The sequence below is a fragment of the Psychromonas sp. 14N.309.X.WAT.B.A12 genome, assembly GCF_030397575.1.
Classification (GTDB): domain Bacteria; phylum Pseudomonadota; class Gammaproteobacteria; order Enterobacterales; family Psychromonadaceae; genus Psychromonas.
The window spans coordinates 1-57,671 of sequence record NZ_JAPNXS010000005.1 but is presented as its reverse complement, the minus strand read 5'-3'; the positions used below and the strand labels follow the sequence as shown (position 1 = coordinate 57,671).

The 57,671-nt window shown below is 38.2% G+C and carries 57 protein-coding genes (1 of these 57 running past the window's edge); 28 read left to right on the top strand and 29 right to left on the bottom strand.

The annotated features are described in order from the left end of the window. Positions 1-987: the 5' portion of an acetate--CoA ligase gene (gene acs / locus OW492_RS08135; RefSeq protein ID WP_290039433.1), read on the bottom strand. It extends 963 nt beyond the left edge of the window; only the first 987 of its 1,950 coding nucleotides appear in the window; its start codon is at positions 985-987; the stop codon falls past the left edge of the window. 333 nt (positions 988-1,320) lie between these two features. Here acs and OW492_RS08130 point away from each other — a divergent pair, with 333 nt between their 5' ends. The 4 genes from OW492_RS08130 to OW492_RS08115 all read left to right on the top strand — a co-directional run bounded on the left by OW492_RS08130 (position 1,321) and on the right by OW492_RS08115 (position 4,739). Then, positions 1,321-2,691: a hypothetical protein gene (locus tag OW492_RS08130; protein WP_290039432.1), complete on the top strand. Its 1,371-nt coding sequence runs from the start codon at positions 1,321-1,323 to the stop codon at positions 2,689-2,691. Then, complete coding sequence (locus OW492_RS08125) at positions 2,691-3,350, top strand: hypothetical protein (protein ID WP_290039431.1); 660 nt, start codon at positions 2,691-2,693, stop codon at positions 3,348-3,350. Before OW492_RS08130 ends, OW492_RS08125 begins: the two co-directional genes overlap by 1 nt. A 147-nt stretch (positions 3,351-3,497) precedes the next feature. Continuing rightward, the gene (locus tag OW492_RS08120) at positions 3,498-3,998 is read left to right on the top strand and encodes a DinB family protein (protein WP_290039430.1); all 501 of its coding nucleotides are present in this window, start codon (positions 3,498-3,500) and stop codon (positions 3,996-3,998) included. A 3-nt stretch (positions 3,999-4,001) separates the two neighbouring features. Beyond that, positions 4,002-4,739 carry an NRDE family protein gene (locus OW492_RS08115; protein ID WP_290039429.1) on the top strand — a complete coding sequence of 246 codons (738 nt, stop codon included), beginning with the start codon at positions 4,002-4,004 and terminating at the stop codon, positions 4,737-4,739. Positions 4,740-4,782: 43 nt separating this feature from the next. Here the strand turns inward: OW492_RS08115 and OW492_RS08110 are convergent, their stop codons facing one another. Together OW492_RS08110 and OW492_RS08105 are read right to left on the bottom strand one after the other, a co-directional pair. After that, entirely contained in the window at positions 4,783-5,007 is a 225-nt protein-coding gene (locus tag OW492_RS08110) for a SlyX family protein (RefSeq protein WP_290039428.1), read from the bottom strand. Between the two features lie 8 nt (positions 5,008-5,015). Continuing rightward, complete coding sequence (locus tag OW492_RS08105; RefSeq protein WP_290039427.1) at positions 5,016-6,002, bottom strand: hypothetical protein; 987 nt, start codon at positions 6,000-6,002, stop codon at positions 5,016-5,018. A 125-nt stretch (positions 6,003-6,127) separates the two neighbouring features. Here OW492_RS08105 and fkpA point away from each other — a divergent pair, with 125 nt between their 5' ends. Further along, entirely contained in the window at positions 6,128-6,904 is a 777-nt protein-coding gene (gene fkpA, locus OW492_RS08100; protein WP_290039426.1) for an FKBP-type peptidyl-prolyl cis-trans isomerase, read from the top strand. 71 nt (positions 6,905-6,975) lie between these two features. Here the strand turns inward: fkpA and OW492_RS08095 are convergent, their stop codons facing one another. Continuing rightward, entirely contained in the window at positions 6,976-7,572 is a 597-nt protein-coding gene (locus tag OW492_RS08095) for a histidine phosphatase family protein (protein ID WP_290039425.1), read from the bottom strand. 109 nt (positions 7,573-7,681) lie between these two features. Between OW492_RS08095 and OW492_RS08090 the strand changes: the two genes are divergently transcribed. Then, positions 7,682-8,893: an NAD(P)/FAD-dependent oxidoreductase gene (locus OW492_RS08090; protein WP_290039424.1), complete on the top strand. Its 1,212-nt coding sequence runs from the start codon at positions 7,682-7,684 to the stop codon at positions 8,891-8,893. A gap of 607 nt (positions 8,894-9,500) precedes the next feature. Here the strand turns inward: OW492_RS08090 and OW492_RS08085 are convergent. Together OW492_RS08085 and OW492_RS08080 are read right to left on the bottom strand one after the other, a co-directional pair. Beyond that, on the bottom strand, positions 9,501-10,172 hold the full coding sequence (locus OW492_RS08085; protein WP_290039423.1) for a Fe2+-dependent dioxygenase: 672 nt from the start codon (positions 10,170-10,172) through the stop codon (positions 9,501-9,503). 65 nt (positions 10,173-10,237) lie between these two features. After that, entirely contained in the window at positions 10,238-12,466 is a 2,229-nt protein-coding gene (locus OW492_RS08080; protein WP_290039422.1) for a TonB-dependent receptor, read from the bottom strand. Positions 12,467-12,831: 365 nt separating this feature from the next. Between OW492_RS08080 and arsH the strand changes: the two genes are divergently transcribed. After that, entirely contained in the window at positions 12,832-13,563 is a 732-nt protein-coding gene (arsH, locus tag OW492_RS08075) for an arsenical resistance protein ArsH (protein WP_290039421.1), read from the top strand. Positions 13,564-13,630: 67 nt separating this feature from the next. On the opposite strand, the gene OW492_RS08070 is transcribed toward arsH, so the two are convergent. The 4 genes from OW492_RS08070 to OW492_RS08055 all read right to left on the bottom strand — a co-directional run bounded on the left by OW492_RS08070 (position 13,631) and on the right by OW492_RS08055 (position 19,152). Further along, positions 13,631-14,614 carry a hypothetical protein gene (locus tag OW492_RS08070; protein WP_290039420.1) on the bottom strand — a complete coding sequence of 328 codons (984 nt, stop codon included), beginning with the start codon at positions 14,612-14,614 and terminating at the stop codon, positions 13,631-13,633. Between the two features lie 522 nt (positions 14,615-15,136). Further along, positions 15,137-16,816 carry a HAMP domain-containing methyl-accepting chemotaxis protein gene (locus tag OW492_RS08065; protein WP_290039419.1) on the bottom strand — a complete coding sequence of 560 codons (1,680 nt, stop codon included), beginning with the start codon at positions 16,814-16,816 and terminating at the stop codon, positions 15,137-15,139. A 276-nt stretch (positions 16,817-17,092) separates the two neighbouring features. Then, positions 17,093-17,947 (bottom strand): S-formylglutathione hydrolase, encoded by an 855-nt coding sequence (gene fghA, locus OW492_RS08060; protein ID WP_290039627.1) that lies wholly within the window; start codon positions 17,945-17,947, stop codon positions 17,093-17,095. Between the two features lie 71 nt (positions 17,948-18,018). Next, a complete protein-coding gene (locus tag OW492_RS08055) occupies positions 18,019-19,152 on the bottom strand; it encodes an S-(hydroxymethyl)glutathione dehydrogenase/class III alcohol dehydrogenase (RefSeq protein ID WP_290039418.1) in 1,134 nt (377 codons plus the stop codon). A 107-nt stretch (positions 19,153-19,259) separates the two neighbouring features. On the opposite strand from OW492_RS08055, the gene OW492_RS08050 reads away from it, so the two are divergent. Continuing rightward, positions 19,260-20,126 (top strand): LysR substrate-binding domain-containing protein, encoded by an 867-nt coding sequence (locus OW492_RS08050; RefSeq protein WP_290039417.1) that lies wholly within the window; start codon positions 19,260-19,262, stop codon positions 20,124-20,126. 93 nt (positions 20,127-20,219) lie between these two features. On the opposite strand, the gene OW492_RS08045 is transcribed toward OW492_RS08050, so the two are convergent. Next, positions 20,220-20,894: an alpha/beta hydrolase-fold protein gene (locus OW492_RS08045; RefSeq protein ID WP_290039416.1), complete on the bottom strand. Its 675-nt coding sequence runs from the start codon at positions 20,892-20,894 to the stop codon at positions 20,220-20,222. A 53-nt stretch (positions 20,895-20,947) separates the two neighbouring features. Continuing rightward, positions 20,948-21,424, bottom strand: coding sequence for an Lrp/AsnC family transcriptional regulator (locus tag OW492_RS08040; RefSeq protein WP_290039415.1), 477 nt, complete (start codon positions 21,422-21,424; stop codon positions 20,948-20,950). Positions 21,425-21,703: 279 nt separating this feature from the next. Between OW492_RS08040 and leuA the strand changes: the two genes are divergently transcribed. From leuA to OW492_RS07985, 11 genes are all read left to right on the top strand, one after another. Continuing rightward, complete coding sequence (gene leuA / locus OW492_RS08035) at positions 21,704-23,440, top strand: 2-isopropylmalate synthase (protein ID WP_290039414.1); 1,737 nt, start codon at positions 21,704-21,706, stop codon at positions 23,438-23,440. Between the two features lie 158 nt (positions 23,441-23,598). Then, positions 23,599-24,291: a response regulator transcription factor gene (locus tag OW492_RS08030; RefSeq protein ID WP_290039413.1), complete on the top strand. Its 693-nt coding sequence runs from the start codon at positions 23,599-23,601 to the stop codon at positions 24,289-24,291. A gap of 340 nt (positions 24,292-24,631) precedes the next feature. Beyond that, positions 24,632-25,267: a PepSY-associated TM helix domain-containing protein gene (locus OW492_RS08025; RefSeq protein ID WP_290039412.1), complete on the top strand. Its 636-nt coding sequence runs from the start codon at positions 24,632-24,634 to the stop codon at positions 25,265-25,267. Between the two features lie 13 nt (positions 25,268-25,280). Next, positions 25,281-25,799: a DUF2271 domain-containing protein gene (locus OW492_RS08020; protein ID WP_290039411.1), complete on the top strand. Its 519-nt coding sequence runs from the start codon at positions 25,281-25,283 to the stop codon at positions 25,797-25,799. Between the two features lie 32 nt (positions 25,800-25,831). Next, positions 25,832-26,665, top strand: a complete 834-nt coding sequence (locus OW492_RS08015; protein WP_290039410.1) for a DUF4198 domain-containing protein — start codon at positions 25,832-25,834, stop codon at positions 26,663-26,665. Between the two features lie 29 nt (positions 26,666-26,694). After that, entirely contained in the window at positions 26,695-26,991 is a 297-nt protein-coding gene (locus OW492_RS08010; RefSeq protein WP_290039409.1) for a hypothetical protein, read from the top strand. Further along, a complete protein-coding gene (locus tag OW492_RS08005) occupies positions 26,988-27,563 on the top strand; it encodes a hypothetical protein (protein ID WP_290039408.1) in 576 nt (191 codons plus the stop codon). The genes OW492_RS08010 and OW492_RS08005 overlap by 4 nt, the downstream gene beginning before the upstream one ends. Positions 27,564-27,620: 57 nt before the next feature. Continuing rightward, positions 27,621-28,523, top strand: a complete 903-nt coding sequence (locus OW492_RS08000; protein ID WP_290039407.1) for a zinc ABC transporter substrate-binding protein — start codon at positions 27,621-27,623, stop codon at positions 28,521-28,523. After that, complete coding sequence (locus tag OW492_RS07995; protein WP_290039406.1) at positions 28,523-29,254, top strand: metal ABC transporter ATP-binding protein; 732 nt, start codon at positions 28,523-28,525, stop codon at positions 29,252-29,254. The genes OW492_RS08000 and OW492_RS07995 overlap by 1 nt, the downstream gene beginning before the upstream one ends. Continuing rightward, on the top strand, positions 29,254-30,129 hold the full coding sequence (locus tag OW492_RS07990) for a metal ABC transporter permease (RefSeq protein ID WP_290039405.1): 876 nt from the start codon (positions 29,254-29,256) through the stop codon (positions 30,127-30,129). The genes OW492_RS07995 and OW492_RS07990 overlap by 1 nt, the downstream gene beginning before the upstream one ends. A 2-nt stretch (positions 30,130-30,131) precedes the next feature. Then, complete coding sequence (locus OW492_RS07985; RefSeq protein ID WP_290039404.1) at positions 30,132-31,013, top strand: zinc ABC transporter substrate-binding protein; 882 nt, start codon at positions 30,132-30,134, stop codon at positions 31,011-31,013. Between the two features lie 46 nt (positions 31,014-31,059). Here OW492_RS07985 and OW492_RS07980 read toward each other — a convergent pair whose 3' ends face one another. Continuing rightward, positions 31,060-32,520: a hypothetical protein gene (locus OW492_RS07980; RefSeq protein WP_290039403.1), complete on the bottom strand. Its 1,461-nt coding sequence runs from the start codon at positions 32,518-32,520 to the stop codon at positions 31,060-31,062. A 300-nt stretch (positions 32,521-32,820) separates the two neighbouring features. Here OW492_RS07980 and guaD point away from each other — a divergent pair, with 300 nt between their 5' ends. Both guaD and OW492_RS07970 read left to right on the top strand, forming a co-directional pair. Next, complete coding sequence (guaD, locus tag OW492_RS07975; protein ID WP_290039402.1) at positions 32,821-34,128, top strand: guanine deaminase; 1,308 nt, start codon at positions 32,821-32,823, stop codon at positions 34,126-34,128. A gap of 84 nt (positions 34,129-34,212) precedes the next feature. Next, the gene (locus tag OW492_RS07970) at positions 34,213-34,788 is read left to right on the top strand and encodes a nucleoside triphosphate pyrophosphohydrolase family protein (RefSeq protein ID WP_290039401.1); all 576 of its coding nucleotides are present in this window, start codon (positions 34,213-34,215) and stop codon (positions 34,786-34,788) included. A gap of 250 nt (positions 34,789-35,038) precedes the next feature. Here OW492_RS07970 and OW492_RS07965 read toward each other — a convergent pair whose 3' ends face one another. The 4 genes from OW492_RS07965 to mutS form a co-directional block, all read right to left on the bottom strand. Then, the gene (locus OW492_RS07965; RefSeq protein ID WP_290039400.1) at positions 35,039-36,292 is read right to left on the bottom strand and encodes a HAMP domain-containing sensor histidine kinase; all 1,254 of its coding nucleotides are present in this window, start codon (positions 36,290-36,292) and stop codon (positions 35,039-35,041) included. After that, positions 36,289-36,990, bottom strand: coding sequence for a response regulator transcription factor (locus tag OW492_RS07960; RefSeq protein ID WP_290039399.1), 702 nt, complete (start codon positions 36,988-36,990; stop codon positions 36,289-36,291). Before OW492_RS07960 ends, OW492_RS07965 begins: the two co-directional genes overlap by 4 nt. A gap of 212 nt (positions 36,991-37,202) precedes the next feature. Beyond that, a complete protein-coding gene (locus tag OW492_RS07955) occupies positions 37,203-38,357 on the bottom strand; it encodes a Na/Pi symporter (protein ID WP_290039626.1) in 1,155 nt (384 codons plus the stop codon). A gap of 276 nt (positions 38,358-38,633) precedes the next feature. Then, on the bottom strand, positions 38,634-41,234 hold the full coding sequence (mutS, locus tag OW492_RS07950; protein ID WP_290039398.1) for a DNA mismatch repair protein MutS: 2,601 nt from the start codon (positions 41,232-41,234) through the stop codon (positions 38,634-38,636). Positions 41,235-41,279: 45 nt separating this feature from the next. Between mutS and OW492_RS07945 the strand changes: the two genes are divergently transcribed. Together OW492_RS07945 and recA are read left to right on the top strand one after the other, a co-directional pair. Further along, positions 41,280-41,786, top strand: a complete 507-nt coding sequence (locus OW492_RS07945; RefSeq protein WP_290039397.1) for a nicotinamide-nucleotide amidohydrolase family protein — start codon at positions 41,280-41,282, stop codon at positions 41,784-41,786. A gap of 94 nt (positions 41,787-41,880) precedes the next feature. Next, positions 41,881-42,930, top strand: a complete 1,050-nt coding sequence (gene recA, locus OW492_RS07940) for a recombinase RecA (protein ID WP_290039396.1) — start codon at positions 41,881-41,883, stop codon at positions 42,928-42,930. A 91-nt stretch (positions 42,931-43,021) separates the two neighbouring features. On the opposite strand, the gene OW492_RS07935 is transcribed toward recA, so the two are convergent. From OW492_RS07935 to OW492_RS07905, 7 genes are all read right to left on the bottom strand, one after another. Beyond that, the gene (locus tag OW492_RS07935; RefSeq protein ID WP_290039395.1) at positions 43,022-43,339 is read right to left on the bottom strand and encodes an AzlD domain-containing protein; all 318 of its coding nucleotides are present in this window, start codon (positions 43,337-43,339) and stop codon (positions 43,022-43,024) included. After that, the gene (locus OW492_RS07930; RefSeq protein ID WP_290039394.1) at positions 43,336-44,088 is read right to left on the bottom strand and encodes an AzlC family ABC transporter permease; all 753 of its coding nucleotides are present in this window, start codon (positions 44,086-44,088) and stop codon (positions 43,336-43,338) included. Before OW492_RS07930 ends, OW492_RS07935 begins: the two co-directional genes overlap by 4 nt. A gap of 17 nt (positions 44,089-44,105) precedes the next feature. Then, positions 44,106-45,248 carry a radical SAM family heme chaperone HemW gene (gene hemW, locus OW492_RS07925; protein WP_290039393.1) on the bottom strand — a complete coding sequence of 381 codons (1,143 nt, stop codon included), beginning with the start codon at positions 45,246-45,248 and terminating at the stop codon, positions 44,106-44,108. Between the two features lie 175 nt (positions 45,249-45,423). After that, entirely contained in the window at positions 45,424-46,038 is a 615-nt protein-coding gene (locus OW492_RS07920; RefSeq protein WP_290039392.1) for an XTP/dITP diphosphatase, read from the bottom strand. A gap of 166 nt (positions 46,039-46,204) precedes the next feature. Then, positions 46,205-46,750, bottom strand: a complete 546-nt coding sequence (locus OW492_RS07915; protein WP_290039391.1) for a YggT family protein — start codon at positions 46,748-46,750, stop codon at positions 46,205-46,207. A 37-nt stretch (positions 46,751-46,787) separates the two neighbouring features. Continuing rightward, the gene (proC, locus tag OW492_RS07910) at positions 46,788-47,612 is read right to left on the bottom strand and encodes a pyrroline-5-carboxylate reductase (RefSeq protein WP_290039390.1); all 825 of its coding nucleotides are present in this window, start codon (positions 47,610-47,612) and stop codon (positions 46,788-46,790) included. A 24-nt stretch (positions 47,613-47,636) separates the two neighbouring features. Further along, complete coding sequence (locus tag OW492_RS07905; protein ID WP_290039389.1) at positions 47,637-48,329, bottom strand: YggS family pyridoxal phosphate-dependent enzyme; 693 nt, start codon at positions 48,327-48,329, stop codon at positions 47,637-47,639. 20 nt (positions 48,330-48,349) lie between these two features. Here OW492_RS07905 and OW492_RS07900 point away from each other — a divergent pair, with 20 nt between their 5' ends. The 3 genes from OW492_RS07900 (at position 48,350) to yaaA (ending at position 51,348) form a co-directional block, all read left to right on the top strand. Continuing rightward, positions 48,350-49,384: a type IV pilus twitching motility protein PilT gene (locus OW492_RS07900; protein ID WP_290039388.1), complete on the top strand. Its 1,035-nt coding sequence runs from the start codon at positions 48,350-48,352 to the stop codon at positions 49,382-49,384. Between the two features lie 9 nt (positions 49,385-49,393). Then, on the top strand, positions 49,394-50,503 hold the full coding sequence (locus tag OW492_RS07895; protein ID WP_290039387.1) for a PilT/PilU family type 4a pilus ATPase: 1,110 nt from the start codon (positions 49,394-49,396) through the stop codon (positions 50,501-50,503). A 68-nt stretch (positions 50,504-50,571) separates the two neighbouring features. Continuing rightward, positions 50,572-51,348, top strand: coding sequence for a peroxide stress protein YaaA (gene yaaA / locus OW492_RS07890; protein ID WP_290039386.1), 777 nt, complete (start codon positions 50,572-50,574; stop codon positions 51,346-51,348). A gap of 85 nt (positions 51,349-51,433) precedes the next feature. Here yaaA and OW492_RS07885 read toward each other — a convergent pair whose 3' ends face one another. The 3 genes from OW492_RS07885 to OW492_RS07875 all read right to left on the bottom strand — a co-directional run bounded on the left by OW492_RS07885 (position 51,434) and on the right by OW492_RS07875 (position 55,077). Continuing rightward, positions 51,434-52,240 carry a Cof-type HAD-IIB family hydrolase gene (locus OW492_RS07885; protein ID WP_290039385.1) on the bottom strand — a complete coding sequence of 269 codons (807 nt, stop codon included), beginning with the start codon at positions 52,238-52,240 and terminating at the stop codon, positions 51,434-51,436. Beyond that, positions 52,228-53,241 (bottom strand): alpha/beta fold hydrolase, encoded by a 1,014-nt coding sequence (locus tag OW492_RS07880; protein WP_290039384.1) that lies wholly within the window; start codon positions 53,239-53,241, stop codon positions 52,228-52,230. Before OW492_RS07880 ends, OW492_RS07885 begins: the two co-directional genes overlap by 13 nt. Before the next feature lie 120 nt (positions 53,242-53,361). Then, positions 53,362-55,077: a proline--tRNA ligase gene (locus tag OW492_RS07875; protein WP_290039383.1), complete on the bottom strand. Its 1,716-nt coding sequence runs from the start codon at positions 55,075-55,077 to the stop codon at positions 53,362-53,364. 164 nt (positions 55,078-55,241) lie between these two features. Here OW492_RS07875 and OW492_RS07870 point away from each other — a divergent pair, with 164 nt between their 5' ends. Beyond that, the gene (locus OW492_RS07870; protein WP_290039382.1) at positions 55,242-55,790 is read left to right on the top strand and encodes a rhomboid family intramembrane serine protease; all 549 of its coding nucleotides are present in this window, start codon (positions 55,242-55,244) and stop codon (positions 55,788-55,790) included. A gap of 12 nt (positions 55,791-55,802) precedes the next feature. Here the strand turns inward: OW492_RS07870 and tsaA are convergent, their stop codons facing one another. Both tsaA and rcsF read right to left on the bottom strand, forming a co-directional pair. After that, positions 55,803-56,546 (bottom strand): tRNA (N6-threonylcarbamoyladenosine(37)-N6)-methyltransferase TrmO, encoded by a 744-nt coding sequence (gene tsaA, locus OW492_RS07865; protein WP_290039381.1) that lies wholly within the window; start codon positions 56,544-56,546, stop codon positions 55,803-55,805. Further along, positions 56,521-56,901 (bottom strand): Rcs stress response system protein RcsF, encoded by a 381-nt coding sequence (gene rcsF / locus OW492_RS07860; RefSeq protein WP_290039380.1) that lies wholly within the window; start codon positions 56,899-56,901, stop codon positions 56,521-56,523. The genes tsaA and rcsF overlap by 26 nt, the downstream gene beginning before the upstream one ends. Positions 56,902-56,985: 84 nt before the next feature. On the opposite strand from rcsF, the gene gmhB reads away from it, so the two are divergent. Next, entirely contained in the window at positions 56,986-57,537 is a 552-nt protein-coding gene (gmhB, locus tag OW492_RS07855; RefSeq protein ID WP_290039379.1) for a D-glycero-beta-D-manno-heptose 1,7-bisphosphate 7-phosphatase, read from the top strand. The last annotated feature ends 134 nt before the right edge of the window (positions 57,538-57,671 follow it).

Here is a 57,671-nt window from a genome sequence, read left to right as displayed (position 1 = left end):
TAATAATGTTGTCGCGCCATTCGCTAATGGTCCATAGACTAAATAACTGTGGCCCGTTATCCACCCTACATCTGCAGTACACCAATAAATATCACCTTCTTGATAATCAAAGACATACTTAAAGGTCATTGCGGCATAAACAAGGTATCCGCCAGTGGTGTGTAGTACACCTTTAGGTGTGCCGGTAGAGCCTGAGGTATAGAGAATAAATAATGGATCTTCCGCATTCATTACTTCTGGTGTGCAATCTGTAGGTTGAGCGTCGGTTATCTCTGTCCAGTCAATATCTCGACCTGCTTGCCAATTAATATCTGCACCAGTGTTTTTTAAGACAATGACGTGTTCAACACAGTTTGTTCCATCGCGCATTAATGCTTCATCAACATTGCCCTTCAATGGAACCGTTCTGCCTCCACGGCGGCCTTCATCTGCAGTGATCACTAATTTTGCGTTGCTATCGATAATTCGACCTGCAATCGCATCCGGTGAAAAGCCACCAAAAACAATAGAGTGGACTGCACCAATACGAGTACAAGCTAACATCGCAACGGCTGCTTCTGGTGTCATAGGCATATATAGACAAACTACATCACCTTTTTTAATACCTAATGATTTTAATGCATTCGCGAATTGACATACTTGTGTGTACAGCATTTGAAAAGTGATATTAGCGTCTTGATCTGGTGTGTCGCCTTCCCAAATAAGTGCGACTTGATCTGCACGTGTTGCTAAATGACGGTCAATACAGTTAACAGAAACGTTTAATTCGCCATCTTCAAACCATTTGATATTAACTTGGCCTGGTGCGTATGAGGTGTTTTTTACTTTTGTGTAAGGGGTAATCCAATCTAAAATTTTCCCTTTTTCATTCCAAAACTTTTCAGGATCTTCGATTGATTCAGCATAACCAGATAGGTACTGATCGTTCGTTAATAAGCTTTTCTTGGCTGCTTCAGATGAAACTGGGTAAATATTATTTTCGCTCATTGCTCGCTCCGTTATTACGTAAAATTCATTACTTAAAAGGTTAATGCTTTTTAATCATTTATCACTTGATTCTAAATGACAGATAAAATCGTTATTGTGAGATAGGCCTATGTTGTTAAATAAATGTTAATACTCATTGAGTTAGCTGTAGATTTGAGATCAATATCAAGAAAAAAGTAAACCAAACATCAAATATTTTTTACTTTATCACTCGTATATTATGCTTTTGTGGCTACGCTTAATGAACACCACAGAAGAGCATAAAACGTCATTGGGTATTGGAGAAAGCGTTAGTCTCTTTAGTGTGGGATGCAAAAGCACTGGAGAGAAGTTATGGACAACAAACACCGTGGCTTTGCGGTATTAACTATTGTGATGGTATTAAGCATTGCAAGTATCGCCTACAACACCAATATGGCTTATTTACAACTCATGGATAATAAAGTACTGAGTAATTACTATACTAATAGTGAGGCCTTTATTAACGCAGAGTCAGGTATTAATTTGGTATTGAACAAATTAACTTCCCCCATCAATGCGCATGAAATGTTAAGCCAATTACCCTTCACTTATTCTACTCCTGATCACCTTTCGTTAACTTATGAAGTGAGCGTAACCAGCCTAACCAATAATAAATTAGCAATTTCATCAACGGGTTATTCTAGTGATAAATCTGCGCTCAGAATTATATCTTTAGAAGTCTATTATGATGTCGATTTTGACCTCCCCAATGCTCCCTTGCTCAGTAATGGCCGTTTGAGTCTCAATTCAACAGATACGATTAATGATGGATGTGAAGGTGTATCCCCTGATGAGTGTTTATCTCCGGGTAATATTGCCGATAATATTGTTACTAGTCAGCCGGATGTGAGTTTAAATGAGCAAAACCTTGCTTTATGCCCTGATAATAAAGGTGTGGAAGAGCAGGCGGTTTATGGTGAATTAGTTGATGTAGAGGGGGCATCGCGCATACAAGAGGTTAAACAACAACAATGGGGAAATGCGGCATCGTTTAGTAATGCTATCTTCGATCAAATTTCTCCAATTGACGACATCAAAAACAGTCGCTCATTATTCGAGAGTACTTTTGCTGTTACTTGGGCAGATGCAAAACAACATTTTATTGAATCTGAGCAGGTCGCTTACATTGATATGCGTTATGGCAATGCCATGGATTGTTCGCATCAGTTATCACAGTTAGAAGAGACCATTTCTATTATTTATATCGAAGGGGACTGTCAAATCAGCCCGTTAGATGTTGCCTCTAGTCCATTGTCAGGAGAGCAGCATTTTACAGTCGGAAGTACCGAGTCTCCTAAAATGGTGTTTATGGAAGGAGGTACATTTATAGCCCCTCAAGATACACAAAGCACTGTGATTGGTATGTTGTACCTGTTACCTGATAGTGAAACGCTTATAGATAGCAGTGATCACCTTTTATCCCAAGATGGTTTACAACAAAGTAGCCAACAACTTAATCAACAACAGGCAGTGAACCTTTCAGGTATAACAGTAAATGGAGCGTTATTAAGTGAATACAGTTGCTCTTATACTCAATCATTAGAAGGAGGCAATAGGCTGACATCTGATGATTTGTCCGTGCGTTATGATAAACAAGTATTGAAAACCTTGTATCAAAAAATCGCGGTGCTCCCTTCGGCAAGTCATTATCAATTAGTCGCAGGTACATGGAGGGATTTTTAATGGTCAAAGACATACAGGGCTTCACTTTTGTGGAGATATTAGTGTCACTAATTATTGTCAGTTTAACCGCATTGAATATGAGTGGTTTACAAATAAAAATTTCGCAGCAACAAAATAACAATATTGCACATGCGTCAGCTATTTCATTAGCAACCAGTAAATTAGAAGCTCTATTAAGTGCAAATACCCCTAATGACATACTGGCTCTACACAATAAAATAGAAACTGATATACAATTGTCCAATACAATATTCTCTATTGAATGGGAAATTACTAATGTATCCAGCGATTTTAATGCGAATAATCAATTTAAAGAAATTAATTTGCATATATCTTGGTCTAATTATTTAGGGGAAGTTCAGCGGGTTGTTTATACACAACAAATTAATCTGATGACGGTGATATCAGAACAATTCGAACAACAAGTTGAAGCGCTATTTCCAACCATTGTAACGCCTAGCGTTGCAATCAGTGAAATGCTTTATTTTGACCCTAATAAAGAATATCAAGCAGGTGACTTTGTTATTTATAACAGTCATGTATATAAAGCGAATGGACTTTATTCTAATAACAGTAAACCACCTATTAACAGCACTGATGCAAAAATAGGATGGGATAGTTATGGGCAAATAGATCAATTAAATTTATTCAATCATTAAATTTTTTGATAAAAGAAAGAATAGTGTAAATCCCTTCGATGTTATGACTTTGTGATAAATAAACAAGTGTGGCCATGTTACAATTGAACTATAAAGTACTCATTGTACTCTAACTTATATTATTTAATTTGAAGGAATGTTTGGCCAATGATAGAAAGCCAACTTGTCATACTACAACAAGCTAATACTTATTTAGCAGCAGTGACAGAAGCTCAGTATACAGAAATCATTTCTCCGATGTTTATGAGCTCTGCAGGCGCACATATGCGTCATATATTAGACCATTACCAGTCTGTCATTAATGGCTTTTCAGACGGCTTAATCGATTACGACAAACGCAGTCGTGGTGGTGTTGTTGAAAGTTGCCCAAAAGCTGCACAAGCTGCAATCCAAGATATTGGTTTGTTTTTACAAAGCTTAACCCCGGAGCAACTTGCAACGAATGTTAAATTGTCTACTGAGATTTCGGTTGTCGATAAGCAAGTTGCTACTGTCGATACAACTCTTGCTCGAGAAGTTATTTTTGTGGGTAGCCATACAGTTCATCATTTAGCGACTATTAAACATATTGCACAAGTTCAAGAAGTCGATATTGAACGTGATTTAGGCATTGCTCCTGCAACGGCGACCTTTTTACGTGCAGGTTAGATAATGTGTACATTAACTTATCGATTATCTGAACAAGGTTATCAGTTATTTTTTAATAGAGATGAACAACGAGCTAGACCTCAAGCGATCGCTCCCATTGCTAATGATGCATTAAATGCTGTTTATCCAATTGACCCAACAGGTGGAGGTACTTGGATAGCAGTACATCAAAGTGGTGTTAGTTTAGCTCTGCTTAATTATTATCAAGCGCAAATTGATCCAAGCTTAAAAAACTTCACTAGCCGTGGCATTATTATCCCTCGTTTATTAGAGAACGTTCAGCAGATTCACCAACAGTTAATAACTATGGACTTGAGTTGTTTTCAAGCTTTCCAATTGTGTGTTTTTGATGGTGATTTATCATCAAGCAAACAACATGGGGGAGCTCAACAGTATATATGGGATGGGAAGGAGCTAAGTCATTCACCATTAACACTAGATTCCTCGCTTCCAGTAACCTCTTCAGGTGTGGATTTCGAGACAGTATCAGCTTACCGTAAACAGCACTTCCTTAATGTTATTAATGTGCAAACGGCCAGTATCGAAGATTATATTCAATACCACCAGCATCAAGGTGAATCTGGGAAGTGTTCGGTGAAAATGTTTCGTGATGATGCTAAAACAGTTAGCTTTACGCATATTGAAGTGAATCAAGGACGTGTACTAGGAGAGAAAGTAAAGTTAGATTACATTGATTACTTTACTGAGCAAGTTAATGAGCCTTTATCACTGACTTTTTAAAGGGGTTGTCAGTCAGTGATAATTGAGCGAGTTTTGGCAGTGTTTAGTAGTGAGGTGGTCGCATCTCTTCTTTTTCTGACGCCAGCTGATTAGGCTGACTTTCTTTTAGTTTTACTGCTAATAAGGCCACTTGTTCAATTAATTGCTGGGTACGGCGTTGCTGTTCAAATATCTCTTGGTTAAGTGTGTCGATATTGTCTTCTTGAAAAGCAACCTTCATTTCTAATTGTTCTATGCGTTCTTCTAATTCACTTTGTTTATTCGTCATGATGTCTCTTATAAAGGGCCTAATGGCCAAATTTCTAATAAGCCTGCGGAGCTTTCAGTCGCAATTTCTGAATCGCTCCATAATGAAGCAGAGTATACTACAGCTGTTTTAGGACGTGTCTCTTTTCTTGCGGTAACAGCCCATTCTTGTCGTTTAAGGCCTGTGTTTGTATCCCACAGGCTAACCGATTGGATAGCATTACCGGTTAACAAGTATTGCCCATCTTGGATAAAGCGTACCGTAGAGAAAATTGATTGGCGGGCTTTATAAATAAGTGTACTTTGTAACTTACCTGTTTGTAAATTCCAGATTTGAGACGCTTTTTGAGTATCTGCAATAAAAGCAAATCGCCCATCCTTCTCTAATCTTACCAAGCTAACTCGTTGATCAAACTCAAAGCGTTGTATCACTTGTGCCGTATCTGTATCCCATAAAAAGGCTTGGTGATCGTTACCACCGGATAAAACATAACGACCATTACTAGACATATCGAGACTATTCACTTTTTCTCGGTGTAATGGCGCTTCTAAGCGGCGTCCTGACCGTAAATTAATGTGAACTAACTTACCGTTAACCTGTCCATAAGCTACAACATTGCCGTTTTCTGATAGCTGAATATCGCGTATCGGGGAATCTGATACTTGGTAAAACCCTAGAGATTTTCCTGTTTTGGTATCCCATAACGCAAACTCATTCCGGCTAGCGGTTAAGGCAACACTATTATTCGCAGATAAACGCACAATAAAAACGTCATTCTCTTGATTTTGATGGTGATACCAGTTGAACAATAGTTTATTGTTTCGGTTGTCCCATAAACTGATACCATGGTGAATGGAAGATATAAGCGAATAATCTCCATTATCGGAGATTTCCGCACTGAAAGCTCCCTCTGCAGCATGCTCAAATTGCTGTAAAGGTTGTGGATATTGCTCACAAGCAGTTAAAAATAGGGTGCTTACGAGTAAAAGGGATTTAAAAGTATTAGCTAATTGCATGATTAAATTGTCTTTGTTGGTAAACAGCTATAAGGTTAGTATAAGTTAACTGTTTTAGATACTGCTTTACAATTTTTGAAGTGAAATCAAAAGCTATCTGTTTTAATTTAATATTTGGAGTAACAATGAAAAACATTTTTAAAGTTTCTTTACTAGCAGCTACAGTTGCATTGACCGTAGGTTGTAACCAAGAACAAGAATCAGCTGCCCCGGCTCAAGAAGCAACTGCTGTGAATTTTAAAGATGCTAACGAAAAAGCAGCCTACGCAATCGGTGCTTCATTTTCTCGTTACGTTTCGACTACATTAGAAAAACAAGCTGAATTCGGCATGACATTAGATAAAGAAGTTATCCTACAAGGTATCACTGATACATTACGTGGAAACTCTAAATTAACTGATGAAGAGATGATCGAAACACTAAAAGTATACGATACAGAAGTTAAAGCAGCTGCAGAGAAAAAACAGCTAGAGTTATCAGAAAAAGCAACGGCGGAATCAAAAGCATTTTTAGAAGAGAATGCAAAAGCTGAAGGCGTAACAGTGACTGACTCTGGTTTACAATACTCTGTTATTACTGAAGCGGAAGGTCCTAAACCTGCTGCTGAAGATACAGTAACTGTTCACTATGTTGGTACATTAATTGACGGTACAGAATTCGATAGTTCTGTTGCACGTGGAGAACCAGCTAAATTCCCACTAAACCGCGTTATTCCTGGTTGGACTGAAGGTGTTCAATTAATGAGTGTTGGTGAGAAATACAAGTTTGTTATTCCTGCAGACTTAGCATATGGCGAACAAGGCGCTGGCTCTATCCCTGCCAATGCAACGCTTATCTTTGAAGTTGAATTATTAGATATTGAAAAGAAAGCGGCAGATACAGAAAAGAAAACAGCTGAATAATGCTTTTAAAGCGTAACTGATTTACCAAAGCCACTTTTTAGTGGCTTTTTTTGTGCTTGGTTTTTCAAAAGTTAATCGTTACGTTGAATACTTTGTAGTGTCCATTGATCTGCCTCATAAGTTAGATGACAGACGCTAGCATTGTGAATATTAAATTGCCGAGGTGCATCCACTGGGATGTGCAAAATTTGTTTTAGCAACATCACAATCGATAATCCATGTGTCATAACTGCTATAGATTGACCTGGGTGTGATAATGCAATTTCATTTAGCTTATTAACAACTCGCTTTTGCACTTCTTGTAAGGTCTCTCCTTTACCAATACGATAACCTAGTTCCCCAGAAAATAAGCGCTGTAGCTTTTGTTTATCTTGTAATGTTAACTGCAGTTTAGGTTGTCCGTCTAAATAGTCATAACTAATCTCACGTAACCGCTTACTAGTATGTAAAGTAAGCTGATGTGTTATAGCTAATGGAGTTGCAGAATTCTGAGCTCTGCCTAGGTCACTGCAATAGAGTTGTTGTAAAGGAATTGCTTTAAAGTATTCGACTAGCTGTAAAGCTTGTTGTTGGCCTTTTTCTGTTAATGGGCTATCTGAGTGCCCTTGAAAGCATCCCTGTTGATTAAATAAGGTTTCGCCATGGCGAATTAAGTACACATTAGTCATCGTATTCCTTAGTATAAAAGAGAACTAATATTAGCACCATAAAATGGCAAATAGTGTATCCTTGTGCGATAAATTTTAGACGATAATGAACAAGTGTTAGGTGATTGATGTGATTGGTTTTGACGTAGTGGTAATTGGTGCTGGTGCATCTGGTTTAATGTGTGCCATTGAGGCAGGTAAACGAGGACGAAAAGTACTGGTTATCGAGCATGCTAAGCGTATTGGTCAAAAGATTATTATGAGTGGCGGTGGACGTTGTAATTTCACTAACTTATATGTGGAGCCAAGTAATTTTCTTTGTAGTAATCCTCATTTTGTTAAATCAGCTTTAAGTCGTTACACGCAATGGGATTTCATTGCCATGGTGGATAAGCATAATATTGCATGGCATGAGCGCGATCATGGGCAACTTTTTTGTGACGATAGTGCTAAACAGATAGTAAAAATGTTATTAGATGAAGCCCAAGCAGCAGGCGTGACTATCAAAACGCAATGTGAAGTAATAACACATCAACAACTAGGCGATGACCATTTCAGTCTGCAAACCTCACAAGGTGATTTTGAATGCCAATCATTAGTCGTTGCAACAGGGGGGTTGTCATTACCTAAGCTAGGTGCGACGCCTTTTGCTTACCAATTGGCTGAACAGTATAATTTGCCAGTGAAACCAACACGCGCTGGTTTAGTGCCTTTTACTTTACAGCCGACTCAAAAAGAGAAACTAACTGAATTATCAGGTATTAGTTTACCCGCATCGGCCACTGCAATTAAAAAGAATGCGACTAAAAAAGATCGTCCAATGAGTTTCAGTGAAGCGTTATTATTCACGCACAGAGGGCTAAGTGGCCCAGTTATTTTACAAATATCGAACTATTGGCAAGCTGGTGATACGATCTCAATCGATCTATTACCAAGTGAAGATTTAAATTTATTACTGACTCAAACCCAGCAAGACCGCCCCGAATTAGCGTTAAAAACACAGCTATCACAACATTTACCAAAACGAGTGGTGGAATGTTTATTAAGTATTGCCGAAATTGAAAGCCGCCCTTTAAAACAGTTCACTGAAAAAGAGTTATTACAAGTTGTAGAGCTGTTCCATCAATGGCAACCTTTAATCAACGGTACAGAGGGCTACCGCACTGCGGAGGTAACTTTAGGCGGCGTTGATACTGATGTTATCTCTTCTAAAACCATGGAGTGTAAATCAGTTAAAGGATTATACTTTGTAGGTGAAGCAATGGATGTAACAGGGTGGTTAGGTGGCTTTAACTTTGCTTGGTGCTGGAGCTGTGGTTGGGCTGCAGGGCAAGCTGTTTAGTGAGAAGGTGAGTTTTACTAACATTGAGTTATCCTCTGTTACTCATTAGTGTTTTACAGAGGCTAATTTTTATTTTACTTTTCTTCTAGCATATTGATGATGTAATCAAAAGGTGCATCAGCTAGTTCATTTTTTGATTCGTATAAATCATTTACAGTGTCTAAGACATCAACGGTAGTTCGAGTCCCAACTTCAAAACCAGATTGTATTGCTTCTCTATCTGTAAATGTTGTTAAAGATAATAAAAAACTGGTATGTACTTTTGAAGAGTATGAGCAATCAAAGTATAAGGCATATTTAGTCTAGAAAGAGCGTAAATATCAGACTAAAGCGACTCAAATTATGATTGAAATATTACTTGATGAAATAGGAATATTTATGGGTTAGTGGTGGAGTAAATATCGTGGAATATGAACGGCTTAAGCTTTATCACATATATTATTGTACATAACTATATGTTATCTCTTCAATTAACAGTTTAAATATCTACTTAACTTTTCTCTTCGCTTTAAGTGGCAAGTACTGCAGGAGTCCTCAGTTTGAACTGGCTTTATCTTCGATATACAGGTTAAATTCACTATTTTTTATTACTGCCTATCGGCCTAGCTTAGGTTTCAGCCCATAAACGTAATAAGTTAGCGTGTGATTTACTGATTTTGTCAAAGGCGCTGCTTTTACCTTGTTGTTTCATTATATCTCGTCTGGCACTATCAAGATCTTTCAGTACTTCACGTTGTTCTGCATGACGTATGTAACTCTCTAGCCAGGTTACCGCAACATGCCTTACTCCTTGAGTAACAGGCGTGACTTGATGTAGTGATGTCGAAGGGTAAATAATGGCATGTCCTGCGGGTAGTTTATAACTGAGTTGCTGTACTCCGAACGAAAAAACTAATTCTCCTCCTTGGTAATCCTCTGGATCGGAAAGAAATAATGTACAAGAAAGATCAGATCTGAGTATTGCTTCACTACCCATTAACGCATCATCTACATGATCACCATAACCACCAGAATGTTGGCTTTGACTAATCAAAAAAGGGGCTATTTTTTTAGCATAAGTGCTGGTGGAAAATTCTGAGTGTGTAACCAATTGGCTGGTTAGGGTGTTAGTTACTTCAGATTCTAATTCTGGCGTTGCTTGCCATTGCTGATTAGTTTTTACTGATTTAGCAGCCCAACCTGCCGTGTCGGAACCTGCATAAAATTCGCCTAGTGTAAGTGTATTATGGATGTTAACTAAGGTTTCTTTATCTAATACATTTTCTAGAATGGTGATCATGAGGTTTTATATTACCTTTGTTAATGAGGGTGAACAGTAATATTACTGCCCACCCATTTTAACCGTTATAAACGGTATTTAAAGTCCAAGGTGATTGAACGAGGGTCATTGGCTTCTGCTGAAACCCAGTTTGGTGTAGTTACTACACGGCTTTTGTCAAATAGGTTACGTACCACAAGTGATACATCCCATTTTTCCATTTCGTAGTAAGCACCAAAGTCGAACTCTGCATAACCAGGAATAGTATAATCACCATCGTTGCGAGAACCTTCCGCACGCATACCTAAGGCAAAACGCATTGGTTCATTTTGCATCGCATAGCTATTCCATACTGAGAATGCATGATATGGAGTATAGTTAGCCTGTCTACCTGCATCATCACCAGAAGTATCATGTGCATCTGTGTAAGCATAGCTAACGCGGCTAGATATTTGGTCATTAAAGTGGAAGATGGCATCAACTTCTACACCTGTTGATCTAAATGCTTCGCCTAACTCTTGTGTTAAGACGCGCTCTCCATCGATGGTTTCAGTGCTCGTTGGATTTTTAGTGTTAATGTAGAACAATGTAACACTTGCATCTAGTTTCTTATCAAAGAAATCGCCTTTTACACCTATTTCATAGTTGTCACTTTCTTCTGACTCATACTCAACACCATCTTGACCATATTGAATTAGGTTTGAAGTATCAACTGGCTCATAAGCTTGGCTGTATGAAGCAAATAGATTGATTTCAGGGTTAAGTCGGTAGACAACACCTACATCATAAATGAAGTTAGTCAGGTCTTGATCGTAAGCATCATCACTTGAGCTTGTTTCTTCACCGACGTATTTAGTAAAACCAACACCTAATGCAAGGGTAAAGTCGTTAAGCGAAATACGATCTTTTAGGTATAAATTAAGCTCTTTATCAGTAGCGGTAGAGAAGTCACCTTCTTTTAAAGAGTCAGGCATAGCAGAGTATAACTGACTATCAGGATCATAAAGGTCAATTGTATAAAGGCCTACTGCTTCTGCGTTATCTTGGAAGTTACGCATAAACTTAGTTTCTTTATAACGGAAGTTAGCCCCTACAATCATATGATGTTCAAGCTCACCAGTATCAAACTTGCCTTCAGCATTCATATCTAATAATGCGTATTGATCTTCACCCTTAGCGTATACCCATTTTCTTTCGAAGGTGGTATCACCGATACTGTTACCTAAAGCACTACTATTACTAATGTATAAATCTTGAGATTCTGATTCAGTTTGAACAGCGGCTGCTCGAGCATTTAATGTCCAATTTTGTAATTGGTGTTCAATACTGAGTTCTAATGTAGTAGATTCAGTTGTACCTTTATCCAAGGGGCTACCATAGTAACTGCCTCGATTGATAACACTACCGTAACTATTGGTGGTATCATCTAATGTGCCGTTCGCAAAATTAGTGGTGAATACTCCATCTGTCCAAGCACTTCCGCCGACTCTTTCTTGGTTTTTATATTCTACACGTGGTGTGATTTTTGTGTCTTCACCGATTAAGAAAGTTAATGAAGCATCAACTAGTTGGTCATCATAAGAACGACCTTCTTGGTAACCATCAGCATCAGGTGTGAGCTCTGCATTGATTCGATACAATACTTTGTCACTCACTAACTCTCCTGTGGAGTCGATATTTACTGATGTTTGATTTCTTTCAAAGTAACCCGTGTCATCAGAAACAAAAGAACGATTTTTAATGCCTAAGGTTGTTTCAGATTCTTTTTTAGGCTTTTTAGTGGTGACATTTACCATACCGCCACCAACACCAGTTCCATATAAAATTGCATCAGATCCAGTTAGGAAAGTCGCAGACTCAAGGTTATAAGTGCTCGGTAAACGTGACCCTGTACCTGTTTCCCCACCTTGCAATGAACGTAAACCATTCACCATAAAATTATCGATATTAGTTTCAATTCCTCGAACAATCACACGACGAGCAGCAGAGCTTTCAGTGTGGAAACTTGCAACATATTCAGATATATCACGTGTATCTTCAGCAGCCATATCACTGATTTCTTTCTCTGATACTTGTACAACAGAACGACCTGTTTCTTTTAATGTTAGGTTCATTTTTGTTGCTGTTGAGTCAACGGTATTATTAATACCTTGCTGTTCTGACTCTGCTGTTACAGTAATTGTTTCAAGGCTCGATGCTCCATCTTCAGCCTCTACTTCTGTGGCAAATGAGGTTGGAGATAGCGCGGTGATCAGCGCTGATCCTACTGCTAAATGAGAAAGAGATTTTGAGGTGTTGAAAGACTTACTAGACATGCTCCATAGTTTCCTTTTAGATAATTATTTTGTTAATCCATTTATGTATATCCAATATACTGGCGCGGACTTTAAACTAAATGATAATTATTACCATTAGTTGGAGGGCTAATTTACATTTTTTACATTTGTTGTTTGGCCTTCTAAAGCATCAGTCGCTATATTTTCACCAAATAATGATAGGAAGATAAGCCACTGAATTTGAATAAATTATTTTAAGTGGATGGATTATCTTATTTTGGTTTAATGATGTGATTTTATATGTGTTTATTTGTATATATTATTTATGTTATGTTTGTTTTGCTGAGTGAAGTCTACACGTTTAGTTTAGTGTTTTTAGTTTGTAGGTCCTTTAGGAGAATAAAATGTCCAATACCAATTCAAATCTACCCAATATCAACGAACAAGCTTTTGATAGTCCAACTATAGATAAGTTAGCTATTACACCTTTAGTGACTGAAGATATTCATAAGCCAAGGATCTTATTACTTTATGGGTCATTACGAACACGTTCTTATAGCCGTTTAGCAGTGGAAGAAAGTGCTCGCTTATTAGAAGCAATGGGGGCGGAAACTCGAATTTTTGATCCTACGGGTTTACCGCAACCCGATACAGAAGATGAAAGCCACCCTAAAGTAAAAGAGTTACGTGAATTGATGATTTGGTCTGAAGGGCAGGTTTGGTGTTCGCCAGAGCGTCACGGTTCGATGACAAGTATTCTAAAAAGCCAAATTGATTGGATGCCATTAAGTATTGGTGCAGTGAGGCCAACACAGGGTAAAACCTTAGCGATTATGCAAGTATGTGGCGGTTCTCAATCTTTTAATGCGGTAAATCAAATGCGTATTCTAGGTCGCTGGATGCGTATGTTTACTATTCCAAATCAGTCCTCGGTGGCAAAAGCATTCCTGGAATTTGAAGAAGATGGGCGTATGAAACCTTCATCTTATTACAATCGTATTGTGGATGTGATGGAAGAGTTGATGAAATTTACTTTATTACTACGTGATAATAAAGATTACATGGTTGACCGTTATTCTGAGCGAGTCGAAAGTGCAGCTCAGTTGAGTGAACGAGTTAATCAAAAGACAATATAAATAAGTTACTGATTTGAACATCGTTAATCATTGCGATGTTCAAATAGAGTTTTAGATTAAGCTTGTATTAACTAGCAGGTTGTAAATATTGTTCGATAACTTGTTTATGCTTTTTGGCTAGGGCTCCGGCTTGCACTGGAGGAATACGCATCAAATCTACTTTTTGATTCGTTTTAGAAAACTCACTAGCAAAGTGAGCAGCTAATTCATGCTTACGAGTTTGTTGTGATAGGTCGGCAATATCTGCAATGTCTATACTTGGATCAAAACGGTGAAAGCCTCGGTAATTAAAATGTTTATCCACATGTAAATCACTTAATCTAACAAACTCATGCATTAACCCTCTACTCAAAGTATTCAACGAAAGGTCTTCAACCATTAGGTATAATGTCGCATTAGTCATTTCTATCAAGGTACTGCGCTCACTTTGATGGACATTGATATCCACTAACCACAGGCCATTTGGTCGCTGCTGTACATCAAGTAAGCTTAACGTGCTGTGATCGTAACTAATTTTAGCCAGTGTATTTTCCACTTCTTGCTGTGCATTAAAGGTGATGTGCTGCTCATTAACCAGCTCATCTTTATTATAAAACTCAGCCATTAAAGGTAAATCTATATGTGTGTTGAATGGGGTGGTTGTACTGTCATTAAGTGTTAGTTTAAATAGCTCTCTTACTTCATGCTCACGAGATTTTTTAATTGCTAAAAAAACGCTTTGAATGATTTCGGAGGTTGGTAGTTCAGGCTCAACACGCCATTTTCTGCCAAATAATAACTTTTCTTTATTCTGTTTTAGTGACGATTTTTTGTGATAGTTATCGTGTCCAATTACGCCGACTTGAATATATAAACCATTGGCTTCTTGTGCAGCAAAAACCACATACCTTGGATCGTATTCAATATCACATATTAATGCTTCCACACTTGCTAGCGTGTGATGATAGGTCAAATAGTGTTGAGGAACACAATAATCACCATTGCTCAGTAATACTTTTGGCGCTTTAGGCATCATTTTTTCACCTAAACGCAGCACGACTTCTTTCACCATCTGAGAAACCTTCTAAGGAATATTATTACAGTTTAAAACATATACGCCATGCAATTCGTGAAAGTTCACTGAATTGATAAAAAGTCCAGATAAAGACCTGTAAAACGTTAGAATAATTTCATCACACACTGATTTTCGCCCAACTTAAACTTTGCATAATAACAGTCTCTTTATATTCAAAGTGACTGATACCAATCACACTGATTAATGGATCTACTTTAGTTGTTAAAATAACTTATTTTGTCGTTAATTCTTCGATATATTATTAACGAAGTTAATCTTCGAAAGACTCAAATTACGCCTTAAACTAAGTCATTTTTCTATGCAAAAGTTAGATCATTTTTTAATATAATTAGTATGAGACAGTGTTATATGTTGTGGGGAATATAAGCGACAACCATGAAGTATTTATTACTATTGTGGCAATTTTTAAAGTGATGGAAGTGGTAGGCAAAGCTAGAAGAGAAAAGCCATAGATGAATACCTAATTATCTATGGCTAATTAAATTATAAGAGCCAAATTTATTTTAATTTGAAGTAACTAACAGAACTCAGTAGTTCTTCACTCAAGTCCGATAATGAAGAAGCAGAAGCCATTGAGACTTGAGCTCGATTATTGTTCTCTTCGGTAACTTGGTTAACCTCTTTCACATTGGCGCGGATCTCATCCAAGGTATTGGTTTGTATAAGCGATGCTGTAGAGGTTTGTTTGGAAATATCTTTAATTTGCTCCACGGAAATATTAATTTCATCAATCACATGGCCTGTATTGGAAACATGTTCAACACTTTGTAGTGATTTATTGTGACTATTATTAATCACAGAGACTGCACTCAAAGTACTGCGTTTTAGGGTTTCTAATGTGACTTGAATTTCACCAGTAGAATCTTGTGTACGCTGTGCTAAATTTCTAACTTCATCGGCAACTACAGCAAAGCCTCGGCCTTGTTCTCCGGCTCGTGCTGCTTCAATAGCTGCATTTAATGCGAGTAAATTAGTTTGGTCAGCGATACTTTTTATCACCTCTAAAATATTGGTAATATTATCTGCTTCAATATCTAACTGTTGAATAGCTGTCACTGAGTTTTCGATCTCACTAGCTAAATCTTCAATAGAATTAATAGTGTCGTACACTATCTCTTTACCTTTTTGTGCCGACTCAATAGCATTGTCTGATTTAGCGACCGCATTGTCGGCATGTTCAGCAAGCTGTGTCGACACTTGATAAAGGTCATCCACTGAATTTGATAGGGTTGTCATTCTAGTGCGTTGAAATTCAGCATCTTCAATTCTTTGCTGATTATCTTTTAGTAAGCCATTGGTTGAGTCATTTAAATTATTAGCCATCGCAATCACTGACTGGAAAATACCTTTTAAATTACTGGTCATCGAAGAGACTGAGCGTTTAATTTCACTGATCTCGTCTTTATTGTTACCTACATCAATATTTTTACTCAGATCTCCCTGAGCTAAAGAAGAAGTAGCAGAAACAATACTATGCAGGTCTGTTTTGAGTTTCCTAATGATTAAAAAAGAAATCACAATCACGATAAAGAAGATGCTCACGGCTAACACCATTGATTGAATCATGATGTAATTTTCTTTTTCAATAATGTTGGTTGCACGAATATTCACTAATTCATCATGCATATTATTAATGCGCTCGATACTGTCTAGAATTGGAGGAACGGCTAAACGCGCAGCCTTTTCTGCTTTTTTACGTGCTACAAAGGTCGCTTGGGTTAACCAGACGTTTGTTAAGTCTGATAAAGCGCTTTCTAATTGCTTAATCTGCGTTACTAATTGGTCGCGCGCTACGATTAAACCTTGATCTTGGGGTAATGAAAGTTGCTCATCCCATTGTTGTTGAAGTGTGGGACTAATTGCCAATAAATTACCTTGATAGCTTGCTAGCAGTGTTTTTACTTTATTGGTTGATGCCTCTAGCTCTGATTGTTCAATGGCGCGAGCAGAAAACTTCATGCCCATCTCTTCCGAGTCTTGATAAGCTTTAGTGATCTCTTTCCATTGGTTGTTGGTAAGGGAGTAAAACTTTAAAATCTCTGAGTCTAAAGTGATATTTTTAACCACTTCCCTACTGTTGTTGACTAGGTTAATCGAGATAAATAAGAGGGCGCATAATAGAAGCAGCACCAAGCCTGATATCTTAAATGATAACGTTAAGTTTCTAAATAAATTCAAACTAAATCCTTATAGTATAAAAGTTATTGTGAAATACGATAATTAGACTGTATCATTACTACCTAAAAAGTGAGAGTAAAAATTACACTCAAGCTGTTTGAAAAATCACCGTCACCTATCACGATTAAGCATAATATTTAACTTTAAACGATTGAATAGGAGACTAAGCATCAACTTTTTAACTATCTTCGAGTGTTGATATGGAAGAAAGTAAAGGCAAATACTGCCTTTACTGTATCGGCGGAAAATGAAAAAGCTTAATTAATTTTTAGGCATTTATTTGTTAAGCAAACCTAAATTTAAGGCGTGGAAGCGTAGGTGAGACTCTATAAAGCTGCTAATAAAGTAGTAACTGTGGTCATAACCTTCACGCATATTAAGTTTAAAGTAATTAGTATTTTTAGTGACCAGTACAGAAAGATTTTCTGGTTTTAACTGCTCTTGTAAAAATGAATCTTGGGTTCCTTGATCAATTAAAATAGGTTGATGCTCAGTTAATGGTGCTAGTAGTTCGCAGCTATCGTAAGCCTTCCAAGCGTTGCGATCTTCACCTAAGTAAGCCGTAAATGCTTTTTGTCCCCAAGGGCAATTGGTTGGATTACAAATTGGGCTGAATGCACTGATTGATGTGTACAAGTTTGGATTACGTAAACCAATAGTTAATGCACCGTGTCCACCCATTGAATGCCCACTGATTACTCGCTGTTGAGTGACAGGGAAGTTGGCTTCTATCAAGGTTGGTAGTTCATGCACAATGTAGTCGTACATTTGATAATGTTTATTCCAAGGCGCTTGTGTCGCGTTAACGTAAAAACCTGCGCCTAAGCCAAGGTCATAAGCTTGTTTTTCATCATCTGCTACATGCTCTCCACGTGGGCTAGTATCAGGTGCAACAATTGCTATACCTAACTCAGCAGCTAATCTCTGAGCGCCTGCTTTTTGCATGAAGTTCTCATCACTACAAGTTAAACCGGATAACCAATACATGACAGGTACTGGGTTATTAGCACTTGCTTGAGGAGGTAAATAAATAGCAAAACGCATTTCACAATTTAATACAGAAGAAGGGTGAGTATATTGTTTGTGCCATCCTTCAAAGAGTTTATTACTACTGATATTTTCAAGGATCATCATTATAGCCCTTTTAAAACAATGAAGAGGCTAAGCATTGATACATGCTTAGCCATAAGTAAGCGATCTATTTATTTGTGTTCGAAGTGAATTACACTACGGATACTTTCACCACTGTGCATTAAATCAAATGATTTATTAATGTCTTCAAGTGGCATGGTATGGGTAATAAAGTCACTTAATTTGAATTCTCCAGCTAAATACTGTTCAACGATGGCTGGTAATTGAGAACGCCCCTTAACCCCACCAAATGCAGTACCACGCCATACACGACCTGTTACTAATTGGAATGGGCGAGTTGAAATCTCTTGTCCTGCACCAGCCACACCAACAATTACTGATTCACCCCAGCCTTTATGACAACATTCTAACGCACTACGCATTACATCAACATTACCAATACATTCAAAAGAGTATTCAACGCCTCCGTCTGTCATTTCAACAATCACATCTTGAATTGGTTTGTCGAAGTTTTTAGGATTGATACAATCTGTCGCACCTAATTGCTTCGCTAGTTCAAACTTACTCTCATTGATATCAATACCAATAATTTTATTTGCTCCGGCCATTTTTGCACCGATGATTGCAGATAGGCCAATGCCACCTAAACCAAAGATCGCAACGTTATCGCCTTTTTCTACTTTAGCTGTATTTAATACTGCACCCATACCTGTTGTTACACCACAACCTAATAAACAGACTTCTTCAAGTGGCGCTTCTTTGTTTACTTTTGCTAGTGAAATCTCAGGTAATACTGTGTATTCAGAGAAAGTTGAACAACCCATGTAATGGAAGATAGGTTGACCATCTTTATAAAAACGGCTTGTGCCATCTGGCATTACCCCACGGCCTTGTGTTTCACGAACGGCACTACATAAGTTAGTTTTACCTGATGTGCAGAACTTACAAACACCACATTCAGCGGTATACAATGGGATGACATGATCACCAACACTTACACTGGTTACTCCTTCACCAACTTGTTCAACGATACCACCACCTTCATGACCTAAAATAACTGGAAACAAGCCTTCAGGATCTTCACCTGATAATGTGAATGCATCTGTATGACAAACACCCGAAGCGATAACTTTAACGAGCACTTCGCCTTTTCTTGGTAACATTACATCAACTTCTTCAACAACTAACGGTTGATTTGGGCCCCATGCAATAGCTGCTTTTGATTTAATAAATTGATCTGTCATATCTACTCCAATTATGTGTGTATGTCATTTTTGTGTAACTATTATATTTGTTTCTACAATAATGATAATCTATCTAAAATGAAAATTACTTTTACTAGGTGGTAACAATGTCATGGCAAGGGATTAATGAATTTGTTGCCGTCGCGGAGAGCAATAGCTTTTCGCTCGCGGCTAAACAACTGAATATATCAACGGCACAGGTTAGCCGGCAAATTAGTACCTTAGAAAAACGCTTACAGGTCAAACTTTTTTATCGAACCACACGTAGAGTATCACTCACCGAAGAGGCACAATTATTCTACCAACATTGTCGTAATTTACTGGATGGTTTGAATAATGCAGAGCAAGCAATCACTAATCTGCAAAGTAAACCACAGGGGAATATCAAACTTACCGTTCCCGTGACTTATGGCGAACAAAAAATACTACCACTGGTTAATGACTTTGTCGCTTTACATGATGGTATTGAAGTGACAACTGAGTTAACCAATAATCGTGTAGATCTTATTGATGGTGGTTTTGATGTGGCGATCAGGTTAGGTCAATTACAAGATTCCAGCTTGATTGCTAAAAAACTAAGCCAGCGTTCTAATTTCGTGTGTGCATCTAAAGCTTATTTACAAAAACACGGCGAAGCACATTCATTGTCTGAATTAAAACAGCATAACTGTTTACTAGGCACTCGTGACTATTGGCGTTTTATTGAGCTGGGTAAAGAAAAAAATATCAGAGTAAAAGGTAATTTGCGTTGTAATAGTGGTTTAAGTCTAGTGGATGCCGCTTTAAAGAATATTGGCATTGTACAGTTACCTGATTATTACGTGCAATCCTACATTGAATCAGGGCAGTTAGTGACTATTTTAGATCAATTCAGAGAACCATCGGAGGGGATTTGGGCCGTCTACCCACAGAATCGTTATTTATCACCTAAGATAAGGTTATTGATAGATCATTTATCTGCCAACTTAAAGTAGTGATGCTAACCTTTATTTAAAATAGCCATTTAACTTTTACCCCGATCTCTATTTGATTTTGATAGGAAATGTAGTGATTTCGGGGCGATAGTTTTACTTCAACTTCAATACTTTTTGGATCCACTCAGCGATATCAACTAACTGCTCTGCAACGACTGAATGTGGCATCATGTAAGATTGCCATTGAGCCGGATAACCTGCATCAACCAATAGTGTATTTGCCATTTTACCGGCACTGATTGGAACAACTTCATCTTGCTCTCCATGGTGCTGCATAATCGGGGTTTGCTGATTGGCTATAGATAACTCTGAAGGTAAATGATCTGGGCTTGGTAGGTAACAAGACATAGCAAGTACACCGGCTAACTTTTGCGGGTAGCGTAATCCTGAAAATAGACTAATTACACCACCTTGACTGAAACCAGCTAGTACAATCTTATCTGCAGTAATACCACTATCAATCTGTTCTTGAATTAAAGCATGCAAACGTTGTTCTGATTCCATGACTCCTGTGATATCTGCTCGGTTATGCAAGTCCATACTTTTGATATCGTACCAAGATCGCATCACTGCACCTTGATTAATAGTTACTGCTTGCTCCGGTGCATGCGGAAAAATAAAACGAATAGCGTGGTCTTTTGGTAACTTTAATGCTGGTACAATAGGTGAAAAACCTGCACCAGAATCCCCTAAACCGTGCAACCAAATGACGCAAGAAGTAGCTTCCACTGTGGGGTTTATGATGATTTTATCTAAAGTTGAAGACATATTGTATTCCTTATAAATAACTTAATAATGTAATTTTGTATAAAGAGGTTACGCTAATCTAATGGCAATGCAGTCTTTTTTAAGACTTCGCGTAACACAAAACTAGAATGGACACCTGTCACACCCTCTAATTTAGTGATTTGACCTAATAGAAACTGTTCATAATGCTGCATATCACGTACCACGACTTTTAATAAAAAGTCAGCTGATTGCCCTGTAACAATTAAACACTCTAATACTTCTGGTAGCGCGGTTACTGATGCTTCAAAGTTTTCAAAACGTTCCGGCGTATGTCGATCCATACTGATACCGATCATGGCCGTTAGATTTAAGCCTAAGGCTGCGGTCTTTAATAGTGTGACATGTTTATCAATGATACCAGACTCTTCTAAGCGCTTTACGCGTCGTGAGCAAGGAGTCGGTGATAACCCAATACTATCTGCTAATTCTAAATTACTAATACGGGCATTATCTTGCATGAGCTGTAATATTTGTTTATCTATCCGATCTAATTTTACGACTGATTGCATGCTAACTCCTTAAAATGTTATTGATCACTACTATTATTGTTATTAGTAGTGATTTATTGCAATATTTTTACTTTTTAATGGTCACTTTGCAATCACTCACTCAAAAAAGTTCGCTATAGTTTACACCATGGATAGCGAGCAAAGTTTCTAACCGGAAATGGGGGCAATATTCTTACCATGATGAGCCAACTCGCTAATTCTTTTATCTTTATCTGTAATTTCTTAGTATGATACCCAGCAAATAGTAACCATTAAAGAATCGTTTTTAGGGAATGTCTTATGTCAGCCAATAATAATCAAGCATCTAGTTTCAATCATAAAAAATATCGTGCTTTTGCACCTATTCAAAAGACTGATCGCCGTTGGCCTAACCTGGTAATCGACCATGCGCCTGATTGGTGTAGTGTTGACTTAAGAGATGGTAATCAAGCATTGATTGAGCCAATGAGCCCAACTCAAAAACTAGAAATGTTTAAGTTATTAGTGGATGTTGGCTTCAAAGAGATTGAAGTTGGTTTTCCTGCTGCATCAGCTCCTGACTTTGATTTTGTACGTCAATTAATTGAAGAAAACCATATTCCAGACGATGTGACTATCCAAGTATTGACGCAAGCAAGAGAACCACTTATTGCACGTAGCTTTGAAGCATTAAAAGGGGCTAAAAAAGCAATTGTACACTTATACAATTCAACATCTACTGTACAACGCGAGCAAGTTTTCAAAAAATCTCGCGATGAGATTAAAGGTATTGCTATTCAAGGTGCTGAATGGGTTAAAGAGATGGCTGAACAACAGCCTGAGACACAATGGTCATTCCAATATTCTCCAGAAAGTTTTACTGGAACAGAGATGGATTATGCATTAGAAGTGTGTGACGCAGTGATCAATGTATGGCAACCAACGCCAGATAATAAAGTTATCATTAACTTACCTGCGACAGTTGAAGTATCAACACCAAATGTTTACGCAGACCAAATTGAATGGATCAACGATAATATTAGTCATCGTGATTCAGTAAGAATTAGCTTACATACACACAACGACCGTGGTTGTGGTGTTGCTGCTGCCGAGTTAGGTGTATTGGCAGGCGCTGACCGTATTGAAGGCACGTTATTAGGTAATGGCGAACGTACAGGTAATATGGATATCGTGACTATGGCTATGAATATCTATAGCCAAGGTATTGATCCAGAATTAGTTTTATCAGATATGGACCGTATTATTTCTACGGTTGAACGTTGTACTCAGTTAGCCGTTCATCCACGTCATGCTTATGCGGGGGAGTTAGTCTTTGCAGCATTTTCTGGTAGTCACCAAGATGCGATTAACAAATGTATGAGTATCGATGCAGAAAAACGTAAAGATGACCCAAATGCACATTGGGAGGTGGCTTATTTACCGATTGATCCTCGTGATTTAGGACGCAGCTATCAACAAGTTATCCGCATTAATAGTCAATCAGGAAAAGGTGGCGTGGCGTACGTACTTGAACAAGATTACGGTATTCAAATGCCACGTTGGATGCAGGTTGATTTTAGTCCTCACATCCAAGCTTTTGCCGAGCAAAGTGAAGCTGAAGTAGGGCCAACAGCAATTCATGAGATATTCTCGAACACTTATTTAAACCCTGTGCATGCGGTAACGATTGATAGTTATCAGTTAAGCCGAGAAGGCAGTGTTGATACCTTAGAGGCTAAAGTACAGGCACAGGACCAACATATTGAGCTATCTGGTAAAGGTAAAGGTGTATTAGACGCCTTTGTGAAGGGATTAAGTGCCGCTATTGGACACGACATCGTGTTACTTGATTACAATGAGCATGCTTTACCAAGTAAGTTAGGGGCAGAGAACGAACAAGCTGAAGCAATGGCTTATGTGCAAATTAGTATTCAAGGCCAACGTTACTGTGCAGCCTCTCATTGTGATGATATCGTTACAGCTTCAATGCAAGCGTTGTTAAACGCATTAAGTCGTAGTGATGTATCAGTAGCAAAAACAGCGGCTATCTCAGCTTAATAAATGTATAAGAAAACTTCGTAGATACTTCTTTCTACGAAGTTTTTCGTCGATTAATCATAAGACACGCCTTTCCCGCCAAGATATCCACAATCATATATTGATAAAACATTAATCAGAAAGTAGAATACGACTCATTATCATTTATAAGGGTTGTTATGTCTAATATAGTAGTGGTCGACACCGATCTAGAAAGTCGATCATTAATCACTAAAATACTGATCAAAGCTTCACATCAAGTGACCTGCTTAAGTAATAGTGACAGTGTACTTAACCTCCTAGAACAACAAGGTGCAGACCTTGTTATTATTAATGACTGCACAAGCTCGGAAATCATTGTAGAGTTGATTGCTAAGATCTATGAAGATTTTGCTGCTCCTATTTTGCTTTTAAGTGAGCCAGATAAGCAAGATACATTACTTGAACAGCTTAGAGCAGGGGCAGATCAATACTTGATGAAGCCTTTCTCTGCCAACGCTTTATTGGTGCATACAGATGTACTACTTCGCCGGGTCGCTTTAGAGAAACAACGCGCTAACTTTAGCCATTGCAGCCAACAATTCTCCTTTAAAATATCACGCTTACCTTTCACTGATACTGAAGAGCAATTAGTGCAATATTTAACAAGCAAAGAGGGAGATATCATTTCTAAAGCGACCTTACAGAAAGAGGTGTTAAAGAAAGAACTTTCGATGTTTGACCGAAATTTAGATGTGCATATTAGTAATATTCGCCGCAAAATGTCTAATGCTGGTTTGTCTAAGTTACATATTAAAACAGTCCACGGTAAAGGTTATAGTTTTAGCGAGAGGTTAAGTAAAGTTGCCCCTCTATTATTCTTTTTCCTTTAATAATATTGGAATCTAGCGGCCTATTTTCTGTCCACCTTTCAATTTTTTCTTTTTTAGTTAACTACTTTTAAGGACTTTCTCCCAACCATAGAAAGCCTTTAAAATATTTTTATCTACAGAGTAAAAACACTCTCTTTTAATCGTTCCCAAAAACTATTTTTTTAAATTAACGTTTTTTATAGGTCGATTTTTATCTTAATTCAGTCGATTCTTTTAATATATTTTTATGTTCTTATCTTTAATTACCAAATGTAAAGAATGTAAATTTATTTATTAATTAAATGATAATGAATTACATTTGCATTCCTTATAAGCAGCTCCTTAATTAAGATCTTTTTTCATGGCTCTCTCTTTAAAAAACAAAAAAGTACAACTATGGGCAAGACGCTTACATATTTATGTTTCGATGGCTTTATTACTTGTTGTTTTGTTTTTTGCTATTAGCGGTATTACTTTAAATCGCCCAAATTTATATACCAGCGATACTCCACAGGTCGAGCAGCAAACATTAATTATTCCAGATCATTTTTTTAGCATGAAAAACTCACGTTTGACGGTGAATAAAGTCGGCTTACTTGATTATCTTAATCATAAAGCAAACCTTTCTGGCACACCTTCTTCTATGCAGGTTTTCAGTGATATTGAGCAAGGGGAAATGCTCGAAGGAGAAGTCTCTTTAGATTACAAAGGCCCTGGCTTCAATAGCACCGTATTTATTAACCTCGTCACTAAAGAAGCAGAAATAGAGTCAACACATTATGGTGTCGTGGCGGTACTAAACGACCTCCATAAAGGCCGTAATAGCGGTCAAGTATGGGCATGGTTTATTGATATTAGTGGTTTCTTAATGGTCTTTTTTGCTTTAACAGGTGTGTGTCTATTGGTTCCGAAAAAGAAAAGTTTTAGTTTAGGACTGAAATGGATGACCTTTGGCTCTGTAGTCACCCTGTTAATTTATCTATTTGCTGTACCTTAATGAGAGTTTAAAAATGAAATTTAAAAGTGTGTTTTATGTATTGAGTTTATTACTTACCTTACCTAGTTGGGTGAATGCAAAGACTCTTCCTGAACAAGCTGTGATGGATGTTGAATTCACTATTCCTGCTGTAGAAGCGAGCATTTATGCACGCCCTTATGTTGCTGTTTGGATTGAAGATGAACAGCGTCAACCAGTACGTACTATCCAACTATGGGTTGGTGAAGATGAGTGGTTAAAAGATTTAAGAAGTTGGTGGCGTAAAGTAGGGCGCAATGATCGCGCTGTGGTAGATGCCGTGACTTCTGCAACTCGACCTGTTGGCCAGTACCGTTTCTCATGGGATGGATTAGACCAACAAGGTAAACCTGTTGAGCAAGGTAATTATACCTTCTATGTTGAAGTGGTACGTGAGCATGGTGGACGTAACTATTTACGTCAAAAAATACAACTTGCCGAACAAGATTTTAAGCTGACGTTACAACCTACCGAAGAAACTGGCTTGATTAATCTGCATTACCATATTCAATAAATTTACTATTAACAATGAAAAGAGAGAATCACATGTTATCTAAAAAAATAAGTATAGTTACTGTTCTTTGCTCTATGGTGGCTGGTCTTGCCTTCTCTACTGTAGCGAATGCTCATCCGCGTTGGATATTGCCGTCTCATTTTAGTATTTCTAAAGAAGGTGGTGATTGGTTAACATTTGATGTAACTGCATCACATGGTACTTTTGTATTAGATAAACCAGCTGGTGCTGAAAATGCACGTATTGTTATGCCTGATGGTCGACAAGAACGTCCTGATACAATTTTACGTGGCAAGCGTCGCTCTGTATTTGATTTTCATTTTACTGAAGAAGGTACGCACCGCGTAGAAATTAACAACTTCCCAAGCTACGTAACTCAATATAAAGCGGGTAAACGTGATACACGTAAAAGATTACGAGCAAGCAAAATAGAGCGAGATGCATTATTACCAGAAGGTGCTCGCGATGTAAGCAGTACACTTAACTACACCCGTGCAGAAGCTTACATTACTGTGGGTAAACCTAGTGATAAGCCTTTCCCATTAGAAGGTAAATACTTAGAGTTGCAACCAGAAACTAACCCGGCTGATATCGTGGCAACAGAGCCTGTGCGTTTTCAGTTGTTCTTTAATGGTAAAGCGCAAGCAGGTGTAAAAGCTGAAATTACACGCGACGGCACATTATACCGTAACCAACAAGAGCAAATAGATGTGGTAAGTGATGAACAAGGTTTTATTGAGTTTACACCTGAAGTCGCTGGTCGTTATTTATTAAAAGCATCACATAGAGCCCCAATTGAAAATAATCCATTAGCAGACAACATGAATGTTGCTGTGCACCTAACCTTTGAAGCGGTACTACCTTAGTGTCATTGGTTAAGCGCATCGGAAATAGTGTGGCCGGGGCTGGCTTGCTATTCATTAGTAGCGCAGCATTAGCCCATTATCCTTTGATGGAGTGCTGGTCAAAAGGCGATATTATCGAATGCCAGGCAGGTTATAGCGATGGCAGTAAAGCAACTGATTATGCCGTTAAAATGTATGATTATGACGATAACTTAATTGCTAAAGTTAAAACTGATAAGCGTTCTATTGCAACGTTCAAGCTTAGTGCTGATGAATTTTACATTGTCTTTGATTCTGGACATGAGTACCCAGTTGAAGTTGACGGTGTAGAGATTGATGAAAAATGATCACGCAATCCGTTGTTAGCGAAAATAGGGGGCATGAAGGGTATTGGATTGCCTTTTTATGTGCCCTTATCCTTGTATTCGGTGCCTTGTTATTACCTTTTAATCGCACCCATGATGACCATCATACATTGGCAAAGCATCAGGTATTTATCGACGACTTAACCCCTACTCCATTAGCTATGATTGCTGATCTTCGATTAGCTCATGAAGAGATTCGTTATTTATATGAGACGAATCAAACATGGCCTGACGTGGTGCAGTTAGAGGAAAGTTGGTTAGCTCCTTTCGTCAAAGATAAAAGTTGGGAACACCGAGGCCAACATCAATGGTTATTGGTTGCGCCGGGAGTGTATCAAAGCGAGCCAATTGAAAGTGGAACACGTTATTTATTAAATAGCCAAGGTCAGACAGTAGATATTTGGTTGGATAAAGATCAACAAGCTAGCTTGCTACATGCGTTAACGTCGATAGAAAGCAACTCAATAGATTTATCTGTAGCGCAATTTATTAGCGCTGGTTGGATACAAGTTATTTTTAACAATGAAGTTGAAGATACAGCACACCACCATTAATTATTTTTATATAGGCCAAATTATATTTGGCCTTATTGTAGCAGCGAGACCATTACCATGTTTAAACGCCTCTCAATCACCTTATTGTTGTTGATCTGTAGCACCTCAATTTATGCCAAGAAATTCACTGTTGGTATTACTCTGCAACCTTACTTTAGTTATGTAAAGGCGGTAGTGGGTGACCATGTTGATGTATTACCATTAGTCGATGAAGGTTTTAATCCACATAACTACCAACCACAAGCTAATGATTTACGTCGTTTAAACCAAATGGATGTGATTATTGTGAATGGCATTGGTCATGATGACTTCGCTTTAAAGGTAATTAAAGCTGCTAATCGTGACGACTTAATCGTGATTAAAGCCAATAAAGATGTGCCTTTATTGCCAGCAATGGGACAGTCAGTGGGGAGCGGTGTCGTAAACCCTCACACCTTCGTTGGAGTGTCTACGACGATTCAAAAGGTTTATACCATTGCCACTGAAATTAGCAAAATTGATCCTGATAATGCTAAGTTGTATCGTGCTAACGCTAGAGCCTATGCGCTGAAGTTTAGGAAGATGAAACATCAGGCAATGATCGAATTGAGCGACATCAATACCGCGGGCATGAAGGTAGCAACCACACATAATGCCTATGGCTATATTCTACAAGAGTTTGGTGTTGAGGTTTCTGCAGTTATAGAGCCTGCTCATGGCGTTGAACCAAGCGCTAGTCAATTACAAGAAACCATAGAAAAGATTCGTTCATCGGGCATTGATGTGCTGTTTTATGAATTGAATATGCCTAATCGTTACGTTGATACTATTGAAAAAGAGACAGGGATTAAATTATATCGGTTCTCGCACATGACCCATGGAGCTTATCGGTTAGATAAAGTAGAGATCGAAATGCAACAAAATATCGACACCTTGGTCGAAGCGATGAAGTATACCGCACAGCAAACAGGTGGCGCGTAATGGGGCCAACAATTATATTAAATGATGTTAGTTTACGCTATGAAAACAACATCATCTTAGAAAAGATTACTGCAACGTTAGAAGCAGGGCAATGCCATGTTGTGATGGGACCTAATGGTGGCGGAAAAACCTCACTGCTGCGTTCAATACTTGGACTAACCCCCTTTAAAGGTGATATTGAATTTCAATGGCAACAATGTAAAGGCAAGATCGGTTATGTACCACAAAAAGCCACCTTTGAACCGAGCTTACCGCTGACCGTATTAGATTTTATATTATTAAATCAAAGTCGTTCTCCTTTGTTTTTCAACTTTAATAAAAAGCATAAATTAAAAGCATTACAGCAACTCGCTCGAGTAGGCATGGAAAAGCGTGCAATGTTTCGTATGGGGCAGTTATCCGGAGGTGAACAACAACGAGTGTTGTTTGCACAAGCGTTATTAGATGATCCTGATTTACTGATTTTAGATGAACCAACCAATGGTATGGATGATCAAGGTGTACGTTACTTTGAATCGTTAATTAATGACTTGGTTAAAGAGAAGAAAACTATTCTGATTGTTCATCATGACATCAGTGCTGTACGTCGTTTGCAAGCCACTGTACACGTAGTGAATGGTATTTTATTAGAGAGTGGGCAAGCGGAAGACGTTTTAAAACCAAGTAAAATAGAACGACTATTTAACCATTATCGTCATCATTCAAGTCAGCAAAAAAGTGGGGACGCATAATGGATACGTTGCGTTTATTAGCAAACCAAGGGGCTGAAGCCGGTTGGTTAAGTGAAAGTTTTTCCTATGCATTTATGGTCAATGCCTTAGTCGCAGCTTTGCTAGTCGGCCCTTTGTTGGGAGGGCTAGGTACCTTAGTCATTGCAAAACGTTTAGCATTTTTCTCTGAAGCGGTTGGCCATGCGGCATTAACTGGTATTGCCATTGGTGTGTTATTAGGAGAGCCACCAGAAAATCCAATTATCGGGTTATTTTGTTTCTGTATGATATTTGCCTTGCTATTGCATTTTGTGCGCAATCGCACAGCAGTGCCTTACGATACCCTAGTTGGTGTATTCCTTGCGGTAGCTTTAGCTGGTGGCGCGGCGTTGTTAATGTATGTAGCACGTAAAATTAATATCCACATGCTAGAGAACGTCTTATTTGGTTCAATCTTAACCATTACAGACTTTGATTTATTAGTCTTAGGCCTCAGTTGTTTACTGATAATTGTAGGTTTAATGTTTACTTTTAATCGCATTCTATTAGCGTCTATTAGTCCAGATATTGCAAAAGTACGTGGTTATAACACGCACTTCTATGATTATCTGTTTGTAATGATGATCACGCTCGTAACCATAGCCGCGGTCAAGATTGTTGGTGCTGTTTTAGTAGGGGCATTGTTATTAATTCCAGGTGCAACGGCACGCTTAATGACTAAAAGCATGGGCAGCTTTGTGTTGTTATCATCTCTGCTCGCGACCTTAAGTTGTATTATCGGTACCTTATTGCCGATGGAGCTTAAACTGCCTATACCATCTGGCGCATCAATCATCTTAGTGGCTGCAAGTTTCTTTTTAATTGCTACGGTTACGCGTATTGTTGGGAGAAAGTAATCATGAAAAAAACGATTTATTTACAATCTTTGTCTAGTTTAATCCTGTTTGCAAGCTTGTTACTACCTAGCCATGCAGAGGCTAAAGATATCCTAACTACAACCCCTGTAACCTATATGCTCGCGACTCAGCTAATGAAGGGGACGCCGATCACAACAACGTATCTTGCACCTAAACGATATGGTATTGAACGATTAGGTCATTGGTTTGCGACAAAAGGTGAAGGCAAAGTGATGGCTGAAGCTCAACAAGCTTCTGTGGTAATTACATTGCGTTCTCTTTGGCCACAAGACCCGCTATTTGCTTATGCGCGACAGGGTAATATTAAGATCATCGAAGTCGATGCTTCTCAGTCAATTTCACCAAGAGCAAAAGGGGTTGCGACAGTGCAATTAGCAAGTGGTAATACGTCGCTTTATGCCTGGCTTAATCCGAATAACTTAAGCACTATGTCGAGTATTGTTAGTGATGACTTAAAACGAATTTGGCCAGAGCAACAACAGATCATTGAAAAAAACCAACAGCAATTGTTGATTGATATTCGTCAATTGATTAATCAGCAACAAACCACGCTATTTGATAAAGAGATTGACTCAGTCGTGTTATTGTCAGAGCAGTTAGAAGACTTTGCCTCTGCGAATCAATTGTTTGTAGTAGACCGTTTGTTTAAAGAGGAATTGAACTGGACGGAGCAAGATAAAGCACAATTAAAAGCGTTAATTGATGAATCTCCGGGAGTGTGGATCTTAACCACTAGAAAAGTATCTGCTCGATTGAAACAATTATTACCAGAGTTCGAGCGTATCTTACATGTAAATAGTATCGACCGTTGGGGCAGTAAAGGGATCAGCTTAGAACAGCCATTACAATCTTGGTTGTTTTAGCTGTGTATCTAGTCGTTATCCGCTATTGGATAACGACTTTTATGAGTTAAGTACGTCGTTTGATATGTAATAACGAAGAGAGTTTCGATTGACGTTTTTTATCTGCTGGGTCTTTAATTTTTGCCTCTCCCGCTTTCACTATTTCTACAATACCAGAACGGTTTAAGGTAATTCGGTAGCGCTCGAATTGCTCTAAGTATTGGCCTTGGTCAACAGCCACAATAATGTTGATTTGATAGCGTCTTTCAATCGTCGTGCTTTGTATTTTATCTTTATTATTGGTTGCATTTAAACGCTCAAATACCTTACCTGTTCCACCTTCTGCATAGCGAGTAAGCGGACGTAAGCTAAATAAAATATTCTCTTCAATTGTATCATAGCCAGCTTGAAAGCCATTTTTGCTGATGCGGCTTTCAATACGGTAATGTAATAGCTGTGCACTTTGTTTATTTTGAGTATTACGCTCAGCTAATAAGGCTTTGGTTTGTTGAGGCAACCTGGCATTACTGGTGTAATCCAGCCAAACTTTTTGTTTTGCCATTTCATGTTGATTGGTTGAATCATACAAAGTACGAGCCCATTTCGGCTTGCCCTTACGTATCCAGCGCCACAAAATATTTTTAAAGTCATCTTTAAATACTTCGCGGACTCCGTAAATAATCGACAGTATAAATACCATGAGTGCAGTTAATTGGCTAAAGGCCCCCTGAGTTTTGATAATTAATACTAATACCACACTCATTAATAATGCTGTGGCAACGCCCGTAACTACTTTACGAGTAATATTACCAAGTACAATAGTTTTACTCTTGAAGATAACACTGTATTCAATTAAGCGGCGTAATAAGCGCATTTTATTGGCGATACGGTTAGCGTCTTTCAGAGTCGAATCTGAGTTGTAACCTTTCTTCTTTCGGTATTCACTTTCTGACTCACAAATTGCCAGTAATGATAAACGGACCTCTGAAAAAGCACTTTGACGTGGTTTTTTAACTAACATACGAAGAATAGTTTGCTCAGTAAACCAAGATAAATAGTTATCCACATTTTCATAGATCGAGTTGAGTTTTGTACTTTTAGGGTGGTGACCACGATGCTTTTTTAAGATATCTAAACAATGCTCTGCTAGCTCAGTTGCTGACTCATAGAAAGCTTCTAATCCTTCATTTTCACCAATAGCGAGCACTTCATTGGCATCTGTTTCTAACGCTGAAATATATTGGTAAGCAAACATGTTTAGGTTGCTTTTGTACTCTGCAGTAGAGCGTTTCATTCGGCTTGCAAAGCGACGGTGTAATAAAGGTAAATGCAAACCATGAGTATGGTAAGCACGGCGACCATCAATACCTGCGTTAAAGTAATCACTTTCAGATAAGGTGTTCTTATTAATACCCATCTCTTTTGGCAAAGAAAAATATAAATCGATACGTCGAAACGTCCCTTGTGTCATGTGGTGGGTGAGTTTAAACGATAATTTTCCGTCTTGCTTTAGAGCGATGTTGGGCAATGGGTCCTCCTTAGTGGGACTCTATTATAGCTATGTCATTACACTTTGTAATGGTAAAGCTGTGAATTAATTTAACTTTTTATATTATTTATTTTATTTATATTTTAAATCACAGTGTTTTTTTAGATGTTAATAATATGTAATTAGTACTTTCGGATTTGAAAAAAATTGGATATATTAACTTAGCTTTTGGTGATTTTCGGTTGTTAATAATAAAAACGCTTGAACAAGGGCTTGTTGAATTCAAGTCAAAAATCATAGTTATTTTTTTTAATCTCAATTTAACTATGGGCGAATTTTATGAACCAAAAATCTATTACAGCTATCCGCGCGAGCTTTTTACACTTCCTTAATGATCCTGCAAAAGTCGACAATATTGAAGACGCATATCAATACATTGCTGACGGAATTCTGGTCACTGAAAATGGTAAAGTCAGTTCATTGACTACTTTTTCACAAGAAAGTGCAGATTTATACCCTCAATTAGAAGATAAACGTGGGCAACTGATTATGCCTGGTTTCATCGATACACATATCCATTACCCGCAAACAGAGATGATTGCCGCTTATGGCGAGCAATTATTAGAATGGCTAGAAACTTATACTTTTCCAACAGAAAAACAATTTTCAGATAAAGCCTACGCGAAAAAAATATCGCAGTTCTTTGTTAATGAGTTATTAAAGAATGGGACAACTAGTGCGTTAGTGTTTGGTACTGTGCATCCTGAGTCAGTTGATGCGTTGTTTGAAGAAGCCGATAAAATAGATATGCGTATGATCGCGGGTAAGGTCATGATGGACCGAAATGCACCAGATTATCTATTAGACACCGCGCAATCAAGTTATGACCAATCCAAGGCATTAATCGATAAATGGCATAACAAAGGCCGTTTGCAATATGCGATCACACCGCGTTTTGCACCCACCTCTACACGAGAACAATTAGCGATGGCTGGTAAATTAAAAGCGGAATATCCAGATGTGTATGTACAAACTCATCTTTCTGAAAATAAAGATGAGATCGAATGGGTTAAATCATTGTTCCCTGAACGTGCTGGCTACCTTGATGTTTACGACCATTACGGATTAGTAGGCGATAAGTGTGTATTTGCACATTGTATTCACCTAACTGAGCAAGAGTGGCAAACCATGGCAGATAGTGACTCGGTGATTGCATTTTGTCCAACATCGAACCTGTTTTTAGGGAGTGGCTTATTTAACCTAGAAAAAGCGGATGATATTAAAGTACGTGTTGGCTTAGCGACTGATGTGGGTGGCGGTACTAGCTTTTCTCAACTGCAATCTTTAAGTGAAGCCTATAAAATTATGCAGTTACAAGGACAAACGCTATCAGTCTTTAAAGGCTTATATATGGCGACCTTAGGCAGTGCTGAGTCATTAAGTATGGCTGACAAAGTAGGTAATTTAACTGCGGGTAAAGAAGCTGACTTTATTGTTGTAGATTGGGCTGCAACCGATTTACAAGCTTTACGCCTTGAGAATTCAACCAATCTACAAGATAAGTTATTTGCATTAATGATGTTGGGTGATGAGCGTAATATCCAATCGACTTACGTTGCAGGTAAATTAGTGTATAGCGCAGCGTAATCCATATATTTAAATACTTTTCCTGTCTATAATAGGGCGCTAAATTTAGACTTTGCTATTACTCTGTTACAGATAGGAAACACCATGAAATTAACGCAATTAACTACTGAACTTTATACTAAGCTTTATACAGATATTACGCAGTTTAGAGAAACTTTTGATCTACTGTGTAATGCTCCTGAAAGCATGGATGAAAAAGCCGATGAATTACATACCTCATTAATCATCGAAGAGTTAACTGAGTTAGCTGAAGCACCTTGTAAAGTAGAACAGGCTGACGCCATTGTCGATAGTGTTTATGTATTGATGGGACGCTTGGTACATTTAGGTGATACGCAGGTTGAAGATAACCTAGCGATTGCTTACTTAATTGATCTATTTTTAAATGTCGCTAAGCAACGTGATATTGATTTCATTACTTGTTGGAATGAAGTTCATTCAAGCAACATGAGTAAGGTATGTCGCAATCAACAAGAGTACGACGATACTGTTGCTTTTTATGCGAAGCAAGGTGTGCAATTAACAGATAGTGTTAAAGGGGATTTTATCATCGCTAAGTGTGCTGAAGATGTGCAGTTAGAAAACAAACTCGTACGCAAAGGCAAGGTATTAAAGTCAGTGTATTACCGTCCTGCTGATTTAGCCCCATTAGTAAACTAATACCAATCACACTAATTAACTGATCTATTTTACTTGTTAAAATAACTTATTTCTTGGTTGTAATTTTCGCAAATAGAACAGCTATTTAACTTAAATTACGCCTTGAACTCAGTCATTTTTCCTGCGTGAAATTTAGATCATTTATTTAATATAATATCGTTTTATGTCGATTAAATAACCATAAAAAAGCCAAAATACAGCAATGTATTTTGGCTTTTTTGTTCATGGGTATTATTCAATATTAGTTTGGTCAGGCAAAGTTAATCTCTACATAATGACCATTATCTGTGGCTATATTCTTATACTGCCATTCATAGTGATTTACTAAGCGTTCTATTAGCTCAAGTCCTAAGCCAAACCCTAAATCGTTCTCCACCATATTTTCAGATACCTCTTGATTATGAATTATCAGTTGATGGGATGATTGCGTGATCACTATTTTACCTTCATTAGTATGCTGTAGTGCATTTCGGATTAGGTTGTTGATAATTATTCTGCATAATACTGCTGGCAATTGATGTTGTGTTTGATCGGTTTTTATTTGTATATCAACCTTTTTATCATTGAGTAAATATTGTAATTCATTGAATAATTGTTCGGTTAATTGACCAAGTGAAACGGTACTTAATGGAATCGATTTATCCGCTTGGCGATTTAGCCATAACAGCGTTTCCGTCAAGTTGGTCATGTTTAAACTAGCACGCTCTATCCTATCTAAGACTTGTAGTTGCTTTTCTGTGCTGATCTCTTTCTCAATCATTTTGCGCAATAATTCAGTATTGGTGCGCGTGATCGCAATAGGGGTTCGTAATTCGTGGCTAGCATACCCTAAAAATTGTTGTTCTCGTTCCAAGCCTGCTTGTACTGATTGTAAGCTCGACTTTACGATTTCCGCTAAGCTGTTAAGCTCGCTATAGTGGAAGTCAGGGGCTGGTTTAGTTAATTGTTGTTTATTAAGTTGTTTTGCCCAAGCCATTAAGTTTTCAATTGGCTTAGTCACTTTACGTAAAATGAAATAAGGAACTAACGCAAATAACGCCATTGCCGTAAAGGCTATCATGACTAAATATTTAAAAGGCGGGAATAATTTATCCGTATAAGGCCTATCTACATCAGAAAAGAATGAAGTCGCAGCAAAACGTATTTCGCCATTGCGTTCTAGTTTCATCGCAAAATATCCGGCTTTAGGAGGAGCAAATAAAAGGTTTCCTTCAACGCTCTTAACTAACTCTCCAACCTCCATCTTTTTTTCATCTATCTTGCTTTTAATAGACTCTGGCAAATCATTAAAGGTACTGGCAATAATAAAATTATTCAGTTTAACTGGCTTGCCTTCAGAAACAGGCAATTGATAAGCCTGTGTGCGCATCTCTTTACGTATTGAGAAATCTAAACCATTGATAAAATAGTTAAAACTCACTACAGACATAATAGAAATAGTCGTAATACCGGTAATGATCATTACGATAAGAAAGTAGACGCGTAAGCTAGGTTTTATCTTCATTGGCTCTGCTCATCTTTTAAGACAAACCCGTAACCTACTAAGGTGTGGATAAGTTTTGTTTGATGCTTATTTTCACCTTGACCATCTACAGCTTTTCTAAGGTTAAACATATGTACTTTTAAGCTATTGCTGTCGGGTTGCTCCTCCCCCCAAACACTTTGTATTAACTTTTCTCGATTAACCGGATTAGGGCTTGCTAACATTAATGTTTCTAAAATTTTGAAGTTAATAGGGGATAGCTTTAAACGTTTACCATCACGCATTACGATTTGTTGTTCGTTGTCTAATGAAAGTCCACTAATGATCAGTTTTTTGGCTTGTGCACTGCGTCGGCGAGATAATACTTTAATGCGTACGATTAATTCTTCCATAGCAAAAGGTTTAATTAAATAGTCGTCGGCACCTTTGGCAAAACCTTGTAGTTTATCATCCAGTGTGTCTTTCGCTGTTAACATTAAAATAGGCACATCGACACCTTCAGCTCTTAATGTGTTGCATACCGTTAGTCCATCCATTTTTGGTAAATTCAAGTCGAGAATAACGGCATCGTAGTGATTCGATTTGATTAAGTTAAACCCTGATAGGCCATTAGCAGCATGGTCGCATTGGATCTTTTCAAGTTCAAAGTAATCGATTACAGCGGTGGCTAAGTCAATATCATCCTCAACTAATAATAACTGTAATTTATCTATATCCATGAACAACCTCGATTTATGCGACAAAGAATTTATTTTGATACATGATACTAGCAATAAATGGGTTAATTAGAGGTTAATTTATAATCAACTATCATAAGCTGAATTTACAATAGTTCACTACTAATAGATTGTTTGCTAACAGGCATATTATAGAAAGGATAAAAGCGACTCGAAAGTCGCTTTTATAATAAAAATGGGAAACCTAGTTATAATTAACGAACACCTACCAAAATTAGACCCGGTAAGATAAAGAAAGTCCCAATCACATAACCAAAGGCGAGGAACTTGTTCTTAGTGCCTACTTCAGCTAATTTTTCAGCACCTTTTAATGGTAGTTCACGTAGGAATGGAATACCGTAAATCACGATTACTGCCAATAAATTAAATAGAAAGTGCACCAAAGCAATGGTTAATGCTGCTTCTGCCATTTCGCCTGAGATAGCGGTAGCCGCTAATAGCGCTGTAATGGTTGTACCGATATTTGCCCCCAATGTGAAAGGGTAGATTTGACGTGTGGTAAACATACCGCTACCGGCTAATGGAATCATCAAGCTTGTTGTTGTTGAAGAGGATTGCACCATTACCGTCATTAATGCGCCAGATGTAATACCTGCTACTGGGCCTTTACCTAATGCGCTATGTAATACAGCTTTTGCTTTGCCTACTAATACTTTACGTAAGACTTTTCCTAGGAAAGTAACAGAGAATAAAATAAGTGTCACACCGATGATGACCATTGCAATACCAGCAAACTTACCTGGTATAACAGATGCGATATCTGACACAACATTTACGCCAGGTTTCGTTAAAGGTTTCATAAAGTTGAAACCTTTCAACGACATATCTGCACTGCCAACTAATAGGTGTGAAGTTGCACCGGCCATTTTTTCTAATAAACCAAACATTAACTCCAATGGTAGGAAGATAAGTACTGCAATTAGGTTGAAGAAGTCATGTACAGTTGCGGCACTGAAGGCACGTTTAAAATCATCACTGTTACGGACGTGACCAATTGACACAATAGAATTAGTAATTGTTGTTCCGATATTTGCCCCCATGATTAATGGGATTGCAATTGAAATAGGTAATCCACCTGCAACAAGGCCAACAGTTACAGCGGTAACAGTGGAAGATGATTGTACTAATGCAGTTGCTAATGTCCCTAAAATAAGTGCAACTAACGGGTTGCTCGCAAATTGAAATATTTCAGCAGCGCCTGCAGCACCACCAGAAAATAGTTTGAAGCCGCTACTTACACTGCTAACAGCAACCAACATACAGTAAACTAAAAACACCACTGCAGCCCAATTGAAGTATTGATTTAGTGTTGTGTTGTGATTTTCGTTTTTCATAATTATTAAGCCTATTACTAACGTGATGTTTTCAATTATTTAATTTGTTTATTTTTTATCGTGGCGATTAGAACAGAGAAATGTGACAGAAATATTTCAATTGTAATAATTTGATAATTTTTTTGAAATATTACTGTCACACTTGGCGAGAATTGAGAGTTAAATGAGATTATTGAGTTTTTCGGGTAAATCTATGGGTTTAGTAAACAGAGTAGGGGAGTAGTTGTCAGTGATGAGGGAGTGAATAAAATGAGTTTATCTGTTTGAACACAGATAAACTCATTGATATTTTTATAGTTGCTCTTTAAGTTGATACAAAGCGGCTAAGGCTTGTTTAGGAGTTAATTCATCAGGGTCTAAACTCGCTAATAGCGTCACGGCTTTATGCTCTTCAATAGTTGTAAAGTCTAAACTACCTTGAGGATTACTCGGTGTAGTTAGCGTTTCAACTGCTTGGTTTGTATTGCTGTCTTGAGCCTGTATTGAAGATGCCTCTAATTGCTGTAACTTCGTTTTTGCATTATCTAATACTGATTTTGGGACACCTGCTAAGGCTGCAACTTGTAAACCATAACTCTTATTCGCAGCACCTTCTTGTAAGGCATGCAAAAAGGCGATGCTATCACCATGCTCTACGGCATCAAGATGTACATTGACTAACTCTGGAATAGTTTCTGGTAATCGAGTTAATTCAAAGTAATGTGTTGCAAATAAGGTATAAGCTTGAATTTTCTCAGCCAGTTGCTCTGCACAAGCCCAGGCAAGTGATAAACCATCAAAAGTACTAGTTCCTCGGCCAATCTCATCCATTAATACTAATGAATTAGGTGTTGCATTATGCAAAATATTAGCCGTTTCAGTCATCTCAACCATAAAGGTTGAACGTCCGCTGGCTAAATCATCGGATGCACCAATACGCGTGAAAATTCGATCAATAGGGCCAATAGTTGCACTTTCTGCTGGAATAAAGCTACCAATATGTGCCATCAATACCATTAAAGCAACTTGGCGCATGTAGGTTGATTTACCGCCCATGTTCGGACCTGTAATGATCAACATACGTCGGTCATTATGCAGATTAACTGGGTTGGCAATAAAAGGTGTTTTACTCACTTGCTCCACTACTGGGTGACGGCCTTCTTGAATATTGATGCCGTTTTCTTTCTGTAAAACAGGGCGAACGTAATTCAAGGTTAATGCTCGTTCAGTTAAGGTATTAAGCACATCTAACTCAGCTAGGGCTTTTGCGGTAAATTGTAAGCTTCTTAAGTGTGGTAGTAATAGGTCGATAAGTTGCTCATAAAGCTTCTTCTCTAATGCTAATGCTTTACCTTGGCTAGATAGCACCTTTTCTTCGTGCTCTTTTAGTTCCGCAATAATGTAACGTTCTGCACCCTTAAGGGTTTGGCGACGCACATAGTGCTCAGGTACTTTATCTGATTGGCTACGACCAATTTCAATGAAGTAACCGTGCACTCGGTTATAGCCCACTTTTAAGGTGCTAATCCCTGTGCTTTCACGTTCACGTTGCTCAAGCGCTTCTAAGTAATCCGTTGCACCTTTGGATAAGTTACGCCAATGATCTAGTTCTTCGTTATAACCTTCTTTAATGACTCCTCCGTCACGAATTAATACGGGAGGATTATCGATGACTGCTGTTTCTAATAAGTTGAGTAATTCAGGATAATTTCCCATCTCTTCACTTAATGTTGTAACCAACTCTTTGGGTAATTCTGCAATAAGGTGTTGTAACTCAGGTAATAAAGAAAAAGCACAACGCAAACGGGTTAAGTCGCGTGGACGCGCAGAGCGTAATGCTAATCGTGCAATGACACGTTCAATATCACCAATTTGTTTTAGTGGAATTGATAAGGCATCAGTTAAATCAAAATCCATTAATGTTTGGATCATGGTTTGACGATAATTAAGGACAGTTAGATTACGTACTGGTTGGTGGATCCAACGTTTTAATAAACGGCTACCCATAGGGGTAACAGTAGTATCAAGTACTTGTGCTAAGGTGTTATCGGTTCCGCCCGAGAGGTTAAAGGTAAGCTCTAAGTTACGACGCGTCGCCGCATCCAAAATAACGGTGTCAGTACTTTGCTCTAGTGTCACCGATTGAATATGCGTTAAGGCGGTACGTTGGGTATCTTTTAAATATTGTAATACGGCACCAGCGGCACAAATTGCAAAGTGTGATTGTTCAATGCCAAAACCTACTAAATCCTGTGTGCCCAATTGTTGCGTTAATAAGTTCTTACAGGTACCAAATTCAAACTCCCACTCTGGACGTCGACGAATCGTAGGTAGATGCTCAATCAGTTCTATTGATTCAAAGTTATCTGGATAAAGCAACTCTGCCGGATTCAAGCGTTGTATCTCTGCTTGTAGTGCCTCTGCTTTAGTAAATTCATTAACAATGAAACGACCACTACCAATATCAAGAGATGCGATGCCGAAGTTATCACCTTGCTGATACACAGAACACAGTAAGTTATCTTGTTTATCATCTAGCAAAGCTTCGTCTGTGATCGTACCTGGCGTAATGATACGTACAATTTTACGTTCAACTGGACCTTTGCTAGTGGCAGGGTCGCCAACTTGCTCACAAATGGCAATGGATTCACCTAGGTTAATTAGCTTTGCTAAATATCCTTCTACACTATGATAAGGAACACCGGCCATTGGGATTGCATTACCACCGGTTTTACCGCGTTGGGTAAGAGAGATGCCTAATAATTGTGATGCTTTACGTGCATCGTCAAAGAATAATTCGTAGAAATCTCCCATACGATAAAATAGTAAGGTGTCTGGTACCTCACTTTTTAAGGTTAAAAATTGTTGCATCATGGGAGTATGTTGTTTTAATTCTTGCGCTGTTGGCTTCATAATGAATACACTTAAAATAACTATTTCTAAAAAAGGCGGAAAACTATGCTGACTGAAAAAACCGTTCAAGAATTAGCGCAAGTATTAGGTGAAAAATTAACTAATGCTGGCTTAGTAGCGACAACCGCTGAATCCTGTACCGGTGGTGGTGTAGCATACGCTATTACTGAAATTTCTGGAAGTTCACTGTGGTTTGATCGTAGTTTTATTACCTATAGTAATGGTGCCAAAACCCAGATGCTAGGTGTTGATCCAGATTTAATTAATGAATTTGGCGCAGTTTCCAAAGAAGTGGTTAATGCAATGGCCATTGGCGCAGTAAAAAATTCAGATGCAGATATCGCTGTCGCAATCAGTGGTATTGCAGGGCCCGATGGAGGTAGCGAAGAAAAACCTGTAGGCACTGTATGTATTGCTTGGTATAACGCACATAGCGGTCATAAAACTGAGAGTTACCTGTTTGTTGGTGATCGAAGTGCAGTAAGAACACAGGCCATTCGTTTAGCACTCTTAGGTTTAATAGAGAACGCGGATGCGCTAGGATCAGTATAAATATAACCCTTTTTTGAATAAAAAACTTGATACTGTATAAATGGTCAGTATACTGCTTGCATATACAGTAAAAACCCAATCACTGGAGAGAATAATGAGTCAAGACGCAAATAAAGATAAAGCATTAGCGGCGGCGTTAGGCCAAATTGAAAAGCAATTTGGTAAAGGTTCAATCATGCGTCTTGGAGACGGTGCAGCAGCCATGATGGAAGTTGAATCAGTGTCAACTGGCTCATTAGGTCTAGATGTTGCTTTAGGCATAGGCGGTTTACCTTACGGCCGTGTTGTTGAAATTTACGGTCCAGAGAGCTCAGGTAAAACGACATTAACATTACAAGTAATTGCTGAAGCGCAAAAGCAAGGCAAAACCTGTGCATTTATCGATGCTGAGCACGCACTTGACCCATCTTATGCAAGAAAATTAGGCGTAAATGTTGATGACCTATTAATCTCTCAACCAGATACCGGTGAGCAAGCGTTAGAAATCTGTGACATGTTAGTACGTTCGGGCGCTGTTGGCGTGGTGATTGTCGATTCGGTTGCGGCGTTAACACCAAAAGCTGAAATTGAAGGAGACATGGGTGATTCTCACATGGGACTTCAAGCTCGTCTAATGTCGCAAGCATTACGTAAATTAACTGGTAACATTAAACAAACTAATACGATGGTTATCTTTATTAACCAAATCCGTATGAAAATTGGCGTTATGTTTGGTAACCCTGAAACCACTACAGGTGGTAATGCACTTAAATTCTATGCGTCAGTTCGTTTAGATATTCGTCGTATTGGTGCTGTTAAAAATGGTGATGAAATTACCGGTAATGAAACACGTGTTAAAGTGGTTAAAAACAAAGTATCACCGCCATTTAAACAAGCTGAATTCCAAATCTTGTACGGTCAAGGTATTAACAACTTGGGTGAATTAATCGACCTAGGTGTTAAGCAAGAGTTAGTTGAAAAATCAGGTTCTTGGTACGCTTACAACGGTAGCAAAATTGGTCAAGGTAAGACTAATGCTTGTAAATTCTTACAGGAAAACCCAGCGGTAGCTGAAGAGCTAAATGGCAAGTTACGTGAGATTTTACTGGCTAAACCAGTATTAACACCAGAAACTCAAGAGCAAGACGGCCCAGCACCAGAGTAAGCTATTAACTCAAGCTACCCGTTAGCCTTAAATGAAAAAGCCGATGTTTAAACCACATCGGCTTTTTTGTTGGTGTTTAATATAGTTGATATTAGCCCATCAAAAATTTCAGTAATAGAAATAGCAACATACCAAAGAAGATAGTTTTAAGTAGGCTTTTAGTGACCACACTAATCACAACACTAAATATTGCGGCGAGTAGATAGACATTGTGCCAACTGAAGTCGATCTCACCCGTAGGCATCACTACTGCTGGAACAATAATGGCTGTTAATACCGCTGGTGGCACAAATTTTAAGGATTGTTGCATCCAGATTGGAAAGGTGATTTTGCCTGCAAATGCGAACATAATAAATCGAATCCCGAAAGTGATCACAAACATACCTACAATTAACCAAACTTCATTCATATTTGCTTCTCCTGCGGAATAGATGCTTTTTGAAAATGTACAACAGTTAAGCCAATAGCAACCCCAATTAATGCACTCACAATTAAGCCTAATTTATTAGGTAAATGAGCAAAGTATAAAGAAGCAATAGCAGCACTTAGCATGGCACTGAACATCGCTTTTGTGTTGAGGTATGGAATAACCATACCAATAAAGGTGACAGACATAGCAAATTCTAACCCCCAACTGGTCATATCTGGGATAACATTGCCTAATATTAATCCTATTGCCGTGGCAGATGACCAGCTGACATAAAAACTAAACATAGAGCCAAGATAGAAGAAGTGGGCAAACTGGTGATCATCACCTAATGGTGAGTTAGGTTGATAGCGTTGGCTCATATTTGCAAAGGTTTCATCGGTTAAACCAAAGGCCAATAAGCTACGCAATGGAAGTGACAAATGGCTAATATGAGGCACTAAGGCTGTCGCATATAATAAGTGGCGTAAGTTCACTACAAAAGTGGTTAATAGGATAACTTCTAAAGGAGCTTGCACTGCAATCAGTGCTAACACAATAAACTGCGCTGACCCGGCAAATACAATTAATGACATCGCCATGGTTGCCCAAACTGATAAGCCACTGCTTGGAGCGAGGGTGCCAAATAAAATACCAAAAGGAATTCCCCCCACGATCAAAGGCACAGCTGCTTTTGCCCCGCCGAGGAATTCTGCTTTTTTAATGCTGTTAGAGTTATTGTTTGTTTGCATATTCAAATATCCGTTAGTTAATCCATAAACATGGTTAATAATTCATTTAAATAACGATGGCCTAATTCTGTTACTTGGCAGGTTTCAGACTGCACTTTTAATAATCCCTTTTTTTCTGCTTGTTGGAGTGCTGGATTTAACGCTGCACGGGGTAATCCTGTGTAATCTTCAAACTCAGAAAAACAGAAGGTTTCCATTAATCGCAGACGATTCATCATATATTCGAATACTAAATCTTCTTTGTTAACGTTAATGCAGTCGTCCATGTAAGCCCGAGAGGGATCCAAATAGCCCTTTGGATGTTTTATTTTAGTGGTTCGCACTATTTTGTTTTCAAGTGGTAATGACAGCTTGCCGTGAGCTCCACAGCCAATACCTAGATAATCACCGAAACGCCAATAATTTAAATTGTGCTGACACTGCCAGCCTGGTCGACTATAACCAGATATCTCATATTGTTGATAGCCATGCTCTGCTAATAATTTCAGACCGGCTTCTTGAATACTCCAAAGTGTTTCATCATCGGGTAATTTAGGTGGATGAGAAAAGTATTGAGTGTTTGGTTCAATGGTTAATTGATACCAAGATAGATGAGTTGGATTAAGCTCGATCGCTGTATTTAAGTCACTCATTGCATCTTCTAAACTTTGGTTTGGCAAACCATGCATTAAGTCGAGATTGAAGGTTTTCATTCCTACATGGTGGGCTTGCTTTGCCGCTGTTTTAGCTTCATCGACCCCATGAATTCGACCAAGCTTGGTGAGTTTTTCTTGTTGAAAGCTTTGTACACCAAATGAAAAGCGATTAATACCTGCGCTTTTGAAGTCTGCAATTTTTTGGTTTTCAATAGCACCTGGATTAGCTTCTAGGGTGATCTCAATATTATCGTTAAATGGAATTAACGTTTGGATATTATCCAATAGCGATTTAATACCCGATGCTGAAATTAAGCTTGGTGTTCCGCCACCAATAAAAATGCTAAATAGACGGCGTCCTTGCACAAAACGTAAATCTTGTTTTAAGTCATCAATTAATGCATTTAAGTATTCTTGCTCAGGTATCTCTCCTTTTAGTTTGTGAGAATTAAAATCACAATAGGGGCATTTTTCAATACACCAAGGGATATGAACATATAAACTGAGTGGGGGAAGTTGTAACATTAATTTTTCCAATCTAAAAAGCGACTATAAAAGTCGCTTTAAAATACTTGTATGGTGAAAGCTGAGTTCATACCAATCACAATAAATAGCTTATCTATTTTATTTACGTCAATTTTCGCCTTGAATTGAACTGTTTTTTCAGCGAAAAATTTAGATAATATATTTAATGTAATCGTTATGACACGTTAGCTGATAATTGTTCTTTTAATAAACTCACTAATTGAGTTAACGCTTTACCACGATGACTTAATTCACTTTTACGCTGTTTAGTCAGCTGAGCTGAGGTTGATTGTTCACTTTCAACCCAAAATATTGGGTCATAACCAAAACCTTGTTCCCCGAATACCTCTTCTGTAATGCTACCTTCCCAAGTACCTTGGCAAATAATTGGTGTCGGGTCTAGTTCATGACGCATATAAACCAGTACACATTGAAAACGTGCTTTACGTTGTTCTGGGTTAATACCGACTAATTTCGATAGTAATTTGTCGATGTTCTCTCTGTCTGTCGCAGCTTCACCTGAGTAACGAGCAGAGTAAATGCCTGGTTGGCCATTTAAAAAATCTACTTCTAAACCAGAGTCATCAGCAATAGCTGGTAGGCCAGTCAATTTAGACGCGTGACGTGCCTTAATGATCGCATTCTCAACAAAAGTCGTACCGGTTTCTGGTACATCTGGCACATTAAATTGGCTTTGAGGCAATACCTCAATTGAAAAGCTATTGAGTAATTCGCTCATCTCTTTTACTTTGCCTTGATTGCCTGTTGCCAGTACCCATTTCTGTTTCATTTTTATTCCTAACATTGATGTTGAAAGTGAAGCGTATTTGATTTTTTTAGTGTTGGTTAGGTAATTATACTGTTTTGTTAGCTGAGGTGAAGGAAAGTTATGAAGAGGAGGTAAGTATGGCGAGGATATTTCGCCATACTGCTTGAATATGGGGATTCAGAGGTGATTAACCAAGTATTTGTGCTAGTAGATCTGTGACTAGTTTTTCTACAAATTGTAAGCCTAGTAATACAACTAACATCGATAAATCAAAACCGCCTAATGGAGGAATGATACGACGAATAGGTCGAAGTAGCGGCTCCGTTAGTTGAATCATTACGGCTTCAACTGGATGTTGACCTTGACTAACCCAACTTAAGATTGCGCGGATAACTAACACCCAGAAAAGCATCTTAAAGATAGCCGTTACTAAGATAAATAATCCAGAAGCTAAGACAATAGGTACGTTAATACCGTAATTAAGCACAGCACTGAGCACTAAGATCTTTGCAACTGCAACAACAAATGCAAATAACACCGTGGCGGTATCTAACCCTCCAATAGGCGGAATAATACGACGTAGAGGAGCAACAACAGGTTGCGTTGCTTTTACGATGAATTGGCTAAACGGATTATAAAAATCAGCTCTAGCCAATTGTAACCATACGCGTAGTAAAACAACCATTAGATACAGATCAAATACGGTATCGATTAAAAAGTTAACTGCATTCATTTATTTCTACCTTTTATAGAATGTTTATTGCAATGGGTTAAAATAGTTTTTCCATTTCTGCACCACGATCTGATGCCGCTTGCATCGCTTTACCTACGATTTCTGGTAAGTCGAGTTCGTTAAAGGTACGAATAGCTTCAGCAGTTGTACCTCCCTTAGATATAACGTTATTACGTAAAGTTTCAAGGTCTAAGTGAGCATTTTGTTTTACCATTTCTGCACTACCAATGGCTGATTGCTGGACTAGTAAACGTGCATCTTCTTTACTGAAACCCATTTCCATTGCTTTCTTTTGCATTGACTCCATGAATAGGAAAAAGTAAGCGGGCGCTGAACCTGCTGCTGCAATCACACCATTAATTTGGGCTTCATCTTCGACCCACACAATTTCACCCACGGCGCTCATTAATTCGCTAGCAAAGTCTTTATCTTGTGCAGAGACTTGTTGAGATGCAAATAGACCTGTCATGCCTTTTTGTAATAAAGAAGGGGTGTTTGGCATAGTACGGATAACAGCGGTGCTCTCTCCTAACACTGATTGGAAACGTGTCACTGACACACCGGCTGCGATTGAAATAACTAATTTATTAGTAAAATCAACGCCACCATCAACTAATGATTGGCATACATCGGCCATCATTTGTGGTTTAACACCTAACACAATCACATCCGCCCAAGATGCTGATTGGTTGTTGTCTTGGCTTGCTGTAATTGCAAGGTCGTCCGCTAGTTTTTGAGTATTGGTTAAACTGGGTGCTGATGCGCAAATCAAGTTGGCAGGGTAGCCACCTTTTACTAAACCATTAATGATACTGCCAGCCATGTTGCCTGCACCAATAAAGGTGATTTTCTTATCTTGCATTATGTTTTTCCTTTCTATTAACGTTTATCGTGCGCCAAAAATGTCGGTACCAATGCGTACCATGGTGCTGCCGCATTTAATTGCACTTTCTAAATCACCACTCATTCCCATCGACAGCGTATCAATATCTTTATATTGCTGTTTCAAGGTTTGGTAAATCTCATGCAATGCTAAAAATTGTTGCTCGACTATTTTTGGGTCGTCACTTTTTTGCGGAATCGCCATGATACCACGAAGTTTTATGCGCGGAAGATCTTGAACTTGTGCAGCTAATTCTAATACTTGCGATAAAGTAGTACCCGATTTGCTCTGTTCTCCGCTAATATTAACTTGTAAGCAAATATTAAGGTCCGGCATATCATCTGGGCGTTGTTGACTTAAGCGTTGTGCTATTTTTAAACGGTCAACACTTTGCACCCAATCAAAATGCTCGGCGACTGGTCGTGTTTTATTGGACTGTAATGGACCAATAAAATACCAGTGAATCGGTTTATCAAAAGAGGGATCTGTTTTTATTTGTTGAATTTTTTCTACGCTTTCCTGTACATAGTTTTCTCCAAAGTGAGATAAACCCTGTAAGAAAGCTTGTTTAATTGAGGAAACCGGCTTGGTTTTACTTACTGCTAATAACCGCACTTTGTCTTGGCGTTGTGCTTTTATACTAGCTTGGGCTATTTTTTGTTCAACAGCTACGATATTGTTAGGTATATTAGTCATATTATTAGGATTTTTAAATTATGGATATAACGGAATTATTAGCCTTTAGTGTAAAGCATAAAGCATCAGATCTACACCTTTCTGCAGGTGTTCCTCCAATGATTCGTGTGGATGGGGAAGTACGTAAAATAAACATGCCTGCTTTAGAGCATAAAGAAGTGCATAATTTAATTTATGACATAATGAGTGATCAGCAACGTAAAGACTTTGAAGAGCTATTAGAAACAGATTTCTCTTTTGAAATTAAAGATCTTGCTCGATTTCGTGTGAATGTCTTTAATCAAAATCGTGGCTCTGCTGCGGTATTTCGTACCATCCCTAGTGAAGTGTTAACTTTAGAAGCACTAGGTGCACCTGCTATTTTTAAAGATATTTCAGATTACCCTCGAGGGTTGGTATTAGTGACAGGCCCAACGGGCTCAGGTAAATCTACTACATTGGCGGCGATGGTCGATTATATTAATGATTCTCGTAATGAGCATATCTTGACTATCGAAGACCCTATTGAGTTTGTACATACAGCTAAAAAATCACTGATCAACCAACGTGAAGTGCATAAAGATACATTAAACTTTGAAATGGCGCTACGTAGTGCATTACGTGAAGATCCCGATGTTATTTTGATTGGTGAAATGCGAGACTTAGAAACAATTCGTTTAGCCTTAACAGCGGCTGAAACAGGTCACTTAGTGTTTGGTACCTTACATACCACTTCAGCTGCAAAAACCATTAACCGTATTGTTGACGTGTTTCCTGCTGCTGAAAAAGCCATGGTGCGTTCTATGTTATCAGAATCATTACGTGCGGTTATTTCACAAACGCTGTTAAAGAAAAATGGCGGTGGTCGTATTGCGGCTCATGAGATTATGATTGGTATTCCAGCTATTCGAAACTTAATTCGTGAAGATAAAGTGGCGCAAATGTACTCGGTTATACAAACGGGTAAAGTCCACGGAATGCAGACGTTAGACCAATGTTTACGAGATTTGGTTGCTCAAGGTTTTGTGGCTTATGAAGATGCAGCTTCAAAAGCGATGGATCCTAAAACATTTTAAGGAGTAGGTATGCTAGATGAGTTATTAAGTTCTTTAGATCGATTAAAAGCCTCAGACCTTTATATTTCAGTGGGCTTACCACCGACAGTTAAACTCAATGGGCGTTTATCTTCCCTATCCGATGATAAGATGACATCTGAAGATATTTATAATTTATTAGCGCGTACTATGGATGATCAAGGCATCGCTCAGTTTAAAAGCCAAAAAGAAGCTAACTTTGCATTACATCTTGAAGGGCTAGGGCGTTTCCGTATTAGTGCTTTTATGCAAAAAAATAATCCTGGTATGGTAGTGCGTCGTATTAACGACAAGATTCCAACCAGCGATGAATTATACCTTCCAGATCAGCTGAAAGAGATTTGCATGGCTAAGTCTGGTTTAGTGTTATTTGTTGGGCCTACTGGATCTGGCAAGTCTACAACACTAGCCGCGATGGTGGGGTTTCGTAATCAACATGCATCTGGGCATATATTAACCATTGAAGATCCCATTGAGTTTGTGCATGAGCATGCTCGCTCAGTGGTCACGCAGCGTGAAGTGGGATTAGATACTGACTCGATTGAAGAAGCATTACGTAATGCCACTCGTCAAGCACCGGATGTGATTGTACAAGGTGAAATTCGTAGTGCGGTGAGCATGTCGCATGCTATTAGCCATGCACAAACTGGCTATTTAAGTATGGCAACGCTTAATGCAAATAGTACCGATAAAGCACTGGAGCAGATGCTACATTACATACCTGAAGAACGCCATAATCAGTTTTTAAACGAGCTTTCGGTCAATTTAAAAGCAATTGTTGCACAACGTCTTATTCCGACTTTAGATGAAAAAGGCAGTGTTGCTGCCTTTGAAGTAATGGTTAATTCACCTGCATTATCTAATGCGATTCGTAAAGGGGAACGACACCTGCTAAAAGATATTATGAAAGCATCTAAACAAGCGGGAATGCAAACCTTAGATCAGGCGTTATTTAAATTATATTCAGAAGCAAAAATTAGTTATAGTGAAGCTCTAGCACATGCAGATTCAGCCAATGATCTACGCTTAATGATTAAATTAAAAGTTGGGTCAAGTTCTAACCTTGCTTCGGATAGCTTAAATGAATTTACTATCGACTGATGTCTGTGAATGAAAGTTAAATAGGGCTGAGGATTATTGCCTTATTTTTTTAAAGATTAGGAAAAAATATGATAGTTGTTATTTCTCCAGCTAAAACCTTAGATTTTGAAACACCGGCAACGACTTCTGAATTTACAGAAGCTAATTTATTGTCCGAAAGTCAGCGATTAATTAATCGTTGCCAAGAATTATCGATGCAAGAAATCGCTTCATTAATGAAAGTCAGTGATAAAATCGCTGGATTAAATGTGGCTCGTTTTGCAGAGTGGAAAACACCTTTCTCATTAGACAATGATGCAAAGCAATGTTTGTTTGCTTTTAAAGGTGATGTTTATACTGGCCTTGAAGCGGAAACTTTAAGTGAAAGTACATTACAATATGCACAAAAAAATCTGCGTATTTTGTCTGGCCTATATGGCTTATTACGCCCGTTAGATTTAATGTTAGCGTATCGTCTTGAAATGGGGACACGTTTAGATAATGAGCGTGGTACTAATCTGTATCAATTCTGGGGTGATTTGATCACTGAGCAATTAAATATGCAGTTAGTTGCACAAGATTCACAATACCTCATTAACCTAGCATCAAATGAATACTTTAAAGCTGTAAAACCTAAAGCCTTAAAAGCAAAAGTCATTACACCTATTTTTAAAGATCAAAAGAATGGCCAGTATAAGGTGATTAGCTTCTATGCTAAAAAAGCGCGTGGTTTAATGGCTCGTTATATCATGGAAAATGAAGTTACTGATATTGAACAGCTGAAAGCATTCACTGAAGCTGGATATTACTTTGTCGAAGCGGCTTCAAGTGACACTGAGTTAGTTTTCCAACGCGAAGAGCAATAATGCGTTTATTGGCTTAGCCGATACTGATTGATAAGTAGAAGCCGATTTATTGGGATTACCCTAGTAAATCGGCTTTTTTATTGTGTTAAATAGTATTAGCTAGCGTTAAGATTTCCGCAAGTTTTACTGCCACACCATGCTCTTTCGAGGATTTAGTAACTTCTGCATTAGGTAGGGAATTCAATAGGTCTTTTTGTGAGTTCGCCATTAATATCGGCGTACCAATACTTTGTAGCATTTCAACATCGTTCATCCCATCGCCAAAAGCAATACCTTGATCTGCAGTGAATCCCATTGATTGTAAAACAGTTTCAACTGCGGCACCTTTATTGGTTTTCGCTCCCATCACTTCTAAACATTTATCAAGAGAAAAGGTAAGGTTAACTCTGTCTGAGAAAGCGTCACTTAATTGATTATAAATTTGGTTGAGTTTATCTCTTTCTCCCCAAAAGAATATTTTAATGGTATTGGATTGATCAAGGGTCTTTAAATCCACCTCTTGGCACATAAAGTGACTATCGATACTCATCCCCATTAATGCTTGTAGAGAAAAATTTGCGTACCATTGTTGATCAGTAAATAAGTTTACTTGTACTGTTGGATCAAAGTCCATCTCACAGATTGCCGTTGCGATATCGTCAGGTAGGTTTTGTTTTAGAACAATCTTGCCATCTTGGTCATGAACACGTGCGCCATTAGAGGTGATGAGAGGAATTGGCTCACCTAAGGTATCTTGGATTTTTTTAGCTTCTATATAATGACGGCCGGTTGCAATGACAAATTTCTTACCACTTTGCTTCCATTGTTTAATAACTGCTTTAGTTTCACTTGATACTTGGTGGTCTGGGCCAAGTAATGTTCCATCTAGATCTGAAATGGCTATTTTATACATGTTGACTTACCTTGTTGAGCGGATTTAAAGAAATCTAATGTTTGATTGAGCGCAGGTATTCTATATTGATCTTGTTCCAATAATATTTCATGCTTTGCACCTTCTACACATAACAGTTGGCTTTCTTCACAATGACTACGATTGGCGAGAAATTGCTGTTGGCCTTTTTTAGTGACAATAGTATCTGCGCCTGCTTGAATTAATAATACGGGGATATTTATCTTTTTGGCATTTTTTACTGCTTTTTCTGTGGCGTATAAACTTCTATTCACCCAGCGCATAGTTGGCCCGCCTAGTTGAGTTTCTACCACTTGTTCAAAAACAGTGAATATGGCATTAAAGCGTTTTTCACTTGATGTTAATTCATTTTGTTCGAATATCCCCTTTTGGTATTCACCTACCTTGGGCGCATAACATGCTAGTTCATTAAATAAACTATATGCAGCATCACATATAAAGCTAATGAGTTTAGCTGCCCAAATTGGTATTTTTCCAGTATTAATGGAAAACATTGGGCTACAAAAAACCACTTTGTGAAAGGGATGTGATTGTTCTTGTAAATACAAGGCGCTAATTGCAGAACCCATAGAGTGAGCCAGTAAAAAGCATGATTGATAGTGTTCTTGTAATGATAATGAGTTAACAAAATAACGCAAATCCGCGACATAATGTTCAAACTCATGAACATGCCCTCTATGCAGGTCTCCGCCTAATCGACTTGATAGCCCTTGCCCACGATGATCAATTAAAAAAATATCGTAGCCTTGTTTGCTTAGATCAAAAGCGAGCTCTTTGTATTTAAACACTGATTCATTTCGACCTTGGCAAATAACAATGGCTTGTGAGTTGCCGGTCTTAATATGTACAGTATGAATGCTACCCTCATGCTCACTATCAAATGTATGTGTTGTGGCATGTTGCTGCCAGAAGTTATGAATCTCTAGTGAAAAATCATCGTTTAATAAATCTTCAGTATTGAGTTGATATTTATTGTCTAACATTCGCTGTGTACTCTACAAATTTTTCAATAAGTTTATCAGGATAAAGAGGAAAAATGAGATATAAAAAAACCACGCTAAAAAGCGTGGTTTTTAATGGTCAGGTTTTAGACTAGATGATGATTAAGCTAATTTTGCTTTAATGAAAGCAATGGCTTCTTCAATCTTAACTTCTTCTTTCTCACCAGAAGCACGGTTTTTATATTCGATAACACCGTTATCAATACTACGATCGCCAATCACTAGTGTATGTGGAATACCAATTAACTCAGCATCAGCAAACATGATACCCGGGCGTTCTTTACGGTCATCTAACAATACTTCAATGCCAGCTGCTTGTAATTCTGCATAGTATTGCTCTGCTAACTCTGCAACGCGATGTGACTTTTTCATGTTCATTGGCACAATCACAACAGTGAAAGGCGCAATCACATCATTCCAGATAATGCCGTTTTTATCATTGTTTTGCTCAATAGCTGCTGCAACAATACGTGAAATACCTACACCGTAACAACCCATGGTCATTACTTGGTTTTTACCCTGCTGGTTTAATACTGCTGCATTCATTGCTTGCGCATAAGTATCACCTAACTGGAAGATATGACCAACTTCAATGCCGCGTGCAATTGATAAGGTACCTTTACCACATGGGCTTAGATCGCCTTCAACAACATTACGTAAATCTGCAACTTGGCCTAAATTTACATCACGGTTCCAGTTAATATTGAAGTAGTGTTTGTTATCAATGTTAGCGCCAGCAGAAAAATCACTCATCACGGCAACACTGCGGTCCACAATAAATGGCATAGGCAGTGATACAGGACCTAAAGAGCCAGGACCAGCTTTAACCAATTCACGGATTTCAGACTCATGGGCAAATGTTAAAGGAGAAGCTACTTCAGCTAGGTGCTCTGCTTTTATCTCATTCAGCTCATGGTCTCCACGAATAATCAGTGCGATTAAATCCGATTCACTCTCTTCAGAAGCTTTAACTATTAATGTTTTAACTGTTTTTTCAATCGCAATGTTATGTTCAGAAACAAGTTCAGCAATGGTTTTTGCATTAGGCGTGTCTACTAATTCCATCTCAGCGGTTGCAGCTGCTAGTTCAACCTGTGGGCCAAGAGCTTCTGCTTTTTCAATGTTTGCTGCATAGTCACTTTGATCAGAGAAAACAATCGCATCTTCACCGCTTTGTGCTAATACGTGAAATTCATGTGACGCACTTCCGCCGATGCTACCCGTATCTGCAATTACAGCACGGTACTCTAAACCTAAACGATCAAAGATACGGCAGTAAGCATCAAACATAGTTTGATAAGTCTTTTCTAAACATTCTTGGTCAAGGTGGAAAGTGTAAGCATCTTTCATAATAAATTCACGAGTACGCATCACACCAAAGCGAGGACGAGTCTCATCACGGAATTTAGTTTGAATTTGGAATAGGTTAAGTGGTAACTGCTTATAGCTATTCACTTCCTTACGTACTAACTCAGTGATCACTTCTTCGTGAGTTGGCCCTAAAACAAAATCACGGTTGTGGCGATCTTTAATGCGTAATAATTCACCGCCGAATTTATCCCAACGGCCAGATTCTTGCCATAAGTCAGCTGGCTGTACAACAGGCATTGATATTTCAATAGAACCCGCTCGTTCCATCTCCTCACGTACAATACGTTCAACTTTACGTAAAACACGTAAACCAGTGGGTAACCAGGTATATAAACCCGAGGCAAGTTTTCGAATCATCCCTGCGCGTAACATCAGCTGGTGGCTGGCAATTACTGCATCACTTGGTGCTTCTTTTTGAGTGGATAATAAATAATTGGTAGTGCGCATGGTGATCCTTGTTGATAGTTATCTATCGTATAACGAATATTAAGTTGGCTGATTTTAGCAGTCGATTGCTGTGGACTAAAGCATTGTTAGTTGATTTAAGTAAATAATATTGTGTTTTTTTATAAATTTTGGTTAGTTTTATAACTCTAGCCAAAGGAGTTAATATGCAAAGCTATTTTAAACCTGTCAAACACAGCTTAGTGATCATGTTATGTTGTGTCGTATTGTTACTGTTAAATACCGTTTTCCAGATCAACCGTTATGGCATTGCACCAAGAGAACTAAACCATTTAACAGGGATTATCTTTGCTCCTTTTTTACATGGTGATTGGGCTCATCTAGCCAGCAACTTCTTTCCCTTTGTTATTTTTTCATGCTTGATTGGACTGCATAGTCTAAAGCGCTTCTGGTTGGTGTTCGTATTATCTATATTAATGACGGGTAGTTTAGTTTGGTTATTTGGACGGGCGGCAAGTATTCATATTGGCATGAGTGGTGTTGTTTACGCAATGTGGGGATATTTAATCGTGTACGGCATCAAACAACGCCATTTTCGTGATCTGTTAATCTCTATCTTAGTTTTGGTTATCTATGGTGGATTGGTATTCGGTGTGTTGCCAAGCTCACCGAATATATCTTATGAAAGCCATCTTTTTGGAGCTTTATCTGGTGCATTGATAGGTTATCTTTTATCAAAGACCAAGCCAACATAAAGGATAGGAAGTTTAAATGTTATCAATCGATAATACCTTGATCTTATCAAACTCGCATTGCCACTTGATATTGAAATCGGAGAGGTGCATTGCATAAACCTTAGTATCTACTTTTGATTTTTTATAAGCAGGCCTTGGATCTTGTTGTAATACTTCAATGATAAATTGCTTTAGCATTTGATATTCAGCAGGCAGATCAGCCAGCTTAGATAGAGACTGCTCACTAAAAGTGATAATCAGTGGCGAGCTAGGCGTTGTTTGTGCAAATCCAGCCGCTGCATCAGGTTTAGCATCTGCATAAGGCAAGTAAGGTTTGATATCGATAATGGGGGTTCCATCAACAAGGTCGATATTACTTAATGAAAGAAATAACTTACCTTCACGTTGGATTAGCCCATGAAACCTCACTAATGATAAACCTATCGGGTTAGGTCGGTTAGGGCTGCGGGTCGCAAATACACCGACGCGTTTATTACCACCTAAACGTGGAGGTCGTACCATAGGGCTCCATGAATTCGCAGATTCGGAATCAGGGCAAAGGTTTTTATGAAAAGTGAAAATAAGCCATAAATGACTAAATTCATCTAAACCATTAAATGCATTAATATCATTAAAGGGCGGTAAGATCTCTAATTCAGCCTTTGCGCAGGGAACCAATCCAGGTTGCCTTGGAACAGCAAATTTCTCTTTATAAGGAGAATGTACCCTCCCTATAATAGTATGTTGTACATTAACCATTGGTTGGTTCTTCAACATCTAAAGCTCTGCCGTAACAAATAACATTACTAACACAGCTTTCATCACGTTCAAAATTAATACAAGATTGGAAAATAACACCATTTGCGTTCATATCAGCGGCATTAATACGAGCTTCTGTACGCGCTTCTGATTCACTGGCTGGCAAGTCGATTTCATCAATCTGACAACTACTCCCTTCAACTGCACCTAACACAGTATATTCAAGATCTAATAATTGCTCCTTATTATAAACGGTCACTTTAGAAGGTTTGAAGTAGGTTTCAAAATTCTCTTTATCAACATTAGAGTGCAGTTGGTAATCACTACAACCTGCGATTAGGATAAGTAATGTAAGTATAAGTAGTCTATTCATGGCCGTTACTCTTTATTAATAGTAGGGAATAATAATGAATGGCATAATAACATTATTAAACAGCCCTGAAATAGAGAAGTGCAAATGAGTAAATCAAAACCAGCAGTATTTTTAGATAGAGATGGTGTTATCAACAAAGATAATGGCTATGTGTCAGAAATTGATGACTTTGAGTTTCTAGAAGGTGCAATCGAAGCATGTATTGCATTAAAGAAAAAAGGTTACCTACTAGTTGTTGTTACAAACCAATCTGGTATTGCACGCGGTTACTTCTCGGAAGAGCAATTTCACACATTAACCGAATGGATGGATTGGTCGATGGCTGATCGTGGTGTTGATTTAGATGGTATCTATTATTGCCCACATCATAGTGAAGCTGGTATCGGCGAATTCAAAATAGATTGTGAATGCCGTAAACCAAAGCCTGGTATGTTGAGTAACGCTATTGACGATTTAAGTATAGATGTTGAAAACTCAATTTTAGTAGGAGATAAGGTGTCAGATATTCAAGCTGGTATTGCAGCTGGAGTGAAAACTAACTACTTGGTACGTACTGGTAAAGCAATAACAGAAGAAGGTGAAACTTTAGCAACAGCCATTTTTGATGATTTGACGGCAGTTGTTGAAAGTATTTAATAACTCTGTGGATAAGTTGCACATATTTGTGTGTAACTTGTGCCCAAGAACAGTATAAAAATTAATTGCAAATAATCGTAATAAAACGCTTGCCAATGAGATCTTAATCCCTATAATGCGCACCCACAGACACG

Coding starts and splice junctions, on each gene's coding strand:
- OW492_RS08130 (WP_290039432.1), top strand. CDS start 1,321: ATGGACAACAAACACCGTGGCTTTGCGGTATTAACTATTGTGATGGTA.
- OW492_RS08125 (WP_290039431.1), top strand. CDS start 2,691: ATGGTCAAAGACATACAGGGCTTCACTTTTGTGGAGATATTAGTGTCA.
- OW492_RS08120 (WP_290039430.1), top strand. CDS start 3,498: ATGATAGAAAGCCAACTTGTCATACTACAACAAGCTAATACTTATTTA.
- OW492_RS08115 (WP_290039429.1), top strand. CDS start 4,002: ATGTGTACATTAACTTATCGATTATCTGAACAAGGTTATCAGTTATTT.
- OW492_RS08110 (WP_290039428.1), bottom strand. CDS start 5,007: ATGACGAATAAACAAAGTGAATTAGAAGAACGCATAGAACAATTAGAA.
- OW492_RS08105 (WP_290039427.1), bottom strand. CDS start 6,002: ATGCAATTAGCTAATACTTTTAAATCCCTTTTACTCGTAAGCACCCTA.
- fkpA (WP_290039426.1), top strand. CDS start 6,128: ATGAAAAACATTTTTAAAGTTTCTTTACTAGCAGCTACAGTTGCATTG.
- OW492_RS08095 (WP_290039425.1), bottom strand. CDS start 7,572: ATGACTAATGTGTACTTAATTCGCCATGGCGAAACCTTATTTAATCAA.
- OW492_RS08085 (WP_290039423.1), bottom strand. CDS start 10,172: ATGATCACCATTCTAGAAAATGTATTAGATAAAGAAACCTTAGTTAAC.
- OW492_RS08080 (WP_290039422.1), bottom strand. CDS start 12,466: ATGTCTAGTAAGTCTTTCAACACCTCAAAATCTCTTTCTCATTTAGCA.
- arsH (WP_290039421.1), top strand. CDS start 12,832: ATGTCCAATACCAATTCAAATCTACCCAATATCAACGAACAAGCTTTT.
- OW492_RS08070 (WP_290039420.1), bottom strand. CDS start 14,614: ATGGTGAAAGAAGTCGTGCTGCGTTTAGGTGAAAAAATGATGCCTAAA.
- fghA (WP_290039627.1), bottom strand. CDS start 17,947: ATGATCCTTGAAAATATCAGTAGTAATAAACTCTTTGAAGGATGGCAC.
- OW492_RS08055 (WP_290039418.1), bottom strand. CDS start 19,152: ATGACAGATCAATTTATTAAATCAAAAGCAGCTATTGCATGGGGCCCA.
- OW492_RS08050 (WP_290039417.1), top strand. CDS start 19,260: ATGTCATGGCAAGGGATTAATGAATTTGTTGCCGTCGCGGAGAGCAAT.
- OW492_RS08045 (WP_290039416.1), bottom strand. CDS start 20,894: ATGTCTTCAACTTTAGATAAAATCATCATAAACCCCACAGTGGAAGCT.
- OW492_RS08040 (WP_290039415.1), bottom strand. CDS start 21,424: ATGCAATCAGTCGTAAAATTAGATCGGATAGATAAACAAATATTACAG.
- leuA (WP_290039414.1), top strand. CDS start 21,704: ATGTCAGCCAATAATAATCAAGCATCTAGTTTCAATCATAAAAAATAT.
- OW492_RS08030 (WP_290039413.1), top strand. CDS start 23,599: ATGTCTAATATAGTAGTGGTCGACACCGATCTAGAAAGTCGATCATTA.
- OW492_RS08025 (WP_290039412.1), top strand. CDS start 24,632: ATGGCTCTCTCTTTAAAAAACAAAAAAGTACAACTATGGGCAAGACGC.
- OW492_RS08020 (WP_290039411.1), top strand. CDS start 25,281: ATGAAATTTAAAAGTGTGTTTTATGTATTGAGTTTATTACTTACCTTA.
- OW492_RS08015 (WP_290039410.1), top strand. CDS start 25,832: ATGTTATCTAAAAAAATAAGTATAGTTACTGTTCTTTGCTCTATGGTG.
- OW492_RS08005 (WP_290039408.1), top strand. CDS start 26,988: ATGATCACGCAATCCGTTGTTAGCGAAAATAGGGGGCATGAAGGGTAT.
- OW492_RS08000 (WP_290039407.1), top strand. CDS start 27,621: ATGTTTAAACGCCTCTCAATCACCTTATTGTTGTTGATCTGTAGCACC.
- OW492_RS07995 (WP_290039406.1), top strand. CDS start 28,523: ATGGGGCCAACAATTATATTAAATGATGTTAGTTTACGCTATGAAAAC.
- OW492_RS07990 (WP_290039405.1), top strand. CDS start 29,254: ATGGATACGTTGCGTTTATTAGCAAACCAAGGGGCTGAAGCCGGTTGG.
- OW492_RS07985 (WP_290039404.1), top strand. CDS start 30,132: ATGAAAAAAACGATTTATTTACAATCTTTGTCTAGTTTAATCCTGTTT.
- guaD (WP_290039402.1), top strand. CDS start 32,821: ATGAACCAAAAATCTATTACAGCTATCCGCGCGAGCTTTTTACACTTC.
- OW492_RS07970 (WP_290039401.1), top strand. CDS start 34,213: ATGAAATTAACGCAATTAACTACTGAACTTTATACTAAGCTTTATACA.
- OW492_RS07965 (WP_290039400.1), bottom strand. CDS start 36,292: ATGAAGATAAAACCTAGCTTACGCGTCTACTTTCTTATCGTAATGATC.
- OW492_RS07960 (WP_290039399.1), bottom strand. CDS start 36,990: ATGGATATAGATAAATTACAGTTATTATTAGTTGAGGATGATATTGAC.
- mutS (WP_290039398.1), bottom strand. CDS start 41,234: ATGAAGCCAACAGCGCAAGAATTAAAACAACATACTCCCATGATGCAA.
- OW492_RS07945 (WP_290039397.1), top strand. CDS start 41,280: ATGCTGACTGAAAAAACCGTTCAAGAATTAGCGCAAGTATTAGGTGAA.
- recA (WP_290039396.1), top strand. CDS start 41,881: ATGAGTCAAGACGCAAATAAAGATAAAGCATTAGCGGCGGCGTTAGGC.
- OW492_RS07935 (WP_290039395.1), bottom strand. CDS start 43,339: ATGAATGAAGTTTGGTTAATTGTAGGTATGTTTGTGATCACTTTCGGG.
- OW492_RS07930 (WP_290039394.1), bottom strand. CDS start 44,088: ATGCAAACAAACAATAACTCTAACAGCATTAAAAAAGCAGAATTCCTC.
- hemW (WP_290039393.1), bottom strand. CDS start 45,248: ATGTTACAACTTCCCCCACTCAGTTTATATGTTCATATCCCTTGGTGT.
- OW492_RS07920 (WP_290039392.1), bottom strand. CDS start 46,038: ATGAAACAGAAATGGGTACTGGCAACAGGCAATCAAGGCAAAGTAAAA.
- OW492_RS07915 (WP_290039391.1), bottom strand. CDS start 46,750: ATGAATGCAGTTAACTTTTTAATCGATACCGTATTTGATCTGTATCTA.
- proC (WP_290039390.1), bottom strand. CDS start 47,612: ATGCAAGATAAGAAAATCACCTTTATTGGTGCAGGCAACATGGCTGGC.
- OW492_RS07905 (WP_290039389.1), bottom strand. CDS start 48,329: ATGACTAATATACCTAACAATATCGTAGCTGTTGAACAAAAAATAGCC.
- OW492_RS07900 (WP_290039388.1), top strand. CDS start 48,350: ATGGATATAACGGAATTATTAGCCTTTAGTGTAAAGCATAAAGCATCA.
- OW492_RS07895 (WP_290039387.1), top strand. CDS start 49,394: ATGCTAGATGAGTTATTAAGTTCTTTAGATCGATTAAAAGCCTCAGAC.
- yaaA (WP_290039386.1), top strand. CDS start 50,572: ATGATAGTTGTTATTTCTCCAGCTAAAACCTTAGATTTTGAAACACCG.
- OW492_RS07885 (WP_290039385.1), bottom strand. CDS start 52,240: ATGTATAAAATAGCCATTTCAGATCTAGATGGAACATTACTTGGCCCA.
- OW492_RS07880 (WP_290039384.1), bottom strand. CDS start 53,241: ATGTTAGACAATAAATATCAACTCAATACTGAAGATTTATTAAACGAT.
- OW492_RS07875 (WP_290039383.1), bottom strand. CDS start 55,077: ATGCGCACTACCAATTATTTATTATCCACTCAAAAAGAAGCACCAAGT.
- OW492_RS07870 (WP_290039382.1), top strand. CDS start 55,242: ATGCAAAGCTATTTTAAACCTGTCAAACACAGCTTAGTGATCATGTTA.
- tsaA (WP_290039381.1), bottom strand. CDS start 56,546: ATGTTGAAGAACCAACCAATGGTTAATGTACAACATACTATTATAGGG.
- rcsF (WP_290039380.1), bottom strand. CDS start 56,901: ATGAATAGACTACTTATACTTACATTACTTATCCTAATCGCAGGTTGT.
- gmhB (WP_290039379.1), top strand. CDS start 56,986: ATGAGTAAATCAAAACCAGCAGTATTTTTAGATAGAGATGGTGTTATC.